Source organism: Nesterenkonia muleiensis (assembly GCF_003600155.1).
GTDB lineage: Bacteria > Actinomycetota > Actinomycetes > Actinomycetales > Micrococcaceae > Nesterenkonia > Nesterenkonia muleiensis.
The window spans coordinates 1-57,671 of sequence record NZ_QWLD01000053.1 but is presented as its reverse complement, the minus strand read 5'-3'; the positions used below and the strand labels follow the sequence as shown (position 1 = coordinate 57,671).

Here is a 57,671-nt window from a genome sequence, read left to right as displayed (position 1 = left end):
CAGGCCTGGTGTAGATGAGATCGTCGGCCTCCAGCAGTTCCCAGGCCTTCTTGATGGTGATGACGCTAATGCCGAGCTCTCGGGCGACGGTTCGGATGGAAGGCAGCATCGAGCTGGGTTCCAGGCGACCATCGAGGATCTGCGCGGCGAGTTGGACATGAATCTGCTCATAGATCGGGGTGTCGCTTCGCTCAGCTATAACGATGTCCACGGAACAATCCTGCCCCTTACAGGTTCACGCGGTCGAACCGGCGCACCGAGAGCCGATATGAGGTCGCGGTAAGCACGAGGTAGGCAACTGCACCAATGGCTAGGACGACCAGCTGCGGACCAGCGTCGGCTGGATCGAGCGTGTCAAGGACATCACTTGCCCCTGGGATGACATTGATGAGCAGCTCGAATGTTCCATAAGAGACAAAGAAGGTGATTGCCGCGAGCACTCCGGACCGGCCGGTCTTGTACCCAGTGCTGAAATACCCTGGTAAGAAGATCACGTTGAACAGCCCGGCTGAGACAAGTACTAGCCCGAAGAAGGTGTAGTTGCCATCCATGCCAATGACGTTGCCGTCAGGGGTAATCAGCGCGGCAAAGACCGCCACGATGGCCAAGGCAGCGAACTGGACCAGCTCGAGGGCCGCGACGCTGAGGTGCTTGGCGAGCACCACACGGTTACGGGAAACCGGCAAAGCGATAGTGAACTCGTGGTCCTTGTTCGCGTTCGCCTCAGAGAATGCGATGAACAGAGCCAGGATGAAGTAGGAGGCTCCGATGATCATCGGGTAGTGCGGAATGAGGTTGAACAGTGTCAGAGCCGCGGTAAGCAGGTAGGTTGGCGGAAGGAACAGCCGAACCTCTTTGCGCAACAAGGTGATAGTACTCATCGGGCTTCTTCCAGGTCGTAGTACAGCATCAGCGACTCCAAATCTGGCGCTTCGGTCTGCCAGGATCCCGCACCACTGTGGCCAGCCAAATCCGCGGTTCGCGCCAGACCAGTGAACCCATAGGCATGTCGCTTATAACTGATCAGCCGTCGCTGCAACTCGTCGGTAAGGTCTGCGTGACTCCCTTTCACGACGATGTGATTCGCAATCAGGTCATCTTTGGTGTCACGGGCGATGATCTCGCCGTCGCGAATAAAGACGATGTAGTCAGCACACTTGTCCAGGTCGCTGGTGATGTGCGTAGAAAAAAGGACAGCCCGCTCACCGTCTTCAACCACTTCCTGGATCAGGTCCAGTAGCTCGTCCCGGGCCACCGGGTCCAGCCCGCTGGTGGGCTCATCCAACAGCAACAGTTGCGCATCATGGGACAGTGCCATGGCCACTCCCAGTTTCACCCGCATCCCGGTGGACAGCTCACTGATCTTCTTACAATCATCGATCCTGAACCGGTCCAGATAGCCGGCGAACGCCTCGTCGTCCCAGTGCTCGTAGAAGCGTCGGTAGACGTCCATGACAGTGCGGACCGGAAACTTGGGGTAAAAATCGACGGGGCCGAGCAGGAAGCCGATCCGCTGCTTAGCCTGGGCTTGGTGCTCATGCAGGTCACGGCCCTCGAACGTGACGGATCCGGCATCGGGGCGCACGATGTTCATAATGGACTTCAGTGTCGTCGTTTTACCGGCACCGTTGGCTCCGATGAACCCCGTGATGAATCCTGCCGGCACCTCGAACGAGACATCCTGCAGCGAAAATGACGGATATGCCTTGACCAGGCCATCTACAACGAGCATGAGTACCTCCGTGAGCAACTGTGTATGTCAAGTAAACACAGTGCTTGAAGTCGCGTCAACTCGGTAGCCGACCGCAGCTATCGGTCAGCGGGCTTGATCGCCATGGGTTCAGCGGTTGCATGGATATCGTCGGTCGCCTTGAGAGCCGTTCCGCCGACCGTCACGATGACCGAGTACAGGCCCACCGGCCGACGTGTCACATAACTTCCCGTGCCGGCACCTGGAGCCCTCACGCTGTGGGATCTCAGAAGCAGCAACCACACTTTACGAGCGGTGCCGGAACTTCATGATCCCATTGGTCGTCCAGTCAGCCAGTCTGAGACAAAACGAGTCGCCACCGCATGCTCAACGTCCAGCGCTGCGACCGGTCGGAATTGAAGGGCTCCACCGTCGAGGCGGCAAGTTCCGGGTTCGAGGTGCGAGCGACGGTGGTCACGTTTCTATCGTTGAATGAGCAGGTGAAGGTTCTGAACGCCTTACCGACCAGAAAAGTAGGTCGTCATCGCAACCACAACTTCAATACCGACCAAGGTGCGGAGTGCCGTCAGCGCTCGCAGTGATACAGCCTCCATTCTCGAGGGTGGCAAGCTGCTGGTCGTCGGTAAGTCTGTGGACCGGATCGGTGAGAACGTCTCGACTGACCTCTCAGTCGATCGCGCCATGTGACGGACGCTCATTGACACGCTCCAGCGTCAGCGTCGTGTCAGATGCAGGAAGGGTTGGCGACGCACCAGCGGAACCACGGCCCTGCTTGTCGATGTACTGTGAGAGCGTCGATAACGACCGCTCTTCGATGCGAGCAACAAGCCGGGATTCTCCTAGGCCCCTTGAGCCAGATGCCTGCCCTGTGAGATCACCTGGCGCCACGAGATGAGGGCTTGGACGATCGCGAATGCGATCAGGACGGTGAACAGCAGCCAGTACCCGAACTGCACGATGATCCACCCCACGGCGAGGGGAAAGGCGAGGATGGCGGTCTGGAAGACAAGGCCAGCGATCGGAAGCATCCGGGGTGCAACCGAGTCCGTGGAGACCGCGACAACGTGCGCCTGGGTGGCGGGTAGGGCCAGTCCGTATCCCAGCCCCATGGCTGCGCAGGCGGTCGCGTATGCGAGAGGGTTGGATCCGACGACCAGGAAGGATGCGACCGCGATCAGCATGACGGTGATCGAGATGGCGATCACGCGGACCTGGTCGAACCGCCTGACCCAAGGTGCGACAAGGAACCGGACCGCGATGACGGCGATGGTGTAGGCGACGTAGAAGAGTGAGTAATCGAGACCCTGGGTGTTGGCGAAGGTGGTCTGGAACTGGGTCATGGTCGTGAACAAGCAGGCGAACAGTGCGATCACCAGCAACCACGGCCCGACGGGGGACCTGACCAACGTGGCACTCGTGCGCAGTAGGCTCAGTTGTCGTTCGCCGCCTTGGTCGGGCGAAGTGGCTCTACGACGGTCAGGCGTAAGCGCTGCTGCGACCACGGTGGAGACCGCGGCAGCCGCGCAGACCAGGCCCGCGACGATGAATGTTCCGCGGAAGCCAAGCGAGGTGTGGGACATCCACCCGGCCAACACTGGGCCGGCGCCGATGCCCAGCTGCTGAGTGCCTGTCAGATACCCGAAGTAGGTCACCCGCCCGGAATCGGTGACCATCTCGTTCATCACCATCGGCATCACGCTGTAGACCACCGCCCAGGCCGTTCCCAGCAGGAGACCCACGACGGCCAGGGGTTCCCAACCGCCAGTCACGGTTGAGGTCGCGGCAGCGCCGGCACCGAACACGGTGATCGCCAGCACCAGCACCCACTGCGGGCGTAACGCCTCTGGATGGCTGCTGAGGACGATCAGACTCAGGACTGCGGGGATCACCGCCGCTGACAGTACGAGACCGAAGCTGGCCTCGCTGCCGCCGAGGTCTTGTACGTACAACGGCAGCAGGAGCAGCATGCCGAAGCTGGTCGAGATACCCAGGGCCGACAGCAACACGGCGACGACAGCCGCTGCTCCCACGCCGGGACGCAAAGCGTCCGGTCGGCCATGTGAGTCCACTACTTCACCAGGTTTCGTTCCCATGCATATATCATCGAACATAAGAATGCCGATCATCATGTACATGTGAAGGTAGTGAAGCCATAATGGTTAATGACTCGAAGACCAAAAGCTCTTTTCGGCTACAGAACGGATCCACGTCTCTCGACGAAGTTAACTGTCGAATCCTCAGCGTCTTGGCAGACGAACCGCGACTCAGCACTTCGGCGCTGGCGCGCAAGGTCGCCATGTCGACACCTGCGGTGCGGGAACGCGTGAAGCGACTCGAAGAGGTTGGCGTGATCCGCGGCTACCACCTCGACATTGACCCCGCTGCCATCGGACTGCCCGTCGCCGCATGGGTCAGGGTTCGTCCCGGCCCAGGACAACTGCCCAAGATCGCCGAACTCGCGGAGGCGGTCCCACAAGTCAGCGAGTGCCACCGCATCTCCGGCGAGGACTGCTTCCTGCTCAAGGTGCATGTACCCCGGATCGAAGACCTGGAAGGCGTGCTCGACCGATTTCTCCTCTACGGACAGACGACCAGCTCCCTGATCGTGTCCTCCCCAGTCCTACCCCGGCCCGTGCTCCCCACCATCGGGGAGTAGCACCTTCGCCGCAACACGCGAGCCGCCGACTCCGCCGCTGACCAGCAAGCATACCCAGACCGAGGCAGGCAAAGGCAGGGATCAATGCCCGGTCTTTCCTCCGTCGCGTCTCCTGGTGTTGGAACTTCACACCCTGGATCCCGGTGGCCGCTGAGATCTATGACCAGGTCCAGCTCGATGGGATCTATATCGGTTCCTGGTGCTGCCTGATCGCCATAGCGCCTAGTGGGGTGATCAGGCATATCGGGTGTTTCGGCGCCCAATGGAAAGTACTCCCCGGACTTATGCTCTCGTCTTCAGGCCAAGAGCACCTACTTCCGCCCGTGCACTCCACAAGATCGCACGTCTACCGGCCGCTGCGGCCGGCCCGGCTCGGCCCTTCGTCTGTCCCAGTCGGAACGATCCTCGACAGCATCCACAAGTTCGCACCGGTCCACGCCCGCGCCAACGGGGAGCTGTCCGCAACGATAGTTTTCAACGAGGCGGATGCTCCGCGATACAGAAGAGGCTTCCCTCCGGATCTGCAAGCGTGCTCCACCGCACGTGTGGATGCTCGTCCAGCACATCCCATTTGTGGACGGCCCCCAGCCCCACTATGCGTTGGACCTCACCGGCACGAGTACACCATGGAACCGTCAGGTCGAGATGCCCGATCTGCCGTTCGGGACGCGATCCCCTCAGCGGCTGGAACATCATAGCGACCCCACCAGGACCAGACGGCGGCAGATAGGCCATTCCTCCATAGGCATCGACCTCAGTACCCAGCACGCCAGCCCAGAACTGCCCTAGCATCTCGGGATTCTCCGCTTCTACGTTCCAGGCACCAAGCGTGATCTGTGGAGTCGAGGTCATGGAGTGAGCCTACTCCGGCCCATCGACAGCTGATGCACCAGCTCCAACCCGTCCGTAGAATCGCTGCAGACCGATACGCTGCAGAGATGACGTCCACTACAGCCTCCGCATCGGTCTATCGTGCACCGATGCGTTCCCCCTCGGCTGACGACGGCTCAGCGGCCGATTGGGCGATCGCTGCCAGGGTTGTGGGTCTGGACGGGGCAATCCGGGCGAGCGTGGACGACTTTGACGAGATGTTGGCAGCGGCCAACCATGAGCTCGACGAGCGCACCACCAGACGTATCCTACGCTTCGCGCAAACTCCGACCGGCTCCCTGGTCTGGACGCGTGACAGCAGCGGAGGCTTACACCTAGGACGTCTCCGTGGCGACTGGGGTTATGACCCTGGCGATGTCGCCCGCAGGCTGGGGCTGCCGCACCAACGGGCCTGCGACTGGGCCAACGGCCCGGTCCCGGATGCCCTCGTACCCGTCAGTGTGATCGAGGCCTTCGCCCGTGGCGGGCGGAATTGGCAGCGCATCCGTACCGCCGGTGCTGCCGAGGCCAGCGTTCGCCTCTGGTCGCACTTGAACGGACTATCCACCCCGAACTCATCGGGATGACTGCACTCGGAGATGCGTGTCGAGCCGTTCGGTAATCCCAATTCCCACCGTCATTCACAAGAACAGAGGGGGTTTGGTGCCGATCCTGGGATTCGATGATCAGTCACCGCTGGTGATGACTTTAGCGGTCGATGGGGGTGTGCCGATGTTCTCAACTGGAATATCGACGGTGGGCTCTGCGGTTGGGCGCGCGGTGATGAAGCGATCGAGTCGGAACCAGCGGATCGCGTCGCGGGTGCGGCACTGTCCGACGAGATACCAGCGCCCGGGGTGACCGAGCCAGATCAGTTGTCACCTATCCCTACATCAGCCCCGTTTCCCGGCCACTTTGCGAGGCGCCGAAGGCTCCCGAGAGCGCATGCCATGACGTGAGAGCGATGAACAACCGCAGGCACCTCATCGCGTTTCCGCCGAGCGTCGATACCAGACACGCGACGACCCTCTGGCGGGTGGTGCCGGACCGACAGCGCCGTGCACTCCGCGTGGCAAGAGCCCGTCCGTTGATGGGCGACGGCGGATGTAGGGGCGTGGTGGCGCACGTCCTGGTGAGGGTGCCGGTGGCGTACCTCCCCTGCGGGAGACGCCACCGTGACCGAACACACCTTACCTGCCGCCAGCGACGATGCTGCGAGACCGGCTGGCTCGACCAGCCATGGATTCGAGAGCCCCGAAGGGCTACGGGGCGCTCGTCGTCCACCAGGCGACGTGACGCGCCTGGCCTCTAAGGCGGGGCCCCTCGCGCATAGTTGTTGTGCGTCAATGTAACGGAAAGGCTCTGAATCCCTGGTTCTGGGCCGTTCTTGGGGGGTTCGGGTCCCGGCGGTAGCCGCCGCATGTGGTGGCGAGTAGGGCCTCATACTCCAGGATGAGGTCAGAACCATCCTGTGCTCCGATGTGGGCAACGGTGCCGGTTCCATAGCGTGGCCATCATGATGAGAACAGCGAACACACCATCCGAGGCCCCCACTGCGATCGCAGTGCGCGCCGAGGCGCTCACCAAGACCTACGGCTCCGGGGACGCCGCAGTGCGGCCCCTCCAGAACCTGAGCATCGGCTTCCCCTCCGGCCGCTTCACCGCGGTCATGGGGCCATCAGGCTCCGGCAAGTCAACGCTGATGCATGTGCTGGCCGGGCTCGACATCCCCGACTCCGGGGAGATCACCCTGGCCACCGGACGAGGACCGGTCAGCTTCAGCGGGCTGAACGAGAAGCAGCTGACCCTGCTGCGGCGCAGCAGCGTCGGCTTCATCTTCCAGGCGTACAACCTGATCCCGGCCATGACCGCTGAGGAGAACATTGTGCTGCCCGCCTCCCTGGGCGGGGGCAGCACGATCGATACAGCATTCTTCCGTCAGGTGGTGGAGCGTTTGGGCCTCTCCGAACGGCTTCACCACCGGCCCTTCGAACTCTCCGGCGGCCAGCAGCAGCGGGTCGCTGTGGCCCGTGCTCTGGTCTCACGGCCCAGTGTGGTTTTTGCCGACGAGCCCACCGGCAACTTGGATCAGGCCACCGGGGCGGAGGTGCTGGACCTTTTGCGCACCGCGGTGGATGAATTCGGCCAGACAGTGATCATGGTGACCCACGACGCCGCCGCGGCGGCACAGGCTGACAGCACCGTGCTGCTGGCCGATGGCCGAGTGATGGAGACCCTGCACCGGCCCTCCGCCGAGCAGCTCGCCGCAGCAATGCTCCACGCCGGATCCGCCGCAGCTGCTCCGGTGACCGCTCGGGCCATTGACGGAGGTATGTCCTGATGAGAGGGAATCCTGTGCTGCGCACCAATCTGCGCTCCGGCGGAAAGCGGCTGTGGGCCGCGGGCGCCGCCGTCGTCATCTCTGTGACCTTCGTGGTCAGCGCCTTGGTCCTGATCGGCTCCTTCAACCGCACCATGGAGGCCCAGGCAGAGGCCGACGCCGCGGGGGCTGACCTGGTGATCGGCACTGGGGCCTTCGCCTGGGCCGAAGCTCCGGACGGGAGCGACGACGGCTCCGGCCCGGGGCCCGACCAGGAGCTGGCCGAGGCCGTCAGCGAGCTTGAGGGAGTGGCAGAGGCCGAGGCGCTGAGCCATGTCTTCCTTGAGGGAGAGGCGGCAGGCATGAACCTGATGCTGCTCGCCGGCAGCCTCCCGGAGACTCGCACGATCGACATCGCGGAAGGCTCCATGCCAGAGCAGGAGGGCGAGATCCTCCTGGCCAAGGAGTTCGCTGAGGCCTACGACCTCGGCGTCGGAGACACGATGCCGGTGAACACCGAGCGCTACAACGCAGAGACGGATACCGTGGAGCAGGACTCGGCGGAACTGACGGTCTCCGGCCTCGCCGGAGGCACCCACCGGTCTGTGAGCGGCTACCTGACGCCTGAGGGCCTTGGAGCCCTGGATGCCGACCATTCGCCCTCGTCGCTGCGGGTCGCCCTGGCCGGTGACGCCCATGGTGACCCACAGGCGCAGGAAGAGCTCCAGCAGCAGGTCGCCGAGCTGATTGCCTCCATGGTCGAACGCGGGGAGCTTCCGGCTGATCCCGCAGAGACCGAGGGCGGCGCCCCGGAGATCCTTACCCAGCCCGACGGCAGCCTGCTGGTCGCCGGAGTGGAGATCCACACGCACCAGCAGATCATCGATGCGTGGATCGCAGAACATGCCGGTCAGTCCACCGTGCTGGTCAGCATTGGCCTGGGCTTCGGCGCGATCGCCGTCTTCGTGGCCAGCCTGGTCATCTCCAACACGTTCCAGGTACTGGTCGCCTCACGCTCGCGGACCATGGCCCTGCTGCGCGCGGTCGGAGCCACAGCGGGTCAGCTGCGGCGAGCCACCGTGGCCGAAGGCGCTCTGCTTGGGCTGCTCGGCGGTGTACTGGGCGTGCTGCTGGGCTGGTCTGCCGCCAGCGGCATCGCCTTCGCCGCCCAACGACTGTGGCAGGAGAGCTTCGCCTCTGCGGAGCTGAGCGTTCTGGCCATTGCAGCCGGTCTGACCCTAGGTGTCCTTGTCACTGTGCTGGCGGCGGTGATGCCTGCGCTGAAGGCCGGGCGTACCTCTCCGATGGAGGCACTGCGTCCGGTGGAGGTCGCATCCGACCAGAGGCGGATCGCCTGGGTGCGCACTGTGCTGGGAATCCTGTTCGCCGCCGGCGGCCTGGGTGGGGTGCTGCTCGCGGCAGTGCTGCATGCGCCGATGATCGGCGCCACCGGGGCGGTGGTGGGATTCTCCGGGGTGCTGCTCATGGGCCGGGTGCTGGTGCCCGCCGTCGTTTCCTTCCTCGGACGGTTGGTCGCCGCGCTGCCACAGCTGCGCGTTCCTGGCCGGCTCGCAGCCCAGAACGCTCGTGCGGTGCCAAGGCGCACCGCGGTGACCACCTCGGCGCTGCTGATCGGGGTCACCCTGGTCTCGACCATGACGATGGGGGCGATGACGGCACAGCACTCACTCAGTGATGAGTTGGCAGAGCGGAACCCGGTAGACGCCAGCCTTGGCACTGCCTCAGAGCAGACCGAACAGGTGTTGGAAGAATCACCGACCGTGGTGGGGCACCAGCAGCTGCCGGGTGCTGAGGCAACCCTTGACAGTGAAGGGATCGAGGCCGGATCGGTCGAGGGCCGGGTGATCCTTGCCGAGGAGTCGGCCATCGAAGAGATCGCCCGCAGTGAGTCGGTGTTCCAGGAAGAGCACAGCGGCGGACCTGTTGCTCTGATCTCCCCGGATCTGCTCGAGGCCGGCATGGCCGAGTCTGCGGAGGTGACTCTGACCCCCCACGGCACCGCAGAGAGCGGAGCATTGGGGGCTGCCATCACCGTGACGGCTGCTCCCGCGAGCTGGGTCCCGGCCGACACGGTCGTGCTACCAGAGGTCCTGGCTGATACTGCTGAGCTGTGGTCCTTCGAGAGCAGTGCCGCGATGACGGTGCTGCGGATCTCCGAGTCTGCCAGCATGGGGGACCTCACCCGGCTGGGCAATGAGGTGGAGGCCTCCGCCGGGGAGGTCTCTCTGGACGCAGCGATGGATCGGGCCAGCTACACCCAGGTGATCGACACCGTCCTGGTGGTGGTGCTGGTCCTGCTCGCCGCCTCGGTCCTGGTGTCAGTGGTCGGGGTGAGCAACACCCTGGCGCTTTCGGTCTTCGAACGGCGCCGTGAGGCCGCCCTGTTGCGTGCGATGGGAATGACCCGCGGCTCCGTCGGTGCGATGGTGACCCTGGAGGCACTGCTGATGGCCGCCGTCGCGCTGGTGCTGGGCAGTGGACTTGGGGCGCTCTTTGCCTGGGGCGGCGTGAGTTCCTTGGTTGCCCGTGACGATGTCACCATGGTGCTGAGCATTCCATGGGACCGGATGGGGATGATCTGGGGCGTGACGTTCCTGGCGGCGGCGCTGGCCTCATTCCTTCCGGCCCGAGCGCTTTCCCGCACTCCGCCCGCTGCCGGCCTGTCTGCCCAATAGGAGTTGCCGGGGCTTACGTTCCCTAATGAGTTAAGGGTGGATGGAACCCGGCGGTCAGCAGTGCTAGGGGCGACATCGCCGTCGTCTAGCTGTGCTCGGTCGTCACCACCAGTTTTCCGCGGGCCTGCCCGGACTCCATCAGTGCGTGGGCTTCCTGGATCTGGTCGAGGTTGAAGATCCGGTCAACAGGGACCACGGCGTGACCTGCTGCCACGTCATCGAGGTAGCCCTGGAGGGCGTCCGGGGGCAGATCGCGGGCCGCACCGGAGTATGCGGTGAGGCGGACTCCGGCCGGTAGGTAGTCGATGGGATAGAAGTTCTCCACCACCCATTCATTGGAGAGCATGCCGGTGAAGCAGACAACCCCGTGAACGCGGGTCGCCTTCAGCGTGTCCGGCAGGGTGGGGGTGCCCACGAGTTCGAGTGCCGCATCGACGCCGTCGGGAACAATGGCCCGGACCTGGGCTGCGATCTCGCCGTCGTCAATCAGCACATGGTCGACGCCGAGGTCGGTGAGGCTGCTGGTTTTGTCTGGGCTGCGCGTGGTGGAGAGGACGGTGATGCCACCGCGTCGCTTGGCGAGGACCGCGGCAGCCATGCCGACCGACGATGTGCCTCCCCGGATGAGGACGTGATCTCCTGGCTGCAGATCCATCCCTACGGTGAGCGAACCGTAAGCGGTCTGGACCATTTCGGGCACCGCTCCCAGACGAGCCCAGTCCAGATCGGAGTGGAAGGGGATGACCTGGCTGGCGGGGACGCAGGTGTATTCGGCATAGCCGCCGTCGAAGGTGCGGCCCATGCCGCCCATCATGGTCATGACCTGCTGACCAGCGGGAAGTGTTCCGCCGGGGTCGGTGTCGATGACCCCAGTCGCTTCGATCCCGAGGACTCGTGGAAATGTCACTCCTTCGGCGAGGCCAAGCCGGGTGTGGAGTTCGGATCGGTTGAGCCCAAACGCCCTGACCTTGATCCGGACCCATCCCGGTGCGGGTTCGGGGATCGGCAGTTCCCGCACGTGAAGGTTCGTCACTGGTCCGGGTTCCTCGAGAACGACAGCGCGCATCGTCGGGATCATCAGGGCTCCTCTGTGCGGTGGTGGGTGAGATCGAACTGTCGCTGCTCAGCGGTCCCCGGATGCGGATGTCTCACGGGTCTTGGCCTCCCGGGCAACCGATTCTGCGAGCATCTGACCACCGTTGGCGAGCAGCGCCCGCTTCCAGGGCAGTATCCCGTCGATCTCGATCTGGATGGAAATACTCAGAACTGTGCGGATCGCCACGATGAGCCCCAAGGTTGCGGCCTCTTCCAGAGAAGGGGTCATGATCGTGCGGATGACCTCGGCCGCGACAAGGATCTCGAGGCCGAGCAGGATCGACGAGCCGACCAGCCTCCGGAGGACCAGGAACGCAGTGCGTCCGCTGCGGCCCTGCACCAGTGCGCGAATCGAGAAGACTCCCGCGATGAGGAAGCCGATGATCATCGTCGCCACGCCGAGACCCTCGAGGGAGATGACGATGACCCGGACTGCCGACTCATAGTTCCCGAGGGTATTCATCGAAAGTCCTCTCCACGGGCTGCTCCGTGCTCAGATGATGGACGTACCATAGCAATACTGCCTGCCCTCAGTCAGTTGTGGCTACCTGTGCGGCGAGTCCGTTGATACCACAGCACTGAGCTGTCCGGCTCATGTCGGCAGTTTACGATCACGTCCCAATGGGAGCTGAGCCTCGATTGTGAAATGCGGTGTGGTGTGGATCTCCAGGTCTCCGCCGAGGATTTCCAGGCGCTCCTGCAGTCCGGTGAGGCCGTGGCCTGGTGTGATGTTCCGTGGTGCGGTGCCGTCGTTGGTGCCGGTGAGGGTTAGGGTGCCGTTGTCCTGTGTCACGGTCAGGACTAGTTCGGTGGCTTCGGCGTGCTTGATGGTGTTAGTGATGATCTCCTGGGCCGCACGCACCACAGTGGCGGAGACGTCTTCGTCGGTCTGTATCCCGGGGTCGACATCAATGTGGATCTCCAGGCTGGGCACAGCACTGGCAAGCCGCTCCAGGTTCTGCTGCAGATCTCCGTGGCTGTCCTGACGCAGTTGTCCCACGGTGGTGCGCACATCTGTCAGCAGGCCTTTGGCCACCTCGGCAGCCTGGTCTATATGCTGACGTGCAGCGGTGCTGTCGCGGTGTTTGGCCGCTTCCAGTTCCAGGTTCAGCACCGTGAGCTGGTGGCCGATCAGATCGTGGAGTTCCCGGGAGATGCGCAGCCGTTCGGAGGAGGCGGCGGTGTCTTCCAGCAGCACTGCTGCGGCCTCCAGCTGCAGGTTCTTCTGCTCCAGCTGGGCCCTGAGCTGGGTCTCCTTCGACGTCGCGAAGGCCATGAAGACGGTGGCCAGATGAAGAATCAGGTAGAAGACCACAAAGACCAGAGACTCGACCAGCTCGACACCGGTGACCTGCGTATGCCCAAAGATGACGAGGCAGTTCAGCAGTACCACCCCGAGCACCCAGCGCATCGGCATGAGGTAGCTTCCCACGGCGGCGACCACCATCATCAGCACCACTATCAAGCCGCCCGAAGACAACGTCGTCATCACCAGCACCCAGGAGGTGAGCAGCGCGCATAGGTAGAACGACAGCTCGCCTGCCCGGCCCATCAGCCCGCTGATGCACACGTTCACTGCAATAATCCAGACCAGCAGGACGCCTGTCCACAGCCATCTCGGGACAGTGAGGTCGCCCAAGATGAGGGTGATCACACCAATGCCGAGACTGAGCAGCAGAATCGTGTACCCCGCGAACTCCTCAGCGCGACGACCCTCCTTCAGGCCGAAGCTGGGGACATGGGTCTCGCGGCGGTGATCCTCCATGGTGATCAAGCCTATGGGCTGATCGGGCAGGGTGATAGGTGCCGAAAGTCATGGGTGAGGTGATGACTGTTGGCACGTACACGCAGCAGCCAGCCGCGGAAGACTGATCAGCATGACAGCTACCAGAACGCCTCTGGCCACCGATGCCCAGCATCTGGTCAAGCGCTACAAGACTAAGACAGCAGTCGATGGGATCAGCCTGCAGGTCCCTGCCGGGCAGACCTTCGGGATCCTGGGGTCCAACGGGGCTGGTAAGACCACCACGGTGGAGATGATCGCCGGGCTGCGCCGGCCCACTCAGGGCCACGTGCGGATTCTGGGTCTGGATCCTTTCGCCGACCGGGCGAAAGTCCGTCAGGTCCTCGGCGTCCAGCTGCAACAGGCAACCCTGCATGATGCCCTCACCGTCCGTGAACTGGTCGATCTCTACCGCAGCTTCTACCCGAAACCCTTGGACGCCGATCAGGCACTGACAATGGTGGAACTCCAAGAGAAGGCCAAGACCAAGTTCAGCAATCTCTCTGGAGGCCAGATGCAGAGGCTCTCCATTGCCTTAGCGCTGATCGGGCAGCCTGAGGTGGTGATCCTCGATGAGCTGACTACCGGCCTGGATCCCAAGGCGAGGCGCAGGGTGTGGTCGACCATCGAGTCGCTGGAGGACCAGACGGTGATTCTGATCAGTCATGCCATGGATGAGGTGGAACGGCTCTGTGACCGGGTAGCTCTGATTGACGCCGGGAAGATCATTGCTCAGGGCACTCCGGATCAGCTGAAAGCCCAGGCCGGGGTCCCCACACTGGAGGACGCCTTCGTGGAACTGACCGGCAAAGACTTACACGACGACCAGGAAGAGGACTGAGACCCATGACAACAACAACGACGACGATCCAGGCCCGCCGCCCAGGTGCTGCGGCATGGCTGCGGATGATCCAGGCGGAGGCAAAGATGATCACCCGCGATACGTCCGGGATGATCGTTCCGCTAGGCCTGCCCGTTCTGCTGCTGGTGATGCAGGGCATGATGTTTGACGACCTCCATCAGGAAGTCGGCCCCGGTGTCACCGTGCTGGACGTGTATGCGTTGCCGGTGGTTATCACCCTGGTGCTGGCAATGGTCGCGATGATGAACTTCCCCAGTTTCCTGGCGACTTACCGCAAGACCCATATACTCCGCCGGCTAGCGGTGACACCGGCCTCCCCTGTCATGGTCCTGGTGGCCCAGATTGTGGTCAGTTTTATCCAAGTCCTTTTGGGCATGGCCATCGCCTTCGGGATCGCGCTCATCTTCTTCGACGCTAACCTCCCCACCGATGTGCCTATGGCGGTGATGGTGCTGTTGGCCTCCAGCGTCGCGATGTATGCACTGGGCATCATGGTGGCCTCGGTGGCACCGACGCCCAACGCGGCGATTGCTATCGGGATTGTCGTGTTCTTTGGTACGGCCGCGCTCGGCGGCATGTTCGGGCCTGTGGAGAACCTGCCCGATACGCTGGCCGAGATTGGCGCCTGGCTGCCCTTCGGTGCCGCCGTTGAAGCGTTCCAGTCTACCTGGCTCGGCGAGACGGTGGCCTGGCAGAACTGGACCAGCCTCGCCGCCACCACCCTGATCGGCACCGGGGTAGCCGCCGCACTCTTCCGCTGGGAATGAACCCTCGGCGCAGTGCTGCTGTGGACACTACTGCATGCCAGGGAGCGATTGACCGAGGACTCAGGCGCGGTTCGGTGACCATGCCGAAGATCACCTGACTCCCAGCTCATAGCCGAGGATCACGGCATGTACACGGTCACGCAGGTGCAGCTTGGCAAAGATCGAGTTGATGTGTGACTTGACAGTGGACTGCGCCAGATGCAGTTCCGCACCGATCTCGGCGTTGTTCAGCCCCCGGGCGACTGCGGTGAAGATGTCCTTCTCGCGCGGGCTCAGCACCTCCAACTCCGAAGACTGTGACGGCACTTGTCGCCTTCTTTGGGCGGTCTCTGCCGGGGCGTCGAGGTAGTGCTCAATGAGCCGGGTGGTGATCCGCGGTGCGACGACCGCCTCTCCCGACGCGACGGTCTTCACCGCTTCGACAAGAGCTCCCGGCCTGGTGCTCTTCAGAAGAAACGCGCTCGCACCTGCTTGAAGGCTGCCGAAAGCGTAGTCGTCGAGATCGAACGTGGTCAGCACGATCACCTTCACGGAGGGATGCTCACTGGTGATGATGCGGCTGGCTTCGATACCGCCCATGCCCGGCATGCGCACGTCCATGAGGACCACATCGGGCTGGTGGTAGGCGACAAGCTCAATCGCGGCCTCACCGCTGCCGGTTTCGCCGATGACGTCGATATCGTCGTCGGAATCGAGGATCAGGGCGATCCCCGTGCGTTCCAGCGGCTGATCGTCGACGACAATCACACCAAGCGCGTCCCCATCTATCTCATTCATCTACAGCCCCCTCTTTCAACGGGAAGCGTGGCACAGATCCGCCATCCGCTGCCCGGAGCTCCGTCGCTGGTCGGCAGCGCCCCGGCGGTGAGGCTGCCGTGGAATGCTGCAGCTCGCTCACGCATCGCTCGCAGTCCAACACCTGCCCCCACCGGCGGTGACGGAGCGGGGTTGCCGTTATCCGTGACAGTCACCGTGATGTCGTCATCACGCTGTTGCACGGAGACTTCCACATAGGTTGCGCCTTTTGCATAACGGAGCGCGTTGGTGAGGGATTCCTGCACGATGCGATACACCGTGGTGCGCAGCGTCGGTTCGGTCGGAATTGCGGCTTCGGACCAGTTCGACGTGACGGGAAGACCGGCTGCGCGGAAGACATCCACCAGTTCTTGAAGGGAAGGCAGGTTGTAGCCGGAACGCTCCAGCTCGGCGTCAAGAGTACCATCGCCCTCTCGGAGCACCCGGAGTATGCGCTGCACCTCCTCCAACGTCTGCGCACCCACTGTGCCGAGCTGTTCCAGAGCGTTTCGTGCGCGTTCTGGATGCTTTTCCCATCCGGCGTGCGCACCGCCGGCCAGAGCAATTATGACTGTGACCGAGTGAGCGAGCACATCGTGCATCTCTGCGGTGATCCGGGCGCGTTCGGCTGCCGCGGCTCGTTCCTCCCGCATCGCGACCACATCCTCGAGGGCTGCTCCGCGCGACCGGTTGGCGCGCACGGCGACGCCGATGGCGAGTGCGATCAACGCTCCGGGCTGCAGGAACACTGCCGGGAACTCGCCGCGGAACTCCAGCAGCAGGGCCACTCCGGATACGGCGAAGATGACGGCTTCACTGATGAGATATCCGAGGATCGCAGTGCGCAGTTTGGTGCCAGCGGCGAGGGCATAGACGCCGAAGAAGCTCTCAAACGTCGCGACTGAGGTGCTGGCCCATGAGATCGGATTGAGCGCGGCGAAGCCTACCGCAATCAGAAGGACAGGCAACGGATGGGAGCGGCGCCACCAGAAAGCGGCTGCGACTCCTGCTGCGCACAGGTAGCCGAGCCACGCGTGGTCGGGCGGAACCAGCACCAGGGCCAAGACAGTGGGCACTACGCACGCCAGGATCACCAGCGCATCGAGAATGCGCGGGCGTGCCGCGAACCAACGGGCGATCCGAGGCTTCCGCAGCACCGGCTCGTTCAACGTCGTCTCCGTGCCCACAGACTTCCTTCACCCCTTTGCGCGCTCGCGGTCGGCTGTCATCCAATTATCGACGGTACGGGCGAAGTCATCCCGAGACCACCACCCCTGGGTGTAAAGGCGCTCGCAGCGGGTTCGAAACGTCCACCCCAGGGTGGTGGTGCCGCCTCGAGTCTGATTTCTAGCGTTGAGAACGTCAGCGAAACCATGTCAGAGCGAAAGAGAACATGAACATGAGTACCACGACCGATCCCGAGGGCCACCGCCGCTCCGAGCTCTCGACTGCAGAGAGGCAGACCCGTGACTGGCTGCTTCGGGCAGAGAACGTCAGTAAGGCGTTCGGGCAGACACAGGTACTGACCGAGGCGTCCCTCGATCTCTACCCCGAGGAAGCAGTTGCGATCATGGGGCCGAGCGGGTCAGGCAAATCCACCCTGCTGCACGCCGTCGCAGGCATCATCGCCGCAGACGAGGGGAAGGTGATTCTGCGCCGTCCGGACGATGGGGGTATTGACGATATCACCACGCTCTCGGACGCGAAGCGCTCGGCGTTCCGGCTGCACCGCTTCGGGTTCGTCTTCCAGCAGGGCATGCTGATCCCCGAGCTCACCGCTGTGGAGAACGTCGCCCTCCCGCTGATGCTGCTGGGCACCGGCATGGCTGCAGCGGTGCTGCAGGCGAATGCGGAACTGCACCGTCTCGGGCTTCTGGGGCTCGGCGACCGTCGCATCGGGCAGCTCTCCGGAGGCCAGGCCCAGCGGGTCGCGATCGCCAGAGCCCTGGTGACCGATCCGACCATCATCTTCGCCGACGAACCGACCGGCTCGCTTGACTCCCGCACAGCCGATGAGGTGCTTGACGAGTTGCTGGCCTCGAATGACGGTGCAGACCGGGCTCTGGTCATCGTCACCCACGACGAACGGGTCGCGGCACGTTGTGACCGAACCGTGCGCCTGCTCGACGGACGAATCGAGGCCACACGATGAACACCTCGGCAGCACTGCTCCTGATCCGACCCCGCGGAACGCCGGCCCTGCTCACCCGCTTACAATTGCTCGCATCCGGGGTGACCACCCTGCTGACGTTCGGGGTGACGATGCTCGCGATCGCATTCTGGAACACCCCGACCGATGAGGTGGGGTATACGGTTCTCGCGGTGTCACTGGTTGGCTTGCTGATCGTGCCGCTGGTGACTCTCGGTTCCGCAACAGCCAGGCTTGCCGCCCGCAGCCGAGATGATCGTCTGGCCACGCTCCGCCTACTGGGCGCAACCTCGGCACGGGTAAGACGGATCGCTGTCGCAGAGGTGACCGTGATCGCCGCGCTCGGGGTGACCATCGGCACAGCGCTGTCGGCGGCCCTGCCGTTCCTGCTGAGCCTGCTCACCGTGTACGGCAAGCCGCTGCAGGCGGCCGAACTGTGGCTGCCGTGGTGGCTCACCGCCGCGATTCCTCCCGCCCTGATCGCCGTGGCTGCGACCAGCGGCATGCTCGGTCTGCGCCAGGTCATGCTCTCCCCGCTCGGAGTGCGCACCAGACAGGACGCACCGCGTCTGAGCTGGCTGCGTTTGGTCGCCGCAGTTGCCGTGCTCGGCATCGCAGTACTGGTCGTGCAGACCGCGTCCGAGGGGTGGGGCGCGGTCGTGGTCGTCATCGTCCTGGCTGTTGCTGTGCTCGCGGTCATGGCCGTGCTCGGCCTGGCCGGGCCGTTCATGGTGTCCCGCGCCGCACGCTGGCGAGCTAGGCGCACCTCCGATCCGGCGCGTCTGATCGCCGCACGTGGCGTCATCGACGATCCCCGCGCGTCATGGCGGGAAGTCTCCGCCCTCGCCCTGGCCACGTTCGTGCTCATCCCAGCGGGCAGCATGCTCGGTTACCTCGACACGATCCAAAGCAGCGCCAGCCGCGAGATCATGACCACCGACCAGCTGCTGATGTTCGCGGACGCCCGCACTATGGTGATCGCGCTGACTGCGGTGTCGTTCCTCGTCGTCGCCTGCCAGATCGCGATCACCCAGACCGCCGCGGTGATCGAGCGCCGCGAACTCTACGTCGTCCTCGACCGTATCGGCATGCCCACCGCTGAACTCAACCGTTCCCGCCGGATGCGAGTCACGATGCCCGCGAACGTGGCTGTCATCGGTTCAGCGATCGCCGCCGGTGCCCTCGCGTTCTGGGTGGTTCTGATGGCGCTGGTCACTGCACCGTTGTTCGTCGTGGCGATCGTGATCGTGCTGGCAGTCGGGCTGCTGCTGATCCAGCTCGGCGTCGTCTCGACCAACCCGGTACTCGAACGGGTGCTCAGCGCACCTTCACGCGGTGAATAAACAGGGGCTGGGATTCTTATGCCGTTGCCCTCACAGGACGAGGGACACGGGCAGGACGACGGCGAATGCGGTGACGGCCAGCACGGTCTGCATCACTGTCCAGGTGGCGAAGGTCTGCTTGGTGTCCATGTTCAGATACCGGTTCACCAGCCAGAAGCCGGAGTCGTTCACATGGGAGACGGCGGTTCCACCGGCGCCGATGGCCACTACAATGGCTCCCAACAGGGGCGCGCTCAGATCCATGTCACTGCCCACCTGGGCCACGATCGAGGCGGCGGCCACCATCGCCACAGTGCTCGAACCCAGGCTGACTCTGAAGAAGAGCGCGGAGACGAACGCCAGCACGATCAGCGGCAGTCCAGTGGTGGTCAGGAGCTCCTCCAGATGCTCATCGATGCCGCTGTGCTCCAGCACCTCGCCGAAGACCCCGCCTGCGCCGGTGACCAGCAGGATCATGCCCACCGGCTCCAGTGCCTTAGAGGCGACGGAGCTCAAGGCGTCCTTATCCAGCCCGTGCCGCATGCCGAGCACATAGAACGCCAGCAGCACGCCCACGATCAATGCTACGAAGGGATCACCGACCAGTGCCAGGATCTGGGTCAGCAGCTGGTCTGAATCCAGCACCTCCTGTGCGATCGATCCGCTCAGAATGAGGGCCAGAGGAATGAGAATGACGCTGAGGATCAGCCAGAAGTTAGGCAGGTCCCTGGCGTCTGTGTCACCGGCGTCGTCGTCATCGTCGGGGATCTCTGGCTGGATGCGATTGCCGATGAACTTCCCATAAAGCACTCCGGCGACGATCACAGCAGGGATGCCGGCCAGAACGCCGAAGACGATCACCCATCCCAGATCCGCTCCCAGAACTCCAGCCACAGCCACCGGGCCCGGTGTGGGCGGAATCAGACTATGGGCCGTGCTGAGGCCGGCCAGCAGCGGAACGGCCAGGGTCAGCAGGGGCAGGGCGACCTGTCTGGCCAGCCGGTAGACCATCGGCATGAGCAGCACCAGGCCCACGTCGAAGAACACCGGGATGGCCACAATGAAACCGCCGGTGCCCAGCGACCAGGGGACCTTCTTCTCGCCGAAAGCCTCCACCAAGGTGCGGGCAATGCGCTCGGTGGCCCCGGTGGCGCGGAGCACTTCGCTGAAGATTGCGCCGAGTCCCACGACGATGGCCACAAAGCCCAGCACCCCGCCCATACCCTCTTCGAGGACCTCTGGGATCTCCTCGGCGGGAATGCCGACGGCGATCGCGGTCAGGACGCTGACGATCAGCAGCGCCACGAAGGCAGGGATCTTCAGCCGCATGATCAGCAGCAGTGCGACTGCGACCGCACCGGCGATGATCCCGGCAAGGAGTAGCGCGTCCACGACGAGTCATGTACCTCAGCATCGGAGTCAGGTCACCCCAACGTAAGTACTAGGAGCCAGGTCCCGCAAGGGACCGGATGAGTACCCCACCTTATTCAGCGGCGGAGGCCTCATCCTCCAGGCGCTTCTTCTCTGTGGAGGCATAGACATCGGCGTACCTCTGGCCCGAGAGCCGCATGATCTGGGACATGACCTCATCAGTGACGGCCCGCTGGGCGAACCGGTCCTCGGCATTGGCGTAGTAGGCCTCGAACACCATGGGCTCACCGATGATCAGCCCGACCCGGCGGACCCGGGGTATGTTGCGGCCGATCGGCTGCACCTTATCGGTGCCGATCAGCGCCACGGGGATCACCGGCACTTCCGTGCGCAGCGCCAGCTTGGCCATCCCCAGCTTGCCGCGGTACAAGCGGCCGTCAGGGCTGCGCGTGCCTTCAGGGTAGATGCCCAGCAGGTCACCGTTGCGCAGGGCCTCCTCACCGGCTGCCAGCGAGTTCTGGCTGGCCCGTCCCCCGGAGCGGTCCATCGGAATCTGACCGGTGGCGTTGAAGAACCAGCGGCTGGACATCCCGTAGAGGCCCTTGCGGTTCCAGTAGTCGTTCTTGGCCAGGAACCTCACCGGACGCGGAACAGCCACCGGGATGAACACGGAATCGGAGAACGAAAGGTGGTTGGAGGCCAGGATGGCCGGACCTTCGGCCGGGATATTGTCCAAGCCCTTTGTCCAGGGGCGGAAGACCGTGTTGACCACCGGCCCCACCACGAGCCTCTTGGCACTTCGGTAGAACAGCGATGATGCCACCTAACCCTCTCCTCCTCTCAGCCGGCCGGACGCCGGTACTACTCTAAACCGCCGGAGCCGATAGTCTTGACCCATGAATAAGCGACCCGACAACGGCGCCTACTACCGGCGCAAAGCCTCGCAGCCGCAGCCTGGCCGGCCCGTTCCCAAGAATCTCGGGCAGCGGGGTCCCCGAGACTACTCGCCCGCCGAAGCCGAGGATGAGTTCCGTCCGCCCAACCCCACCAGCCCGGTCGCCGGAGCGAAGCCCGGCGTGGTCATCGGAGCGCTGCTGGCCCTGGGCGGCATCCTCTGCCTGGTCGTCTTCCCGTTCCTTCCGGTCAGTTTTCCCGGCTGGACCACCGCGGCGCTGATAGGAGTCATCCTGCTGGGACTGGTGGTGCTGTTCCTGCAGATGCCCTCAAAGCGGTCCGGAAGCGACGACGGCGCACGCGTCTGAGTTGGTTCCGCCGGCGGGGAGACCCCGCTCGGCTCTCGTCCGCGTTGCCGCGGCCATCACACCTGAAGTTGGTTCCGCCGGCGGGGAGATCCGCTCGGCTCTCGGCCGCCGGTGCCGGTCATCACGTCTGGAATCGGCACATTGCTGCGCTCGTGCCCCAACGCCCTGCAGCATGTGGAACCTTGTCTGGCTGATAATGTGAACCAGAGCACATATACTGGTCAGTAAGTACATAACGGTACATCCCCTGGGAGGAGAAGGACCTGTGAACGAATACGCAGTGCCCGCCGCAACGGAGGTTGAGCAGGACCTCAACATTACTGACCTGCTGGAGCGCCAAGCGTCCGAAAACCCCGCCAACGCTCTGTTCGGCCGGCAGCTGAGCCCAGGGGAGTGGACCGATGTCTCGGCAGCCGACTTCCGCGCCGACGTGATGGCCCTTGCCAAGGGGTTGATCGCCAGGGGCATCGGAGCCGAAGACCGGGTGGCGATCATGGCTGCCACCCGTTATGAGTGGACATTGCTGGATTTCGCGATTTGGTATGCCGGTGCGGTGACGGTTCCGATCTATGAGACGTCCTCGCCCTCACAGATTGCCTGGATCGTCGAGGATTCCGGGGTCAAGCTGGTCTTCGCCGAGAGCGACTCGCACGCCAAGGCAGTAGACCGCGCCGTGACTCAGGAAAAGCTGGAGACCGTGGAGCATCTGCTGACCATCGACGGAGAGGACCTCGATGAGCTGCGCAGCGCAGGTGCCGAGGTGACCGACGATGAGGTCGACTCACGCCGCTCGGCGGCGAACCTGGATGATCTGGCCACCATCATCTACACCTCCGGCACCACCGGACGGCCCAAAGGCTGCGAGCTCACCCACGGAAACTTTGCCGAGCTCAGCCTCAACGGCATCGCCTCGCTGAAGGAGGCCATCAACATCAACGCCTCCACCGTGCTGTTCATCCCGCTGGCCCACGTCTTTGCCCGCTTCATCTCGGTGATCTGCGTGGCAGCCGGCGCACGGGTAGGCCACACCTCCGATATCAAGCAGCTGGTCGACGACCTCGGAACGTTCAAGCCAACCTTCCTGCTGGCGGTCCCGCGTGTCTTCGAGAAGATCTACAACGCGGCCATGATGAAGGCCGAGGGTGACGGCAAGGGCAAGATCTTCCAGAAAGCCGCCCAGACCTCCATTGACTACTCCACGGCGCAGCAGGAAGGCTCGGCCGGGCTGGGGCTGAAGCTCAAGCATTCGCTCTTCGACAAGCTGGTCTACTCCAAGCTGCGCGCCCGGATGGGCGGAAACGTGCAGTACGCGGTCTCCGGCGGCTCACCGCTGGGCGCCCGGCTGGGACACTTCTTCCACGGCATCGGCCTGCATGTGATGGAGGGTTACGGACTGACTGAGACCACCGCCCCGATCACGGTGAACACCCCTGGTGCCACCAAGATCGGCACCGTCGGGAAACCGCTACCGGGCTGCACAGTGAGGATCGCCGAGGACGGCGAGATCCTGGGCAAGGGCGTGTGCGTCTTCCGCGGCTACCGCAACCGTCCCGACCTGGCCGATGACACGTTCGACTCCGAGGGCTGGTACCGGACCGGCGACGTCGGATCGCTGGACTCAGAAGGCTACCTGACCATCACCGGCCGAAAGAAGGAGATTCTGGTCACCGCTGCCGGTAAGAACGTGGCACCGGCCCAGCTGGAGGATCAGATCCGGGCTGATGCGATCGTCTCCCAGGCCATCGTGGTCGGCGACGGCAGGCCCTTCGTGGCGGCACTGGTCACCCTGGATGCAGAGACGCTGCCGGCCTGGCTGGAGCAGCGTGACATCTCGCCGGAGACGCCGATGAGTGAGCTGATCACGCACCAGACGATCATCGATCACATCCAGTCGGCCATCGATAAGGCCAACGACACCGTCTCCAGAGCAGAGTCGATTCGGACCTTCAAGCTGCTGGAGGACGATTTCACCATTGCTTCAGGGCACTTGACACCGTCGATGAAGATCCGCCGCGCAGACATCATGAAGGACTACGCCGAGGTGGTGGAGGAGCTCTACGCCGAGGCGGCCCAGGCGCGCAGCGGCCAGTCCTAACAAGGGTTCCCGCGGGCCGGAGGCTCTCATCATGTGGAATGGCCTCCAGCTGTATTAGGCGGCCTGTCACCGGCAGGATTACGCTGTGGGGGTGACTTTCGCAGATGAGCCCCGTACCGAGACTCCGTTGACCGCCCCGGGTGAGATTGTGCACACCGGTGCTGCCGAGTATCCGGGGCTGGACCACTGGCGCGAGCTTCCGCTCAAGCAGCAGCCTGACTGGCGGGCTCACGAGGACTTCGACGCTGCCTACGCACAGCTGTCGGCCAATCCGCCGCTGGTCTTTGCCGGAGAGGTCGACAAGCTTAAGCGACGCTTGGCCAAGGTCGCAGCCGGTGAGGCGTTCCTGCTCCAGGGCGGAGACTGCGCTGAGACCTTCGACGGGGTCAGCGCCGATAAGATCAGCGCCAAGGTCAAGACCATTCTGCAGATGGCAGTGGTGCTCACTTACGGAGCCTCCCTGCCGGTGGTCAAAATGGGCAGGATGGCCGGTCAGTACGCCAAGCCGCGCAGTTCGGACGTCGAAACCCGCGGCGATCTGACTCTGCCCACTTTCCGCGGGGAAATCGTCAACGGATTCGACTTCACCGAAGAGGCCCGGATCCCGGACCCCAAACGAATGGTGCAGGCTTATCACAAGTCAGCCGCTACTCTGAACCTGGTCAGAGCCTTCACCGAGGGCGGGTTCGCTGATCTGCGTGCGGTCCAGCAGTGGAACAAGGGGTTCATGGAGAACCCGGCCCACGCCAAGTACGAGCAGATCGCCGGAGAGATCGACCGGGCGGTGAGGTTCATGAGCGCCTGCGGGGTGGAGTTCGACGGCCTAAAGCGCACTGAGTTCTACGCCGCCCACGAGGCGCTGCTGCTGGACTACGAACGGGCACTGACCCGCATCGATTCCCGCACCGGGAAGCCGTATGTCACCTCCGGGCACTTCGTCTGGATCGGTGAGCGCACCCGGGACCTCAATGGTGCCCATGTGGACTACCTCTCCCGGGTCCGCAACCCCCTGGGAGTCAAGCTCGGCCCCTCCACCGAGCCGGACACGGTTCTGCAGCTGATCGACTCGCTGGACCCTGAGCGTGAACCAGGACGGCTGACTTTCATCGCCCGCATGGGTGCTTCCAATGTGCGCGAGAAGCTCCCACCGCTGGTAGAGGCCGTCCGTGATGCCGGCGCCAAGGTGGTGTGGGTCACCGACCCCATGCACGGCAACACGATCACTGCGAAGAACGGCTACAAGACCCGGCGCTTCGACGACGTGATGGACGAGGTCCGTGGTTTCTTCGAGGTCCATCAGGCCGCCGGCACCTACCCCGGCGGCCTGCATGTGGAGATGACCGGCGATGACGTGGCCGAGTGCCTGGGCGGTTCAGACGTGATCGATGAATCCGCCTTCGACTCCCGCTACGAGTCCCTGGTGGACCCACGGCTGAATCACAAGCAGTCTCTGGAGATGGCCTTCCTGGTGGCAGAGTCGCTCACCCGGGTCACCTAGAGCCGGGAGGCTATCCTCCCAGCGGAGGAATGATGCTGTTGCTGATCCCCAGCTGGTAGCCCAGCAGCATCAGCACGGCCATCAGCATCACCACGATGATCCCAGCCACGCTCTGCCTGGCTGGGGTAGGGCCGTTGAGCTGCGCCAGCGGGCGCTGCCGCTGGCGTTTGTCCGCCCGGGGGTCGTAGCTGCGGCGCCGAGTGTTCTGTGCCGGCTGAACGTTGGTCTCCGGGTCCTCGACGCTGAGCCGGCCCAGCTGCAGCGGCACCTCGGCTACTGTCTGACGGTCCTCCATCGCCAGGGTCGCCGGATCGCCCGCCGCCTGGCCCAGAGCAGTGGTGACGTCCTCGTCCCAGCGGTCACGGCGGTCCACGGAGGTGGGAAAATCCTCCGACCCGACAGCAACGGTCGCGGCCTCCAGCGGATCGTCGTCGAGGTCCTGAGGTTCCGCCGGTTCCGGCGGTGAGTCGGCGGAGACAGCGGCAGCAGCCGGCATGACCTGCGTGGCGGGGCCGGCGTCGTCGTGCTCCGGTGGCGGAGGGTGGTGGCGGCGGTGCTTGGTCAGCGCGCCGTCGAAATCCAGGTCCTGCTCCGTCAGCTGCGTCCGGGCCGACTCCAGCAGCTCCAGCAGCTGCTCGGCGTTCTTGGGCCGGTCCTCCGGATCCGTGCGAGTGGCCTCCCTGACCAGTTCGTCCAGCGGCTCGGCCAAGCCAGGGACATAGGCAGAGGGTGCCGGAACCGTGGAGTTGACATGCTGAAAGGCCACCCGCACCGGGGTGTCCCCGGTGTAGGGCTGGACACCGGTGAGCATCTCGTAGAGCAGGATCCCCACCGCATAGATATCAGCACGTTCATCGGCGCCCTCCCCGGAGAGCAGCTCGGGGGCGATATAGGCCACCGTCCCCATCAGAGTGGAGGTGCCCGAATGGTGGGTGGCTGCGCGGGCCAGCCCGAAATCGGCTAGCTTGATCCGGCCCTCCGGGGAGACCAGCACATTCTCCGGCTTGATGTCACGGTGCACCAGCCCGGCGTGGTGGGCCGCTGCCAGGCCGGCGAGGATTGCCTGGGTGTAGACCAGGGTCAGCCGAGGGGTCATCGGTCCGCTCTTGAGCAGTGTGCGAAGAGTGGCGCCGGGGACATACTCCATGACCATGTAGGCGGTCTCGCGGGTCTGTCCCTGGTCGAGCACCTGCACCACATTGGGATGACTGATCAGCGCCGAGTTCCGTGCCTCCTGCTCAAACCGCTGAACCACCTTACGGTCCTCGGCCATATGCGGAAAGAGCACTTTGATCGCCACCTCACGGTGCAGCCGCTCATCGGTGGCAAGGTAGACAGTGGACATGCCGCCGCGGGCCACCCGCTTCTCGATGGTGTAGCGCTCGCCGATCGTTGCGCCGATCCAGCTCTCCTCGGTGCTCATTCGTTCAGGGTACCGAAGTCTCACCACTTCAGCCGTTCAGGACGTGCGCGCCAGCAGAAGCTCAGCGACCGCTGCGAAGTCGGTGAGCACATCCTCGTCGACGCCGAGGCGGGACAGCTCTGCTCTGGAACGCTCAGACGCCTCGGCGAGCTGAGCGATCTCACGCTCTACCGCGGCCCGGGCTCCGGAACTGACCAGAATCTCCCGGGCCCTGGCCACCTTCTGATCGTCCAGCGCAGCATCGCCGAGCACCGCTTCCAGCTCAGCGGCGGCCGCGGCCGCTGAGCGGTGCAGCCCGTAGGCGATCAGTTCGGTGCGCTTGCCCTCGCGCAGATCATCGCCCACCGGCTTCCCGGTGACCTCGGGGTCGCCGAAGACCCCCAGGAGGTCATCGCGCAGCTGGAAGGCGATGCCCAACGGCAGCCCCGCCGCCGCCAGTGCCCGCTGCAGCTGCGCACCGCCGCCGGCCAGGGAGCAGCCGAGCGCCAACGGGTATTCGGTGGAGTATCTGGCCGCCTTATAGGTCAGCACATTCCGGGCCCGGCCCACGGCGCCGGCCTCACTCTCTGCAGGCGGGATGACCTCAGCCAGCACATCCAGGTACTGTCCGGTGATGACCTCGGTATGCATCCGCTGGAAAACCTCCCGCCCAGCGGGGGAGGGGTCTGCTGCCACAGCCTCAGCCTCGCTGAAGACCTCACCGGCCCAGGACAGCGCAAGGTCCCCGACCAGGATGGCTCCGGACACCCCGTAATGATCAGAGTCCCCGCTGAACTCAGAGGTCCGGTGGTGCCGGGCGAACCACCGGTGGGTGCTGGGCTGCCCGCGCCGGGTGTCAGAACGGTCGATCACATCATCGTGGATCAGCGCAGCTGCCTGGAAGAGCTCGAGCGCCACCCCCAACTCGGTCAGAGCCTGTTCGTCCCCTGACCGGCCTGCGGCTCGTCCGCCCAACCAGGCCAGCACCGGACGCAGCTTCTTACCTCCGGCGGTCAGCGAGACCAGGGAGTCCACCAGAGTCCCGGCCCCGGGATCAACAGCGGTGACTTGCTCCCGCTTCCCGGAGAGGAACGCCCTGAGACGGCCGTTGGTCGCCTCGACGAACTCCGACTGACCGGGGATATCTCCTGGGATGGGCATACTCTTGATCCTATGGGTTCTGAGCAGTCCAGACCGCCAGGGCGCGCCTCGCCGATCATCGCGCATGTGGATATGGACGCCTTCTACGTAGAGGCCGAACTGCTGGATAAGCCAGAGCTGCGGGGGCGGAAGATCATCGTGGCAGGCGATGGCCGTTCTGTGGTGCTCTCGGCCTCCTACCAGGCTCGTGCCGACGGCGTGGGTTCAGCCATGCCGCTGGCCCGCGCACGCCGGCTCAGCCCCGATGCTGTGGTCATCGCGCCCCATATGGACCGTTACCGCGAGCTCTCCGCGTCGATCATGGACTATTTCGACAGCCTGACCGACCACAAGGAACAGCTCAGCGTGGATGAGGCTTTCCTGGACCTCACCGGAGCACGACGGCGCCTGGGGCAGCCCGAGCAGATGGGGCAGCTGATTCGTACCGGGGTCCGGGAGCGGTTCGGGCTTCCGGCCACAGTGGGGATCGCCGACCGGAAGTTCATCGCCAAGATCGCCTCTACCCGTGCCAAGCCCGACGGCCTGCTGGTGGTGCCGCCGGCCCGGCGACTGGAGTTCCTGCACAGCTTGGAGGCCGACCGGCTGTGGGGTGTGGGTGCCAAGACTGCCCAGGTGCTGGCTGCTATGGGGCTGCGCACGGTCAAAGACATCGCCGAAACGCCCAAGGATGCGCTGGCCCACCGGCTTGGCGCCGTGGGGGCGCAGCTGTACGACCTAGCATGGGGGATCGACCCCAGGCCCGTGGAAGCGCACCGGGTGGAGAAGAGCATCGGCGCGGAGGAGACTTTCGCAGAAGATGTCAGCGACGACTCCGAGCTGAACAAGGAACTGCTGCGCCTGGCGCACAGGGTCGCAGCCAGGCTCCGCGCCGCGGGGCTCAGCGCCTCCGGGGTGAGCCTGAAGATCCGGTGGCAGGACTTCTCCACCGTGACCCGCTCGGCCACGCTGACCCACCCCACACAGTCGGCGCCCGATCTGCACCGGCACACGGTGCGGCTGTTGGGAAGTCTGAGCCCACGCCGGCAGTCCGTCCGCCTGGTCGGACTCCGTGCCGAGCGGCTCAGCAGCGCAGATGGGAGCCTGCAGCTCAGCTTCGACGCCCAGGACCAGGACTGGCTGGCTGCTCAGCGCGCGCTCGACGCAGTGGCCGGCAAGTTCCCCGGGGCGCCGGTTCGCCCGGCATCACTGCTGGAGACCAGGGAGGACGGCTCCAGGGAATGATGCTGGTGATCAGCTGGGAACTAAGTGACAAGATCATCACAGCTTCGACCCTGGGCTATGTGTCGGGCGGTTCCAGAAGATAGACTGGTTCTCCACGGCGTCAGAGAACTCAGACCTAATGAGGAGCACCCCATGCCACTGTCGGAGCGCGAGCAGCGGCTGCTGAAAGAACTGGAGCAGCAGCTTCAGTCCGATGATCCCAGCTTCGCCAGCTCACTTGAGGAGTCCGCAGTGGGCGGCACCTTCAATGTCCGCCACCTGGTCCTAGGACTGCTGGTGGCAGTCGCCGGGGCCGGTGTCCTCATCTTCGGCATCTACCAGCAGTGGATCCCGGTGGGGATCGCCGGCTTCATCATCATGGGTGCAGGCGTCTATTTCGCCACCGCTGGTGGCCCGTCCAGTCCGAAGAACAAGGGCAACGGCGGTAACGGCGGCTCCGGGGGACACGGGGGACCTGGTGGGTCTGGCCCGCGCAGCTCCGCCCCCAGCCCCTCGGGCGGAACGTTCATGACCAACTTGGAGCAGAGGTGGGAGGAGCGCCGGCGCCAGTAGCGCCCCACTTCTCTCCACCAGCCCCCGCACGGAATCGGTGCGGGGGCTTTTTTTGTGCTCCACTAGCCACCCCGGGGCCCTCCACCGCGCTCCCCTCTTCAAAACCACAGGTCAGAGCATCCTCAGCGTTCTCCAGATCTGACGGTGACGTCATAAAAAGCCTGTTCAGGGGAGGAATATGCCCTGTTGTGGTTGGAAAGTGGGGGAAAGTGGAGTAAAGTGGAGCGCGATGGGCGAACAGTGGACCTGATCGGCTGAGCGAAGGAGAAGGCGCCATGTTTCTCGGCACCTACACCCCTCGCTTGGACGAGAAGGGCCGCCTGATCCTGCCGGCGAAATACCGGGACGAGCTCGCAGATGGGCTGGTTCTCACCCGTGGGCAGGAACGCTGTATCTACGTGTTCAGCACTGATCAGTTCGCGGCAGTGCACGCACAGATGCGGCAGGCGCCACTGACCTCCCGTCAGGCACGTGACTACATTCGCGTGTTCCTCTCCGGGGCCTCGGACGAGTCCCCGGACAAGCAGGGGCGGATCACCATCCCGCCCGGGCTGCGGGAGTACGCGGGACTGGACCGTGAGGTGACAGTCATCGGCGCGGGTGACCGCGCTGAGATCTGGGACTCCGCGGCCTGGAACACCTATCTGGAGGAGAAAGAATCAGAATTCTCCTCCACTGACGAAGAAGCCATCCCCGGCCTCTTCTGAGAACTCAATACCGGCCCTTGAATGAGCCTCCTTACCGGAGCTGCGGGAATCCTGACGTCACTTCCCCGATGTCAGGCGGCCTGCCCCTCCGGTGGGGGAGCAGATTCAAGGGCCGAAGTCGTCCAGACGGTGTCTGAGGCTCAAGCGCGGAGGTGACGATGAGCACGCAGGAGGCAGCAGAGAAGCACATCCCGGTGCTGATGGAACGCTGCACCCAGTTGCTTGCTGAGGCCTGCCGCACAGTGGGCGACGCCGCCACCCCGGTGATCATCGACGCCACCCTAGGTATGGGCGGGCACACCCAGGCGTTGCTGGAAGCTGTGCCGGAGGCCACCGTGCTCGGTATCGACCGGGACCCCCAGGCTCTGCAGATCGCCGGCCAGCGGCTGCAGCGCTTCGGCCCGAGGTTCCGGGGGGTGCGGGCTGTCTATGACTCCATCGGCGAGCTCGCCGCCCAACTGGGTGAGAACGAGGTTCTGGCCGGGGTGCTGTTCGACCTCGGCGTCTCCTCACTGCAGCTGGACGAGGTGGAACGCGGCTTCGCCTACTCCTACGATGCCCCTCTGGATATGCGGATGGATTCCGCAGTGGATTCGCAGGACCCCACCGCCGCCGAGCTGCTGGCCGAGATCACCGAGCCGCAGCTCAAGGGCATCCTCTCCAAATACGGTGAGGAGCGTTTCTCCGGCCGGATCGCCGCAGCCATCGTGCGGGCGCGAGACACCCAGCCGCTGACCACCACTGCCCAGCTGGCTGCGGTGATCGACTCCGCGGTTCCCGCGGCGGCCAAACGGACCGGCGGGCATCCGGCTAAGCGCAGCTTCCAAGCCATCCGGATCGCGGTGAACCGTGAGCTCGAAGTGCTCGAGCGGGCCATCCCGGCGGCGCTGGACGCTGTGGCGGTCGGCGGGGCCGTCGTCGTCCTGTCCTACCACTCCCTGGAGGACCGGATCGTCAAACGGGCGATCGGGGCGCGCACCACCTCCTCGGCCCCCGCCGGGCTCCCGGTCGAGCTCGACGAGCACAAACCGACGTTCAGGCCCCTGCTGCGCGGAGCCGAGCCGCCCAGCGCGGAGGAGATCGCCGCGAACCCGCGGGCCGCCTCCGCGAAGCTGCGGGCCGCCGAAAAGATCAGGTCAATGGCAAGGAGCACCCCGTGAGCGTTCTTCCCGTCGCGGACCTCAGGCCCGCCCCGAGCGCGTCCCGCAAGCCGTCTTTGACCGCGCTTCCCAAGGTGCGGCGCCGACAACGCGGGCTCATCGCCGGGGTGCTCCTGCTGCTGCTGATCGCCCTCGGCGCTGTCCTGGCCGTCAACATCCACGTGGCCAACTCGCAGTACCAGGTGGTGCAGATGACCAATGAGCACCGAGACCTGGTCCACCAGAACCAGGCGCTGACCCAGCAGGTCCAGTTCCTGGAGTCACCGCAGGCGCTGTCCAACTCGGCAGTGACGGTGGGCATGGTGATGCCAGCCTCCGCCGGGACCTTCGACCTCGACAGTGGGCACATTGTCAGCGAGGCCGAGGCGGCCTCCAGCTCCAGCGTTCCCTCCAGCTTTGTGGGGGCTCCGGCCTACACCGGTCCGGATCTCTCAGCCAGCGATGTCGCCCAGCAGGCCGAGGGCGCCCCCAGCGGACTTCTCGGGGCCGGCGCGTTGCACACGCTGATGCAGAGCTCGGCGGGGGAGAATGATGCCGGTGCCGCGGGAACGGCCCCAGACTCCGCCTCCGCCCTCAACGGCGGAACCATCCCAGCCCCCGACCTGACCGACTGAGACCGCAAGGAGGACGCACCCATGGCGCGAACACTCTCGCTGCGGATGCGCATCGGCCTGGCGATCATGCTGGCGATGCTGGTGGTGCTCGGCGGGCGGCTGTTCCACATCCAGGGTCTTGACCCGGCCGGTCATGCCCAACAGGCGGTGTCAAACCGGCTGCACGCCGTGGAGCTGCCGGCCGCGCGCGGAGACATTCTGGACTCCCAGGGCAGACTCATGGCTGGCAGCGCCGACAGATACGACATCGTGGCCGATCCCAGACTGACCGGGGAGTACACCGTGGCCGATGCCGACCTGGGCCTGCAGCGCCCGGTGACCCTGGAGCAGACCGCAGGGGAGCTTGCTGAGCTGCTCGAGGCAGATTCAGCGGACATTCTGGACCGACTGGACGATGAGGACACCCATTATTCGGTGATCGCCCGCAACGTCACTCCGGAGGTGCACCAGCGCATCATGGAGCTCGGGATACCCGGCGTCTACGCCGAACCGGTCTCCGAGCGCACCTATCCTGCCGGACCTGTGGCCGGTTCCATCGTCGGCTTCGTAGGGTCCGACGGCCCGCTGGAGGGTATGGAGTCGGTGGCCAACGACGCTCTCACCGGTGAGTCCGGGGAGCGGATCTACGAAGTCGGGGCCGATGGCGTGCGCATTCCCACCGCCACCTACGAGGAAATCCCCGCAGTCGACGGCCAGGACGTGCGGCTGACTGTGGACCAGGACCTTCAGTGGTTCGCCCAGGAGGCCATCGCGGAGAAGGCCAATGAGTACAACGCCCAATGGGGCAACGCCACGGTGGTGGACCTGCGTGAGGGCAGTGAGGGGGAGATCCTCGCCATGGCCGACTCCGAAACGGTGGACCCCACCGACCCCGGAGACACCGATGAGCTGTTCCGCCGGCCGCTGGCGCTGACCCAGGACTTCGAACCGGGCTCCGGAGGTAAGTCGGTGACTTTTGCCGCAGCACTGGAGGAGGGTGTGGTCGGACCGGAATCGGAGTTCACGGTGCCCTATCGGATGACTGTGGACGGTGAATCGATCCGCAACGCGCGCACGCATAGCGACTACCAGATGACTGCCGCGGGAATCTACGCCCGCTCCTACAACACCGGCACAGTGATGATCGGCAATCAGCTGGATGAGCAGACCCGCTACGACTACCTCCGCAAGGTCGGTTATGGTGAGCCCATTGACATCGGGCTGGGGATCGAAGGCCAGTCGATTCTCCGCCCGCTTCAGGAGTGGGACCGCCGCCAGCCTCTGACCACCCAGTTCGGCCAGGGCTACACCGGCAGTGTGCTGCACAATGTCCAGCTCTACCAGATGATCGCCAATGACGGGATCAAGCATCCGCTGCGGATCGTCGACGCCTATGTCGACCCCGACGGGGAGGAGCATCCGGTCTCCGCTGAGCCGGAGCAGATCTTCTCCGCCGAGACGTCCGAGGAGATGCTCAAGCTGATGGAAGGCGTGGTCGACTACGGCTCCGCGATGGACGCGGAGATCGACGGGTACCGGGTCGGCGGCAAGACCGGCACGGCCGAGGCCGCCGGTGCCGCCGGCGGTTTCGACGGCTACACCGTGAATTTTGTAGGTCTAGCGCCGTTGGACGACCCGCAGTTCCTGGTCTCGATCACCGTGCACCGACCCGAAGGTAGGTTCGGGGACTGGGATCTGACCGATGCCTTCACCGAGATCATGAGCCACACCCTGGCCGGCTATGACGTCCCGCCCTCTGAAGCCGAGTCCGAGTCCTATGATGGATTCGTGGGCGAACGGCAGGACTATCCGTGGTAGGTGCGACGACCGCGAGCGTCGGCACCTTGACTGAGCAACTGCGCGCCTCAGGGTATGACCCCATCCTGACCCCGGTCACCGAGTCCGCTGACCGTGTGGAACTCACCGGTGCGGTGATGAGCCCTCAGCTGGTGGAGCCGGGGAACCTGTTCGTGGCCGTCACCGGCTCCCGGGCCCACGGTGCGGATTTCATGGGCGAGGTGCTGGAGCGCGGTGCCGCCGCCGTGCTCACCGATCCCGCCGGCGTGGTCAAAGTCAGGGACGCCGCCGGCTACCGGATCCCGGTCATCGAGGTCGACGGCGTCCGTGACGCCGCCGGTCCGGCCGCGGCGGCCATCTACGGCACCACCGCCACCTCCGACCCCGCGCTGTTTGGGGTCACCGGCACCAACGGGAAGACCACCACCACCTACTTCCTGCGTTCGCTGCTGAGCACTCTGCTGAGCCCCAAGGGGCGTAAGACAGGGCTGATCGGCACCATCGAGATCGCCGCCGGTGAAGAGCGCATCGCCTCGGACATGACCACGCCGGAGGCGGTCGCCCTGCATCAGCTGATGCACTCCTTCCGGGAGAAGGGCGTGGCGGCCGCGGCGATGGAGGTCTCCTCCCACGCCATCAGCTATCAGCGGATCTCCGGTCTCTACTACGACGTCGCAGGGTTCACCAACCTGACCCAGGACCACCTGGACCTGCACCGGACCATGGAGGCCTACTTCGCGGCCAAGGCCGATCTGTTCCGCAGAGCCAGGACCCGGATCTCGGTGATCACCGTGGACGACGCCGCCGGTCACCAGATGGCCGCCGAAGCCACCGGGGAAGTGGTCACCCTGGCCACCACCGGACAGCCCACGCAGGCCCACTGGGAGGTCGTGGAGGTGGAGAGCAGCGGTCTGGGCAGTGCTTTCACCCTGGTCAACCGGCACACCCGGGAGCGGATCCGCACCTCGACGGCGCTGCCCGGCGGGTTCAACATCTCCAATGCCGCCCTGGCTTCGGTGATGGTGCTCGAGGCAGCCTCGAACACCAAGCGCACCCAGGACTTCACCCGGGCCGATGTGGTCACCGCACTGGAGACCGCCCACCCCTTCCACATCCAGGTCCCGGGCCGGATGCAGGTCATCGCCGAGCAGCCGGCGGCCATCGTGGACTTCGCCCATAACCCAGATGCGATGATCCGGGCCCTGGAGGCCGTCCGCAGGCCGGAGGGCAGACTCATCCTGGTCATCGGGGCCGCAGGGGAGCGGGACGTCACCAAGCGTCCCACCATGGGAGCGATCGCGGTGCGGATGGCCGACCATGTGATCATCAGCGATGACGACCCCCACGGGGAGGACCCCGCCGATATCCGCGCGGGGCTGCTTGAAGGAGCCCGCGACGCCGTTGCCACCGGTGATCTCACCACTGAACTGCAGGAGATCTCGCCGCGGCAGGAGGCGATCCGCGCCGCTGTGGCCGCCGCGGAGGCCCAGGACACCATCCTGCTGGCCGGCCGCGGTCATGAGGACCACCAAGACCTTGCCGGAACCCGGGTGGACATTGATGACCGGGCCGAGCTGGCCCGTGCGCTGAGGGCCCACGGATTCACCACGCTGTCCGGGGGCGGCCGATGATCGCTTTGACAGCCGCAGAGATCGCCGAGGCCGTCGCCGGCCGGCTCCGCGGGGTCGAGAACCCCGACCAGCTGAGACTGACCCATGCTGACACCGACTCCCGGAGCATGCGCGCCGCAGCCCTGTTCATCGCCAAGCCGGGTGAGACCACCGACGGCCACCGGTTCATCGACCAGGCGCTGGCTGCCGGCGCAGAGCTGGTGCTCGCCGAGCGCGAAACCGACACCCCCTCCGGGCAGCCCCACCCGGCAGTGATCGTCGACGACGCCGTGGTCGCCATGGGCCGGTTGGCAGCGGAGATCGTGACTAGGATCAGGGCGCATTCGGTGACCACCGTCATCGGCATCACCGGTTCGGCGGGCAAGACCACCACCAAGGATCTGCTGGCGGCTCTGCTGCGCCCGGAGGGTCAGACCGTGGCTCCCCAGGGCTCCTACAACGGTGAGGTCGGGGTTCCGCTCACCGTCTTCGGAGCCGAGCTGGACACCCGCTACCTGATCATCGAGATGGGTGCCGACGCCCCCGGCAATATCCGTGAGCTGTGTGAGATGGTCCGTCCGGACATCGGAGCGGTGCTCATGGTCGGCACCGCCCATGCCGGCAAGTTCGGCGGAGCGGAGAAGATCGCCGCCACCAAGGGCGAACTGGCCGAACTGGCCTCCCAACAGGTGATCCTCAACGCCGACGACGCCCAGGTCGCTGCCATGGCCGACCGTGCCGCAGCGCCGATCAGCTGGATCAGCAGCGGGCCCTCCACCCCGGGCAGCTATGCGGTCATCGCGCATCAGATGCGGCTCGATGCTCTGGGACGCCCTGAGCTGACCATGATCTTTGAGGGTCGCGACGCCGAGGGCCGCAGCGCCTACCCGGTGACCAGCGGGCTCATCGGTGCACACCATGTCACGAATCTTCTCGCTGCCGCCGCTGTCGCCTGGCGGGCCGGGGCAGCTCCGGCTGACATCGCTGAGCGGCTCAACGGCTTGGGGCCCAGCTCACGGTGGCGGATGGAGCGCACTGACCGTGCCGACGGCGTCACCGTCATCAACGATGCCTACAACGCGAACCCCGAATCCATGCGGGAGGCGCTGCGCACCCTGGCGATTCTCACCCGTGGCGAGTCCACCGGCGGCCAGCGCCGCAGTGTGGCTGTGCTGGGACCGATGCTGGAGCTCGGGGACGACTCGGCCTGGCGCCACCATCAGGTGGGCGAAACGGTGGTCCGGCTGAACATCGACCTGACCCTGGTGGTCGGAGACGAGGCCTACCCGCTGTACCGAGGCGCGATCGCCGAGGGGTCCTGGGGCTCGGAGGTTCACTGGGTATCCTCATTGGAAGAGGCCGAGGACTGGCTGAGCACCGCCCTGCAGCCCGGCGACGTCGTGCTGTTTAAGTCATCGAACTCTGCCGGGCTTAGACTTTTGGGTGACAAAATGGCCACGGACGAAAGGAACTGAGTGATCGCCGTCGTCGTCGGGGCAGCGCTGGGCCTCATCCTCACTCTGTTCGGCACCCCGCTGTTCATCCGTTTCCTGGTCAAGCGCGGCTATGGCCAGTTCATCCGTGACGACGGGCCCACCACCCACCACGTCAAGCGCGGCACCCCCACCATGGGTGGTGCGGTGATCATCCTGGCCGTACTGATCGCCTACGGCATCACCCACGGCATCCTGATGCTCACCACCAGCGCTGCCTCCGGCCCGACCGCCTCGGGGTTGTTGTTGCTGCTGCTGATGGCCGGTATGGGGCTGGTGGGGTTCTTCGACGATGCCTCGAAGATCACCAAGGAGAGGTCCCTGGGCCTGACCCCCTGGGCCAAGATCACCGGTCAGGGAGGCGTCGGTGTGCTCTTCGCCGTCCTGGCGCTGCAGTTCCCCAATGATCAGGACATCACCCCTGGTTCTACCGCGGTGTCCTTTGTCCGCGAAACCGTGCTGGACTTCGGGGTGCTGGGCACAGTGCTCGGCGGGATCGTCTTCGTGATCTGGGCGAACCTGATCAACACTGCGGCCACCAACGCGGTCAACCTCACCGACGGACTCGATGGCCTGGCCGCCGGCGCCACTGCCATGGTCACCGCCGCCTACGTCATCATCTCCATCTGGCAGCACAACCAGGCCTGCGGGGGAGTGCGTGCAGTGGATGCGGTCTGCTACAGCGTGCGCGACCCCATGGACATGGCTACCGTGGCGGCGATCATCACCGGTGCGCTGATCGGGTTCCTGTGGTGGAATACCTCCCCGGCCCGGATCTTTATGGGAGACACCGGCTCCCTGGCCCTGGGCGGAGCGCTGGCCGGCTTCGCGATTCTCACCCACACCCAGCTGCTGTTCGTGATCCTCGGCGGACTGTTCGTGATGATCACGCTCTCGGTGATCATCCAGGTCGGCTACTTCAAGCTCACCGGCGGCAAACGGGTGTTCAAGATGACTCCGCTGCACCACCATTTCGAACTCGCCGGCTGGGCCCAGGTGACCGTGGTGGTCAGATTCTGGATCATCGGCGCACTCGCAGTGGGCCTGGGCCTGGCGATCTTCTACGGCGAGTGGGTGCTGACACAATGACTAGTTGTCAGCAGCCACGAGTAAGCGGGGTGCTCACGCAGTGAGTGAGCTTCCGCATCTGCGCGGTTGGGACGGCCCTTGGGCCGGCCTGCGCGTGCTGGTCACCGGCTTCGGGGTGACCGGCTTCTCCGCCGCGGACACCCTCGCCGAGCTGGGCGCTCAGGTGGTGGTCGTCGACGGAGATGAGACTCAGAAGAAGAACGACGACGCCGCCACCCTCACCACCATGTGGGGCGAGTATTTCAAGATCCGCTTCGGAGAGGCGGCCACCGGTACCATCGAACACTTCAGGGCTGGTTCCGGCGGCGGGGAGACCCCCGACCTCATTGTCACGTCCCCTGGATGGCGGCCGGACTCACCGATCATGCGACAGGCCGCTGAGGCTGGGATCCCGGTCTGGTCTGACATCCAGCTCGCCCGCCGGCTCGGGCCCCGGCCCGGGGCTGATGGCACAGCGACCAGAGAGCCCCAGTGGCTGGTGCTCACCGGCACCAACGGCAAGACCACCACCGTGACGCTGCTGGAGGCCATGCTCACCGCTGACGGCAGGCGAGCGGTGGCCTGCGGCAATATCGGCCTCCCCATTTTGGACGCTGTCCGGGACCCGGCCGGCTATGACGCCCTGGTGGTGGAGCTCTCCAGCTTCCAGCTGCACTACACCGAGCCGCTGAACCCCTGGGCCGCCGCTGTGCTCAACATCGCCGAGGACCATGTGGACTGGCACGGCGGACAGGCGGGCTATCGGGCCGATAAGGCCAAGATCTTCGAACAGACGGAGATCGCGTGCATCTACAACGCCGAGGATGCAGCGACTGAGCAGATGGTGGCTGAGGCCGATGTGGTCGACGGCGCACGGGCCATCGGATTCACCACCGGGACACCGGATGTCTCCATGCTCGGCCTGGTCCGTTCCGAGGACGGCAGCGACATCCTGGTGGACAGGGCGTTCCTGGACAATCGTCGGCACCAGGCACTGGAGCTGGCCACCCGTGCCGACTTCGGAGAGCTCGCCCCGAAGCATCTGGTGGCCAATGCGCTGGCCGCCGCGGCACTGGCCCGGGCCGCAGGGGCAGCCCCTGAGTCGGTACGGCAGGCGATCCGCGGCTACCGGCCGGCAGAGCATCGCATCCAACCGGTGGCCCATGCAGACGATGTGCTATGGATCAACGACACCAAGGCGACCAACCCCCATGCCGCAGCCGCCTCATTGAGCAGCTTCACCGATGTGGTGTGGATTGCCGGAGGCCTTTCCAAAGGCGTTGACTACGACCCGCTGATCAAACAGGTCGCCCCACGGCTGAGGCATGTGATCCTCATTGGCACAGACACTTCCCAGCTGCGTTCCAGCCTTGAGCGACACGCCCCCCAGGTGCCGGTGACATCAGCAGGCGGCGGAGATGATGGAGTCGCGGCAATGCGCGGCGCAGTCGAGACAGCGGACCAACACGCCCAGCCCGGGCAGGCGGTGGTGCTGGCACCGGCCGCGGCGTCGATGGATCAGTTCGCCTCCTACATGGAGCGCGGCGAAGCCTTCATCGAAGCAGTGACCACATTGATGCAGCGCAAAGGATTCTCGGCCCAGTAGGGAGGACCAGCATGGACAAGCGGGCACCACGCCTCCCCACCTCCCTCCTGAGCCCACCGAGCGCAGACTCGCCCGAGGCGGCCCATGAGCTGCCAGCAGAGCAGAGCAACGGTGAGATCCGTGCCGCCGGCGGGGCCAGCACTGAACAGCCCACCGGGGAGATCACGCGCCAGCACCTCAGCCTGGTTGAAGGCCGCGAGCCCTCCGACGGCTCTGCAGGCAGGGCGTGGAAAGCCCAGCGCGCTGCGGCCCGTGCCGAGAGGGTCAAAACGTTCTGGCGCATCTTCGAAGGGGGTAACCCCTATACCAACTACTGGCTGGTGCTGGGCGCCACCATCGCCCTTGCCGCCTTCGGGCTGACCATGGTGCTCTCCTCCACCTCGGTCGAAAGCGGAGGCCAAGCCTTCACCACGGCGACCAGACAAGCAGTCTGGGCCGGCGTCGGGCTGGTGGGCATGTTGGTTCTGACCCTGGTCCCCACCCGCTGGCTGGGCTGGATCGGCTGGGCGTCGATGATCGTCGCCGGGGTCCTGCTGGCTTTGGTGGTGTTCTCTCCATGGGGGCATACCGCAGGCGGTTCCACCAACTGGCTGAGGATCGGCCCGGTCCAGGGCCAGCCCTCCGAGGTGGCCAAGCTTGCGCTGGTTCTCTGGGGTGCCTCTGTGCTGGCTCGCAAGGGCAGGCTGGTCACCCAGTTCACCCATTGGATGATGCCCTTCGTGGCTCCCGGTGCGCTCTCGGTGCTTGTGCTGATTCTCGCAGGCGGTGACCTGGGCACCAGCATCGTCATCATCGTCATGGTCGGCGCCATGCTCTTCGCCGCTGGAGTCGGCATCCGCTGGTTCATGCTTGCGGGCACGCTCGCCGTCGGCGCAGTGGCGCTGCTGATGTGGCTCACTCCCTACCGCATGATGCGCGTCTACGCCTGGCTGGGCATGAACTGCGACCACCCCACTCAGCCCTGCTACCAGACCGATCAGGGTCTCTACGCTCTGGCCTCTGGCGGGTTCTGGGGCGTGGGACTGGGTCAGTCGCGCCAGAAGTGGGACTACATCCCCGCGGTCCACAACGACTTCATCTTCACCATCATCGGCGAGGAACTGGGCCTGCTGGGTGCGGTCACCGTGCTCGGACTCTTTGCTGTGCTGGTCGTGGGGATCTTCCGGGTAGCCAACGGGGTCACCGCAGACGACCACCACGGTCGCTTCGTCAAACTGGTCTGCATGGGGATCATCGCCTGGCTGGTCTGCCAGGCGTTCATCAACATTGCCATGGTGACAGGTCTCATCCCGGTGGTCGGGGTTCCGCTGCCGTTCATCTCCCACGGCGGATCGGCGCTGGCCTGTTCGCTGCTAGCCGTCGGGGTAATCCTCAACTTTGCCCGGCGGCAGCGCCTGGAGGCTCGAACGCCGAAGCGACGCAGGAAGAAGACTCCCAGGCGGTCTACACTGGCACCGCTGCACAAGACCGCCCGCGCCTGAACCATGCAAAGGAACCACATGACAGCTGCCACCGTCGTCCTCGCCGGCGGAGGAACTGCCGGACACATCAGTCCCATGCTCGCCATCGCCGCTGCCATCAGACGGCTGGACTCCACAGCCGCGCAATCGATGATCGGCACCGCAGCCGGGTTGGAGACCCGCCTGGTCCCCGAGGCCGGCTACGAGCTCGATCTCATTGAGAAGGTTCCCTTCCCGCGCCGTCCCGGCCGTGCTGCGCTGAGCTTCCCCTCCCGGTTCGGGCAGGCGACAGCGGAGGCTGAGTCAATCCTGACACGCAGGGGCGTCGATGCGGTCCTCGGCGTCGGCGGGTACGTCTGCCCGCCAGTGTACCGTGCGGCGAAGAAACTCGGCCTCCCCGTGGTGGTCCATGAGGCCAATGCCCGTCCGGGGCTGGCCAATCGGCTCGGCGCCCGCACAGCGAAGTTCGTGGGAACCGCCTTCCCGGACACGCCGCTGAAAGGCGCAGTGCATGTGGGCATGCCGATGTCCCAGGACATCTCCCAGCTGGACCGTGAGTCGCTGCGCAGCCGCGCCCGCCAGGAGCTCGGCCTGGACCCGGAGCGCACCACCCTGGTGATCACCGGGGGCTCCTCGGGAGCGCTGAACCTGAACACGGCAGTCGCCGAGGCGCTGGAGGACCTGCTGAGCACCGGGGCCCAAGTGCTACACCTGACCGGCGGTGACAAGCAGGTGCGTGACAGTTCGGGCGAGCTGCTGACCACTCCGGGGTACCTCCAGCGCGAATACCTCGACGGTATGCACCTGGCCTACGCCGCGGCAGACCTGATCGTGGCCCGGGCTGGGGCGGCGACCGTGTGTGAGGTGGCCGCCGTCGGTCTGCCGGCAGTCTTTGTTCCGCTGCCTGTCGGCAACGGGGAGCAGGAGCTCAACGCCCGCAGCCTGGTCGAGGCAGGAGGAGCGCTGTTGGTCAAAGACGAACACTTCACCCGCGACTGGATGGGACGGAACATTCTGCCGCTGCTGGAGGATCCACGGCTACTGGCCACTATGCAGCAGCACTCGGCCTCCTCAGGCATCACCGACGCCGATGAGCGTATGGCCCATGCTGTGCTGGAGGCAGCTCGGTGAGCGGCCTGGACAGCCTTGGGAGGGTGCATTTTCTGGGTCTGGCCGGGGTGGGAGTCTCCGCCGTCGCCCGGCTGATGCTCGCCGCCGGGGTACCTATCTCCGGCACCGACGCCAAGGAGCTCCCCGTGCTCGAGGAGTTCCGTGCGGCCGGGGTTCCGGTGCGGGTGGGCTACAGCGGGCAGAACATCGCCTCCGTCGAAGCGGAGACCGGTTCACCGATCACCACCGTGATCGCCTCCTCGGTGGCCACCGCAGGCAATCCCGAGTACGACGCCGCGGCCGCCGCTGGCCTCAGGCTGCTCCACCGCTCCGAGGGCCTAGCCGCCTGTATGGCAGATCACCAGGCCATCGCGGTGGCCGGCACCCACGGCAAGACCACCACCAGCTCGATGGCCGCGATGATGCTCGATGTCGCCGGCTACCAGCCCAGCTTCGCCATTGGCGCCACCGTGGCAGGCTTCGGCACCAACGCCAGGCTCGGTTCGGGCCAGTGGTTCGTGGCCGAGGCCGACGAGTCCGACGGCTCGCTGCTGAACTACACCCCGCAGATCGCGGTGGTGACCAACGTCGAGCCCGATCACCTGGACCACTACGGCACTGCCGAAGCTGTGGAACAGGTCTTCATCGACTTCACCGAACGGATTCGGCCCACTGGGGCGCTGGTGCTCTGCCTGGACGACGCCGGAGCACGCGCCCTGCTGCAGAAGGTGCGTGAACCCTTAGCGGCCCGCGAGGTCCGCATCCTCACCTACGGCACCACCGCAGAGGCGGATCTGCGGGTCTCAGAGATCACCCCGGAGGGTACGGGGCTGACTGCCACACTGCACTGGCCCGGCCACTCTCCATGGCCCCTGGAGCTTCCCTCGTCCCCGGGTGAGCACAACGCCCTCAACGCCACAGCCGCAGTGGGCGCCGGCCTGGCCGCCGGGCTCGGCCTCTCCGAGGCTGCCGGAGCGCTGGCGTGGTTCCGGGGTTCCTCCCGGCGCTTTGAGCTCACAGGCGAGGCCAACGGCGTGCGGGTCATCGACGACTACGCGCACCATCCCACCGAGGTGGCCGCGGTGCTCAGTGCTGCCCAGGGCGCGGCCTCAGGACGTGTCCACGCGGTGTTCCAGCCGCATCTGTTCAGCCGCACTCGTGACTTCTCCGCTGAGTTCGGGCAGGCGCTGAACGCTGCCGACACAGCTGTGGTCCTGGAGATCTACCCGGCCCGTGAGAAACCGATCGCCGGGGTGAGCGCGCATCTGCTGGGCCATCCGGTGCTCAGCCGCTCTGAAGCCGTAGCGGCTGTTGTCGCGGCCGCTGAGCCCGGAGACATGGTGCTGACCTTGGGCGCAGGCGACGTCACTGCCTTGGCGCCGCAGATTCTCACCGCCCTCCAGGAGTCCACCGGGTGAGTGCCGGCACTGAAACGGCTCTGGAGTTCCCCGAGCCGGAGGTGACCAGGGTGACCAGGCGCCGTCGTCGAGCCCTGACGGCCCTTGGCGCGGCCCTCGCCGTCCTGCTGGGACTGGTGGCCACCCTCTACTTCTCCCCGCTGCTTCCGCTGCGCAGCATTGAGCTCCAGGGCAATGAGCTGCTGACCGATCAGCGTGCCGATGAGCTGCTGGCCGACCTCTACGGGGAGCCGGTGGCCCAGGTCAGCAGCGGCGCCGTCAGGCAGCGGCTGGAGCAGGAGAACGTGGTCGCCGATGTCTCTGCCTACATCGAGCTGCCGGACACCCTGCACGTGGAGGTCATGGAGCACCCACCGGTGGCGGAGGTTCACCAAGACTCAGACGTGCTGCTGTTCTCCGAGCACGGTGAGGTGATACGGACCTTCGCCGGTGCTGAGCAGCTGGAGGCCGGTGACTATGCGACCCCGGAGATCTCCTCCGAAGCCGCTTTGCAGGATGAGGCAGTTTTCGGCACCATCGTCTCTGTGCTGGGCCAGCTGCCTGAGGAGGCACGGTCGCAGCTGGACTCGGCCACTGCGGACTCCATCGATTCGGTCCAGCTGGAACTGGGCGATGGGCGCACCATCGTCTGGGGCTCCGATGAGCGTGGGGAGGAGAAGGCTGCTGTGCTCCAGGCAATCCTCGGCTCCGAGGAGCAGGACTTTCAGGAGGCGTCGACCATCGACATCTCCACGCCCTCGACTCCGGTGACCCGGTGAGCCGCAATCCGTGGTGTCCGCGGCGGTCGTTAGAGTGAAGTCGCCATGAAGCTGAAAGCCGACCAGACCTATGACAAGCTGCGCGGGGGGTACTACACCCCCGCTGCGGTCGCGCGATTTCTCACCACGTGGGCGCTGGCTGAGGGTGCCCAATCCGTGCTTGAGCCCAGCTGCGGGGACGGGGCGTTCTTCCATCAGGTGATGTCCGTGGACCCGCCGCCTGAGATTGTTCACGGCGTGGAGCTGGACCCCGACGAAGCCCAGCGCGCTCAAGCAGTGTTGGGCGAGGAGACGCCCCAACGTCGGGTATTCACCATGGACTTTCTCCAGTTTGCCGACCAAGCAGACCAACCCAGCTATGACGCCGTGGTGGGCAACCCTCCGTACATCCGCTACCAGTTCCTCAGCACGGAAACTCAGGAACTCGCCAGAGTCCTGTATGCAAGGCATGGACTGCCTTTCACCAAGCACCTCAATGCGTGGGCCCCGTTTGTCATTGACAGCCTCGACAGGCTGAAGCCGGGTGGCCGCCTGGCCATGGTCATCCCTGCAGAGCTGCTCAATGTCATTCATGCTGGTGGTCTTCGGCAGTTCCTGCTGCAGCAGTGCGCCCACGTGCTGGTCATAGAGCCCCAGCAGCTCATCTTCGAGGAGGCGCTGCAGGGGACGGTGCTGCTCATGGCGGTGAAGCGGCATGTCCACTCTTCCGAGGACTGCGCTCTGAGCATCCGCCACGAGCCCACCCATGACTTCTTGGGTGTGGACCCTTCAGCGATGTTCAGGGCCCAGCCCTTCATGCCCACTGCGGCGTCGCCGTCGAAGTGGATGCAGGCACTGCTCAGTCATGATGAGCAGGCCGCATACGCGCGAATCCTGGGGCTGCCGCAGATGAGAAAGTTCCATGAGCTGGCCGAGGTCTCTGTGGGCATCGTGACCGGAGCGAATAAGTTCTTCCTGGTGCCCGACAGTGTCGTGGAGGAGTATGACCTCCACGAGTTCGCTCATGCGATGTTCGGCCGGAGCAATCATGTTCCGGGGATCGTTTATGACCGCGCAGTGCATGAAACCAACGCCAGCCGCGGATCGACGACCAATTTTCTACGATTCGGCGCTGTTCCTTTTGGCGAACTCCCTTCAGGCGCGCAGCGGTACATTCTCGAAGGTGAGCGCCAGGGCCTGCACGAGCGCTACAAGTGCAGGATACGTACACCGTGGTACGACGTGCCTTCGGTGTGGTCCACCGCGCTGGGATTACTGAAGCGTTCGCACATTGTGCCCCGACTCATCGTCAACGACGCCGGTGCCTACACCACAGACACCGCATACCGGATACGTGCCCGCGGCGACGCGGTGTCCCTGGCCGGAGGTTTCCTCAACTCCGTCACCGCGTTGGGAGCGGAGATGGCAGGGCGCAGCTACGGAGGAGGAGTGCTGGAGCTGGTGCCCTCAGAGATCCGCACACTGCCGGTGCCGGAGGTAGTGGTCACGCGGGAGGAACTGGCGCACCTGGACAGTCGTCTGCGTGCCCGTGATCCGGTGGAGGATCTGCTGGTGGAGCGCAGCCGCCTGCTGCTTTGTGAGGGTTTGGGTGCTGAGGTCGGCGATGTTGTGCGGGTTCACCGGGCATGGGGCCGGCTGATGGCCCGGCGATTACGGTCTCCGAGCGGACTGGAAGAATGACGGTTCCTCCACCTACCCCGACTACACGATACGAGCACAGGGCCCACCCTGATTCTTCCTTGAGGCGGCGCAGTCTTCGGTGAATGTCTGTGCCAGACGTCCTTCCATCCGACAAGCACGGCAGTCCGGCTTTTCCGCACAGCATCCGATCGTGGTGCTGAGGAATTGTCGGCAGCTCAACGATGCCGTTCAGACGATCCTGCGATCCGCTACGACCGAACCGGAATCGCTGGAGGAGTTCATCTCGTCTCCGGGAGAGCCGGTGAGCCTGGAGGCAGGCACCCCACATGCTCCCGGTGGGGCCTTGGTGGTCCCGTCCAACACGGTGCAGCGGGCTGTCCTTGAAGCACTCACCGACATGTCCACGCCGTCGACTCCGGTTGCCAGGTGAGTCCAGCTGGCGCAGGTATGGTGGTCGGGACAACTGAACAGCAGCACTCCAACGCAGGCCGCACCCCCGGTCGGCTAAGGTTCAAGCTCAACTTGAACCTTGCTGGCGGTGGAGGCGGAACAGAAGAATGACCCTGTCACGAAGACTCCCGGCCGGTCACAGGCAAGCCATTGACGGCGTCGACAGTGCTTGAGCCTCCCGAGGCAACCGCGAACTGCCTCGGTAGGCATCGGACACACTGGAGACGGGGAAGACAGTGAGGAGTCGTTCTTCGGCATCGCTCACCGGCGGGGGTCTTCGTGCACCTGTGACTTCATTCAAGAGCTAAGGGACATACTCACGTGGCAACACCGAACAACTACCTAGCCGTGATCAAGGTCGTCGGCATCGGCGGTGGCGGCGTCAACGCTGTCAACCGGATGATCGAAGTCGGCCTGCGCGGCGTGGAGTTCATCGCCATCAACACCGACGCCCAGGCACTGCTGATGTCAGACGCTGACGTCAAGCTCGATGTGGGGCGGGAGCTGACCCGCGGTCTGGGAGCTGGCGCCAACCCAGAGGTGGGCCGCCAGGCCGCTGAGGATCACACCGAGGAGATCGAGGAAGTGCTGCGCGGGGCCGATATGGTCTTCGTCACCGCTGGTGAGGGCGGTGGAACCGGCACCGGCGGCGCTCCCGTGGTCGCCAGGATCGCCCGCAGCCTCGGCGCGCTGACCATCGGTGTGGTCACCCGCCCGTTCACCTTCGAGGGCCGACGCCGCGCCACCAGCGCCGACACCGGCATCGAGGCGCTGCGCGACGAGGTCGACACCCTGATCGTGATCCCCAACGACCGTCTGCTGTCCATCTCGGACAAGAACGTCTCGGTCCTGGACGCCTTCCGCTCCGCCGACCAGGTGCTGCTCTCCGGCGTGCAGGGCATCACCGACCTGATCACCACCCCGGGCCTGATCAACCTGGACTTCGCCGACGTGAAGTCGGTGATGCAGGGTGCGGGCTCCGCACTGATGGGCATCGGCTCGGCCAATGGTGAGGACCGCGCGGTCAAGGCCGCCGAGCTGGCGATCGCCTCCCCGCTGCTGGAGGCGAGCATCGATGGCGCCCACGGCGTGCTGCTGTCCATCCAGGGCGGTTCCGATCTGGGCCTCTTCGAGATCAACGAGGCCGCCCGCTTGGTCCAGGAGGTGGCCCACCCCGAAGCCAACATCATCTTCGGCGCGGTGATCGACGACGCCCTGGGTGACGAGGCCCGGGTGACCGTGATCGCCGCCGGCTTCGACCAGCCCGATGTGACCTCCAAACCGGCAGCCCCAGCGGCGCCGGCCAGGCCCGAGCGCACGTCCTCACCGGTGGCGCCGGTGGCAGGTGCCACTGCCGGAGGCTATGCCTCCACGGCCGGTTCCCAGGACACCTCCCCGCAGGAACGTGTCACCGCAGGCTCAGGTGCAGAGGCGGGCGAAGAGGAGCTTCCCGAGATCGTGGAGTCCGACTACACCGGCAAGAACGACGACGACCTCGACGTTCCCGACTTCCTGAAGTAAATGCTCTGCGTCTTCACGCGCCCGCCCGCATCTGTCATGCCAGTATCGGGTTTTCATGCAGCTATAGAGCCGCGATAACCCAACAGGCCCATGAAAACCGAAGCAGGACGGGAAACGTTGGGCACCTTCTGGTGGCGCGGCGAGCATGAGGGTGTGCAACTGGGCTTCACGTCGGTTGAGGCTGGGAATCTTGGCACGCATGTGGGAGACCCCGACCACGCTGCGGCGAACCGTGGCCGCCTAGAGGCGCATCTCGGTCTGGAATCAGGCGCGCTGCACTTTCTGAACCAGGTGCACTCGGCTGATCTGGCGGATGCCGATGCTCAGCGAGCCGACTCTGAGGCGCCGACGGCAGATGCGTGGGTCAGCGTAGAGGGTGCGCCGATCGCCCTGCTGGTGGCTGACTGCCTGCCGGTGCTTTTAGTGGGTTCCGGGCCGCAAGGTCTCATGGTGACCGCAGCCGCTCACGCTGGACGATCCGGGCTGATCGCCGGAGTCTTGGAAAACACCGTGACTGTTCTGCGCAGCAGGGGAGCAGAGTCCATCTCCGCATGGATCGGCCCCGGTGCCTGTGGTGACTGCTACGAGGTGCCGCAGCAGATGTTCGATGAGCTCACAGCAACCCGGCCCGCCCTGGCGTCGGCCACCAGCTGGGGAACTCCTGCACTGGACCTGCGCGCTGAGGCGGCCACGGTGCTGACCTCAGCCGGCGTCGTCGTGATGAATGAGGCTGCTGGCTGTACGATCGAGGATCCTGCCCTCTTTTCGCATCGCCGCAGCCACCAGACCGGTCAGGCGCAGGGCCGCATCGCCGGCCTGGTGTGGACTCAGCGGCGATAGACTCGTGGTGATGGATTTTTCGACTGGGCTCCGTTCCGCGGCTGAGAACGCTGAGGACCCTCGCACCCGTCAACTGGCGCTGAACCTGGCAGCAGTCCATGAGCGCATCGACCGCGCAGCCCAGGCTGCGGGCCGGGCAGACCGTCCAGAGCTGATCGTGGTGACCAAGTATTTTCCGGCAGCCGACGTGGTGCGCCTCTATGAACTCGGCGTCAGGGACATCGGCGAGAACAAGGACCAGGAGGCTGCCGCCAAGGCCGCCGAGGTGGGTGATATGGGGGGCTTGAGGTGGCACTTCATCGGCCAACTGCAGACCAACAAGGCCAAGTCGGTGGTCCGCTACGCCTCCTCGGTGCACTCGGTTGACCGCCCCAAACTGGTCCGGGCGCTGGGCAATGCGGCCGCCCGCGCAGTGCAGGAGAGCATCCGGAGCCAGCCGCTTGAGGTCCTGCTTCAGGTTGATCTGCGCGATCCGCTCCCTGATGATCAGCGGGGAGGCGCGGCTCCGGAGGCCCTGGGGGACCTTGCCGCTGCGGTGGCCGGCACAGAGCACCTTCAGCTGGCCGGCCTGATGGCGGTGGCGCCGCTGGACTCCGCACCCGAGCCGGCTTTCGAACGGCTTGGCGAGTTGGCTACGTCGTTGTCTCAGGACCATCCGCTGGCCACAGAGATCTCGGCGGGGATGAGCCAGGACCTGGAGGTCGCCGTCAGATATGGCGCGACACGCCTAAGAATCGGGCGAGATGTCCTCGGCGAGCGGCCATACCCCTAGTAGTCTCGACATCGCGACACAACCGAACCTTCCCCAGGAGCGAGAACCATGGCCGGTGCATTCAAGAAAACCATGATCTACCTCGGCTTGGCCGACGGTGATGACTACCACGAGGACAGCTTCGGCAGTGACGAGCGGCCCGCCTCTCGTCATGCAGGTGCCTCAGGCGGTGCTGGCGCTGCCACCCAGACCCGCACCTCAACCAAGACAGCCCAGCAGGCTCCAGCTGTGGTCTCGCTGGCAGACCGCGCCGCGGCGACTGCCGAGCCTGAGCAGAACGAAGGTGGCTCCGTGGGCTCCTACAACCAGACTAACCTCGCGGTGGATCCGGACTACCGGGCACCGGTGACTCCCATCAAGCGTGCCCCCTCATCCCGGGACGAAAGCTCAGAAATGCGAAAGATCACCACTGTTCACCCCCGTTCGTACAACGACGCCAAGATCGTCGGCGAGTCCTTCCGTGAGGACATCCCGGTCATCATGAACGTCACCGAGATGGGGGAGGCAGAGGCTAAGCGTCTGGTGGACTTCGCCGCAGGACTGGTCTTCGGCCTGGGCGGGTCCATCGAGCGCGTCACCAACAAAGTCTTCCTGTTGACGCCGAGGAACGTTGAGGTCCTGGCGGAGGAGAAGGCCGTGGCTGAGCCGGAGACCAGCACCAAGTTCTTCAACCAGAGCTGACCGGGTACCCTAGCTTTCTGTGGACCTTTTCACTGCACCGCTGTACCTGATCCTGACGATCTACCAGTTCGCGCTGATCATCCGGATCATCTTCAACATCACTGAATCCTACGCCCGCCATTGGCGTCCCAAGGGATTGGTGCTGATGCTCGCCATGGGCATCTACACCGTCACCGATCCTCCGCTGCGATGGCTCAATCGCAAGATTCCGCCGCTGAACCTGGGCGGAATCGCCCTGGACATGGCGTTTATCATTGTGTTCCTGGCAGTGATGGTCGCCAAAACGATCATCATCGGGTTCGCCTGATTATGACCCTGGCCAAGACCCCAAATGAAGCCTGACTTGAAGGTTTGGGTCGATGGCGGGAAAGTGGGCTGGGTATCCTGTCCCGCAGAGATGCTATTCCGCCGCAACCGGCCACTGATGATGAGGTGACGCTTCCCATGGCTCTGACGCCTGATGATCTCCTGAACAAAGAGTTTCCGGAGACCAAGTTCCGCCCCGGCTACGACAAGGACGAGGTCGATGACTTCCTCGATGAGGTCGTGGTCGAGTGGCGACGGCTGATCCAGGAGAACGAAGAGCTGCGGGCGGAGGTCAGCACACTGCAGGACCAGCTGGACAGCAGCGACTATGTGGAGCCTGACGAACTCAAGGATGCCGGTCTCTCCGGATATGCGGGAAGCTCCTCAGAGGTCACCGGCACCATCGAGGCCATTGAGGAGGAGGCTGAGCCTGCGCCTGAAGCTCCGGAGGAGCAGGAAGAGCCCCAGGGCGATCCGAACGTCACTGCCTACCCCGAATACGCTCTGGGCACCCGCCCGGCCCAGGAGCGCCCAGCCCCCGAGCCGACAGCCGATCAGCCTGCGGCAGAAGCGGCAGGCGTGCTGGCTATGGCCCAGAAGCTCCACGACCAATATGTGTCCGAGGGTGAGCAGACCCGGGCGGCTTACATCAAGGAGGGCGAGGACACTCGTGCCGCCTATGTTGCCGAGGGCGAGTCCAAGCGTTCCGAACTGATCAACGAGGGTCAGGCCAAGAAGGACGAGCTGATCAGTGACGGCACTGCGCAGCGCACCGAGCTCATTGCGGAGGGTGAGCAGACCCGCTCTGACCTCATCGCCGAGGGCGAGTCCAAGCGTACTGAACTCATCACAGACGCTGAGACTCGTGCGGAGTCCATGATCGAGGAGGCTGAGCTGACCTCCACCCGGACCCTCACCGCCCTGGAGAAGAAGAAGGGCGACCTGGAGATGCGGGTCAGTGAGCTCACCGGCTTTGAGCGCGACTACCGCGCCCGGCTCAAGGACTACATCGAGACGCAGCTCAACGAACTCAACTCCAAGGGCAGCATCGAGAAAGAAGCCGCAGGAGAGTAGGTAGACTATCGGGGATGTCCGAATCCTCGAAGAGAACCCCAACACGCAGGACCGCGATCCTCCTGGCAACAGGAGTCGCGGTCTTCGCGTTTGCCCTCGACCAGGGCACAAAGCTCTGGGTCGAGGCCACTATGGAGATTGGCCAGCAGATTGATGTGCTGCCCCCGGTGCTGTATTGGCGGTACCACCTCAACCCTGGGGCGGCGTTCTCCATGGGAACCGACTACACCTGGGTCTTCACCATCATTCAGGCCACAGTGCTGTGCCTCGGGGTCTTCTACGCCCGGCGCCTCGGCGGCTCCTGGCTCTGGGCGCTGGGGCTGGGCGGGCTGATCGGCGGGGTCGCCGGCAATCTCACCGACAGGCTATTCCGGGCACCGTCACTGGTGGCAGGCCAGTTCGAACAATTCGGCCAAGGGCATGTGGTGGACATGATCGCGGTGCCGCACTTCGCCATCTTCAACGTGGCCGACTCCTTCATCGTCTGCTCCATCATCGGCCTGTGCCTGATGATGCTCTTCGGCCTGAACGTCGACGGCACCCGGGAGAAGAAGCCGGCGAAGAGGACCGCTGCTGAGGGAGAAGACACATGAGCGGCGGTGCCCCGAAAACGTTCCAGGTGCCGGAGGAACTGGCGGGGAAGCGAGCCGACGCCGTAGTGGCCGGCATATGCGGGGTCTCCCGGACCGAAGCCGCCGGATGGATCGCTGAGGGCAGGGTGACCTGGGCGCAGTACCGCACCCAGGGGCGGTTCGCCGGTGTTCCGGTGAAGAAGTCCGAGAAGCTTGCAGAAGGCGCAGCTGTCGCCGTCGACGAGCCTGAGCCGGTGGACCCAGCGGAGATGAAGGTGGAAGCCGTGCAGGATATGACGCTGCTGTACGAGGACGCCGACATGGTGGCCGTCGACAAGCCGGTGGGTGTAGCCGCCCACCCCTCCCCGGGGTGGCACGGCCCCACGGTGATCGGCGGACTGCTGGCCTCCGGGGTGGAGATCGCCACGTCAGGGGCGCAGGAGCGGCGCGGGATCGTGCACCGGCTCGACGTCGGCACCTCCGGGGTCATGGTGGTGGCCAAGACCGAGCAGGCATACAGCGTGCTCAAGAACGCCTTCCGGGACCGGTTGCCGGTCAAGACCTACCACGCCCTGGTCCAAGGGCTGCCGGACCCGCATCAAGGAACCATCGACGCTCCCATCGGGCGGCATCCTGGTCACGACTGGCGTTTCGCCGTGGTCGAGGGGGGGCGTGAGGCACGAACGCACTACCGGCTGATCCAGGCCTACGGCCGGGCCAGTCTGATGGACATCAGCCTGGAGACGGGCCGTACCCATCAGATCCGCGTGCACTTCTCCGCGCTCGGCCATCCCTGCGCCGGTGACCTCACCTATGGGGCTGACCCGAATCTGGCCTCCGACCTGGGGTTGACCCGGCAGTGGCTGCATGCCTATGAGCTGAGCATCGATCACCCGGTCACCGCAGAACAGATGTCCTTCCGCGCCGATTACCCGGCCGACCTGACCGAGGCGATCAAGATCCTGGAACCAGGAGGTCCGCAGTGAGCAGCTCATTCGTCCACCTGCACAACCACACCGAGTACTCCATGCTCGACGGTGCCGCCAAGATTGATGAGCTCTTCGCCCAGACCGCAGAGCTCGGCATGCCGGCGGTGGCGACCACCGACCACGGCTTCATCTTCGGCGCCTACGAGTTCTGGAAAGCCGCCAAAGCCTATGACATCAAGCCGATCATCGGGCTTGAGGCCTATCTGACTCCCGGCACCCACCGCACCGACCGGACCCGGGTGCGCTTCGGTGACGGCGTGGACGATGTCTCCGGAACCGGTGCGTATACCCATATGACCATGTGGGCCGAAAACACCGCAGGTATGCACAATCTGTTCCGGGCCTCCTCGTTGGCCTCCATCGAGGGGTACTTCTACAAGCCGCGCATGGACCGGGAGATCCTCCAGACCTACGGACAAGGCATCATCGCCACCACGGGATGTGCCTCCGGGGAGATCCAGACTCGGCTACGCCAGGGGCAGTTCGACGAGGCCAAGAAGGCTGCCGGCGAGTTCCAGGACATCTTCGGCAAAGACAACTTCTTCTGCGAGATCATGGACCACGGCATCGAGATCGAGCGCCGGGTCCAGACCGAGCTGATGCAGCTGGCCAAGCAGATGAACTTACCCCTGGTGGCCACCAATGACCTCCACTACACCCATGCCCATGACGCAAAGGCCCACGGAGCATTGCTGTGTGTGCAGTCCAACGCCACCCTCGATGATCCCAAGCGGTTCAAGTTCGATTCCGAGGAGTTCTACCTCAAGTCCGCCGCACAGATGCGCGAACTCTTCCGGGATTACCCGGAGGCTTGCGACAACACCCTGCTGATCGCCGAGCGCTGCCAGGTGGAGTTCAACGAATCAGCTTCCTATATGCCCCGGTTCCCAGTCCCGGCGGGAGAATCCGAGGAGTCCTGGTTCATCAAGGAGGTGGAGGCAGGACTGGCCTACCGCTACCCCGGAGGCATTCCGGACGAGGTGCGCAAACAGGCTGAGTACGAGATCGGCGTGATCACGCAGATGGGGTTCCCCAGCTACTTCCTGGTGGTCGCCGACTTCATCAACTGGGCCAAGGAGAACGGCATTCGGGTCGGCCCCGGCCGCGGCTCCGGGGCGGGATCCATGGTGGCCTACGCCATGCGCATCACCGACCTGGACCCGCTGCAGCACGGACTGATCTTCGAGCGGTTCCTGAACCCGGACCGTGTCTCCATGCCCGACTTCGACGTGGACTTCGACGACCGCCGCCGCGGCGAGGTCATCGATTACGTGGTCAAGAAGTACGGTGACGAGCGGGTGGCGATGATCGTCACCTACGGGACCATCAAGTCCAAGCAGGCGCTGAAGGACTCCGCCCGGGTGATGGGCGAGCCCTTCGCCACCGGGGAGCTGCTGACCAAAGCGATGCCCCCGGACGCCCAGGGCAAGCCGATGCCCTTGGGCGACATCTTCGACTCTGACTCCAAGCGTTACGTCGAGGCCGGTGAGATGCGCGAGACGGTCGAGGGCGACCCCCGGCTGAAGGAGATCTTCGACCTGGCCACTGGCCTGGAGGGGCTCAAACGTCAGTGGGGAGTGCACGCCGCCGGCGTGATCATGTCCTCCGACCCGCTGATCGACATCATTCCGCTGATGAAGCGTGAGCAGGACGGCGCGATCATCACCCAGTTCGATTACCCCACCTGCGAAACCCTGGGCCTGATCAAGATGGACTTCCTCGGGCTGAGGAATCTCACGATCATCTCCGACGCCCTGGAGAACGTGAAGCAGAACAAGGGCGTGAAGATTGACCTGGAGACCCTGGAGCTCAATGACAAGGCCTCCTACGAGCTGCTGGCCAGTGGCAAGACTCTGGGGGTCTTCCAGCTTGACGGCTCAGGACTACAGTCTCTGCTGAAGGCGATGAAGCCCGACAATTTCGAGGACATCTCCGCGACAATTGCCCTGTACCGACCGGGACCGATGGGGGCAGACAGCCACACCAACTATGCCAAGCGGAAGAATGGGCAGCAGGAGGTCACGCCCATCCACCCAGAGCTAGAGGAGTCTCTTGGAGACATCCTGGACACTACCTACGGGCTGATCATTTACCAGGAGCAGGTCATGGCGATCGCCCAGAGGGTAGCCGGCTACAGCCTGGGCCAGGCCGATATTCTGCGCCGGGCCATGGGTAAGAAGAAGAAATCCGAGCTGGATAAACAGCAGGCCGGCTTCTTCGGGGGGATGAAGAGCAACGGCTACTCAGAGGAAGCCGCACAGAAGCTCTGGGATATTCTGCTGCCCTTCTCTGACTATGCCTTCAACAAGGCCCACTCGGCCGCCTATGGTCTGGTTGCGTACTGGACCGCTTATCTGAAGGTTCATTACCCGGCGGAGTATATGGCAGCGCTGCTCACGTCCGTGGGCGAGAACCGGGACAAGATGGCGATGTACCTGGCAGAATGCAGGCGCATGGGGATCACGGTCACCCCGCCCTCGATCAATGAGTCGGCACTGACCTTCACCCCGGTCGGTGATGACACCATCCGCTTCGGCATGGGGGCGATCCGCAATGTGGGAGCCAACGTGGTGAACGGCATCGTGGAGGCCCGCCAGGAGAAGGGCAGCTACACCTCCTTCGCCGACTTCTTCAAGAAGGTGCCCGCCCAGGTCTGCAATAAGCGCACCATCGACTCGCTGGTCAAGGCCGGCGGCTTCGATGAGCTTCAGCACACTCGCCGTTCTCTGGTGACTATCCACGAGATGGCGGTGGACCAGGCGGTGAAGCAGAAGAAGGAGTCCGAGCAGTATGAGACGGACATCTTTGGGGCCTTCGCCGAGGCTGAGGGCGGTGCAGGTGAGTTTGAGACGGTCCGCGTCCCCGAGCTGCCCGAGTATGAGAAGAAGGACAAGCTGAACTTCGAGCGGGAGATGCTCGGCCTCTACGTCTCCGACCATCCGCTCTCCGGAATGGAGCGTACTCTGGCCACCCATGCCGAGCGCTCTGTGACCAGTGTGCTCAGCGAGGAGGGGCCGCCCGACGGCGCCACGGTCACTATCTGCGGCATGATCACCTCATTGGCCCGGAAGATCGCCAAGTCCGGCAATCCCTATGCCCGGGCTGATGTCGAGGACCTGGTTGGGAGCATCGAGGTGATGTTCTTCGGCAAGACCTATCAAGCGGTGTCGATGGTGCTGGCCGAGGACCTCATCGTCGCCGTCAAAGGGCAGGTGGACCGCCGGGATGACGGGGGAGTGGTGCTCAAAGCCATGGACGTCACCGTTCCCGAGATCACCGAGGACGGCGCCGCCGGCCCAGTGGTGGTCTCGATGCCGGCCCAGAAGGCCACCGAGAAGGTCGTGACAGAGCTCGGCTCCACGCTTCAGGCCCATCGTGGCGCCTCGGATGTGCACATCAGGCTGGTCACCGGAGAGAAAGCCGAGGTGATGCGGCTCGGCAGTGCGTATCAGGTCACTCCGTCCCCAGCCCTGTACGGTGACCTCAAGGTGCTGCTGGGACCGTCATGCCTGGAAATCTGACTGCTTCACCACTAGATATAGAAGCTGTGAGCTTGTTCGGCACAATATGTAGTGGATAGACTGGTGCTTGGGGAGAGGAGGCCCGCATATGTTCTGTCCGTACTGCCGCCACGACTCATCGCGAGTGGTGGACTCCAGGACCTTGGAGGACGGCTCGGGGATTCGCCGCCGTAGGCAGTGCCCGCAGTGCTCAAAGCGCTTCACCACAGTAGAGACCACCAGCTTGAGCGTCATCAAACGTTCCGGTGCCGCCGAGCCCTTTGACCGGTCGAAAGTCATCAACGGCGTGCGCAAGGCCTGTCAGGGGCGTCCGGTCACCGCCGATGACCTTGCGATGCTCGCCCAGGAGGTCGAGGAGGCGGTCCGAGCCTCTGGCAACGCAGAGGTGGACGCCAACGATGTCGGGCTGGCGATCCTCGGGCCGCTCAGACGCTTAGACGTGGTGGCCTATCTGCGCTTCGCCTCCGTCTACCGGGGGTTTGAGAACCTCGATGATTTCGAGTCTGCCGTCCAGGAGCTTCGCCGTGAGGAGCTTGAGCCTGGAGGAGACTCTGCGAAGGTTGTGCAGCCTCGCTTCGGTTTCAGGTAGTATAAACACCACACCGGTGGTGGTCTCTTCAGGGGAAGGTTGAGACCGCCACCGGCTTTTTATGTGGGTAAGCGGCAAGAATGTGGGGTTATAGGCCAGAATGTGTGTATGGTTCGGGCGTGTCATCCTCGTCCTGCCCAGCCTTTCCTGGCCCGGAGGCCTTCCTCGGCTGTAGCTGAGGTGCCGTAGTTTTCGGGGCCGCTTGGCTCTTCTTCTGCGGTGTTCTGCTGGGCTGATTCGGCTGCTTGCCGTTGGCGTCGCTGCAGGATTGTCCAGGGATGGTTGGGGTGTGCGGTGAGGCTGTTGAGCAGCCAGTCTACGGCGGTGCGCGCGTGGACTTCGGGCAT

Annotated in this window: 53 protein-coding genes and 1 pseudogene (1 of these 54 running past the window's edge); 38 read left to right on the top strand and 16 right to left on the bottom strand. The window is 64.7% G+C overall.

Going from position 1 to position 57,671, the window contains the following annotated elements; all coding sequences use genetic code 11:
• The 3 genes in view from DVO78_RS15920 to DVO78_RS15910 are tightly spaced (at most 16 nt apart) and all read right to left on the bottom strand, a layout consistent with a single transcriptional unit that may run on beyond the window.
• A protein-coding gene (locus tag DVO78_RS15920; protein WP_120006344.1) for a GntR family transcriptional regulator crosses the window boundary here: on the bottom strand, positions 1–211 show its 5' portion. It extends 155 nt beyond the left edge of the window; the window shows 211 of its 366 coding nt (coding positions 1–211); it begins with the start codon at positions 209–211; its stop codon lies off the left edge, out of view.
• A 16-nt stretch (positions 212–227) separates the two neighbouring features.
• Complete coding sequence (locus DVO78_RS15915) at positions 228–881, bottom strand: ABC-2 transporter permease (RefSeq protein ID WP_120006342.1); 654 nt, start codon at positions 879–881, stop codon at positions 228–230.
• Positions 878–1,732: an ABC transporter ATP-binding protein gene (locus tag DVO78_RS15910; RefSeq protein ID WP_120006340.1), complete on the bottom strand. Its 855-nt coding sequence runs from the start codon at positions 1,730–1,732 to the stop codon at positions 878–880. Before DVO78_RS15910 ends, DVO78_RS15915 begins: the two co-directional genes overlap by 4 nt.
• A 341-nt stretch (positions 1,733–2,073) precedes the next feature.
• On the opposite strand from DVO78_RS15910, the gene DVO78_RS17645 reads away from it, so the two are divergent.
• Positions 2,074–2,292 (top strand): hypothetical protein, encoded by a 219-nt coding sequence (locus DVO78_RS17645; protein WP_157984090.1) that lies wholly within the window; start codon positions 2,074–2,076, stop codon positions 2,290–2,292.
• Between the two features lie 258 nt (positions 2,293–2,550).
• Here DVO78_RS17645 and DVO78_RS15905 read toward each other — a convergent pair whose 3' ends face one another.
• Positions 2,551–3,804: an MFS transporter gene (locus tag DVO78_RS15905; RefSeq protein ID WP_157984089.1), complete on the bottom strand. Its 1,254-nt coding sequence runs from the start codon at positions 3,802–3,804 to the stop codon at positions 2,551–2,553.
• Positions 3,805–3,866: 62 nt separating this feature from the next.
• Here DVO78_RS15905 and DVO78_RS15900 point away from each other — a divergent pair, with 62 nt between their 5' ends.
• Positions 3,867–4,367 carry an Lrp/AsnC family transcriptional regulator gene (locus tag DVO78_RS15900; protein WP_120006336.1) on the top strand — a complete coding sequence of 167 codons (501 nt, stop codon included), beginning with the start codon at positions 3,867–3,869 and terminating at the stop codon, positions 4,365–4,367.
• A gap of 474 nt (positions 4,368–4,841) precedes the next feature.
• Here DVO78_RS15900 and DVO78_RS15895 read toward each other — a convergent pair whose 3' ends face one another.
• Complete coding sequence (locus DVO78_RS15895) at positions 4,842–5,219, bottom strand: VOC family protein (protein WP_120006334.1); 378 nt, start codon at positions 5,217–5,219, stop codon at positions 4,842–4,844.
• Between the two features lie 86 nt (positions 5,220–5,305).
• Here DVO78_RS15895 and DVO78_RS15890 point away from each other — a divergent pair, with 86 nt between their 5' ends.
• Positions 5,306–5,824, top strand: coding sequence for a GAF domain-containing protein (locus DVO78_RS15890; RefSeq protein WP_157984088.1), 519 nt, complete (start codon positions 5,306–5,308; stop codon positions 5,822–5,824).
• A gap of 99 nt (positions 5,825–5,923) precedes the next feature.
• On the opposite strand, the gene DVO78_RS18485 is transcribed toward DVO78_RS15890, so the two are convergent.
• A complete protein-coding gene (locus DVO78_RS18485) occupies positions 5,924–6,109 on the bottom strand; it encodes a WYL domain-containing protein (RefSeq protein ID WP_420799101.1) in 186 nt (61 codons plus the stop codon).
• Positions 6,110–6,753: 644 nt separating this feature from the next.
• Between DVO78_RS18485 and DVO78_RS15875 the strand changes: the two genes are divergently transcribed.
• Positions 6,754–7,578, top strand: a complete 825-nt coding sequence (locus DVO78_RS15875) for an ABC transporter ATP-binding protein (protein ID WP_120006356.1) — start codon at positions 6,754–6,756, stop codon at positions 7,576–7,578.
• Entirely contained in the window at positions 7,578–10,253 is a 2,676-nt protein-coding gene (locus DVO78_RS15870; RefSeq protein ID WP_120006330.1) for an ABC transporter permease, read from the top strand. Before DVO78_RS15875 ends, DVO78_RS15870 begins: the two co-directional genes overlap by 1 nt.
• A gap of 85 nt (positions 10,254–10,338) precedes the next feature.
• Here DVO78_RS15870 and DVO78_RS15865 read toward each other — a convergent pair whose 3' ends face one another.
• The 3 genes from DVO78_RS15865 to DVO78_RS15855 all read right to left on the bottom strand — a co-directional run bounded on the left by DVO78_RS15865 (position 10,339) and on the right by DVO78_RS15855 (position 13,113).
• Positions 10,339–11,331 (bottom strand): zinc-binding alcohol dehydrogenase family protein, encoded by a 993-nt coding sequence (locus tag DVO78_RS15865; RefSeq protein ID WP_120006328.1) that lies wholly within the window; start codon positions 11,329–11,331, stop codon positions 10,339–10,341.
• Positions 11,332–11,376: 45 nt separating this feature from the next.
• The gene (locus tag DVO78_RS15860; protein ID WP_120006326.1) at positions 11,377–11,811 is read right to left on the bottom strand and encodes a DUF1622 domain-containing protein; all 435 of its coding nucleotides are present in this window, start codon (positions 11,809–11,811) and stop codon (positions 11,377–11,379) included.
• 129 nt (positions 11,812–11,940) lie between these two features.
• Positions 11,941–13,113, bottom strand: coding sequence for a sensor histidine kinase (locus DVO78_RS15855; RefSeq protein ID WP_157984087.1), 1,173 nt, complete (start codon positions 13,111–13,113; stop codon positions 11,941–11,943).
• Between the two features lie 112 nt (positions 13,114–13,225).
• Here DVO78_RS15855 and DVO78_RS15850 point away from each other — a divergent pair, with 112 nt between their 5' ends.
• Positions 13,226–13,972 (top strand): ABC transporter ATP-binding protein, encoded by a 747-nt coding sequence (locus DVO78_RS15850; RefSeq protein WP_120006322.1) that lies wholly within the window; start codon positions 13,226–13,228, stop codon positions 13,970–13,972.
• Positions 13,973–13,977: 5 nt separating this feature from the next.
• Positions 13,978–14,760: an ABC transporter permease gene (locus DVO78_RS15845; RefSeq protein ID WP_120006320.1), complete on the top strand. Its 783-nt coding sequence runs from the start codon at positions 13,978–13,980 to the stop codon at positions 14,758–14,760.
• A gap of 90 nt (positions 14,761–14,850) precedes the next feature.
• Here DVO78_RS15845 and DVO78_RS15840 read toward each other — a convergent pair whose 3' ends face one another.
• On the bottom strand, positions 14,851–15,537 hold the full coding sequence (locus DVO78_RS15840) for a response regulator (RefSeq protein WP_120006318.1): 687 nt from the start codon (positions 15,535–15,537) through the stop codon (positions 14,851–14,853).
• Positions 15,534–16,742 carry a sensor histidine kinase gene (locus DVO78_RS15835; protein ID WP_120006316.1) on the bottom strand — a complete coding sequence of 403 codons (1,209 nt, stop codon included), beginning with the start codon at positions 16,740–16,742 and terminating at the stop codon, positions 15,534–15,536. Before DVO78_RS15835 ends, DVO78_RS15840 begins: the two co-directional genes overlap by 4 nt.
• A gap of 212 nt (positions 16,743–16,954) precedes the next feature.
• Here DVO78_RS15835 and DVO78_RS15830 point away from each other — a divergent pair, with 212 nt between their 5' ends.
• Positions 16,955–17,707: an ABC transporter ATP-binding protein gene (locus DVO78_RS15830; RefSeq protein ID WP_202912220.1), complete on the top strand. Its 753-nt coding sequence runs from the start codon at positions 16,955–16,957 to the stop codon at positions 17,705–17,707.
• On the top strand, positions 17,704–19,047 hold the full coding sequence (locus tag DVO78_RS15825) for an FtsX-like permease family protein (RefSeq protein WP_120006312.1): 1,344 nt from the start codon (positions 17,704–17,706) through the stop codon (positions 19,045–19,047). The genes DVO78_RS15830 and DVO78_RS15825 overlap by 4 nt, the downstream gene beginning before the upstream one ends.
• Positions 19,048–19,077: 30 nt before the next feature.
• On the opposite strand, the gene DVO78_RS15820 is transcribed toward DVO78_RS15825, so the two are convergent.
• Together DVO78_RS15820 and DVO78_RS15815 are read right to left on the bottom strand one after the other, a co-directional pair.
• Positions 19,078–20,418, bottom strand: a complete 1,341-nt coding sequence (locus tag DVO78_RS15820) for a GntP family permease (protein ID WP_120006310.1) — start codon at positions 20,416–20,418, stop codon at positions 19,078–19,080.
• A gap of 91 nt (positions 20,419–20,509) precedes the next feature.
• Entirely contained in the window at positions 20,510–21,220 is a 711-nt protein-coding gene (locus tag DVO78_RS15815; protein ID WP_338016587.1) for a lysophospholipid acyltransferase family protein, read from the bottom strand.
• Between the two features lie 73 nt (positions 21,221–21,293).
• Between DVO78_RS15815 and DVO78_RS15810 the strand changes: the two genes are divergently transcribed.
• The 3 genes from DVO78_RS15810 to DVO78_RS15800 all read left to right on the top strand — a co-directional run bounded on the left by DVO78_RS15810 (position 21,294) and on the right by DVO78_RS15800 (position 25,252).
• Positions 21,294–21,659, top strand: a complete 366-nt coding sequence (locus DVO78_RS15810) for a hypothetical protein (RefSeq protein ID WP_120006308.1) — start codon at positions 21,294–21,296, stop codon at positions 21,657–21,659.
• 265 nt (positions 21,660–21,924) lie between these two features.
• Complete coding sequence (locus DVO78_RS15805) at positions 21,925–23,754, top strand: AMP-dependent synthetase/ligase (RefSeq protein WP_120006306.1); 1,830 nt, start codon at positions 21,925–21,927, stop codon at positions 23,752–23,754.
• 127 nt (positions 23,755–23,881) lie between these two features.
• Complete coding sequence (locus DVO78_RS15800; protein WP_120006352.1) at positions 23,882–25,252, top strand: class II 3-deoxy-7-phosphoheptulonate synthase; 1,371 nt, start codon at positions 23,882–23,884, stop codon at positions 25,250–25,252.
• 10 nt (positions 25,253–25,262) lie between these two features.
• On the opposite strand, the gene DVO78_RS15795 is transcribed toward DVO78_RS15800, so the two are convergent.
• Both DVO78_RS15795 and DVO78_RS15790 read right to left on the bottom strand, forming a co-directional pair.
• Positions 25,263–26,675, bottom strand: a complete 1,413-nt coding sequence (locus DVO78_RS15795) for a protein kinase domain-containing protein (protein ID WP_120006304.1) — start codon at positions 26,673–26,675, stop codon at positions 25,263–25,265.
• A gap of 36 nt (positions 26,676–26,711) precedes the next feature.
• Positions 26,712–27,815 carry a polyprenyl synthetase family protein gene (locus DVO78_RS15790; RefSeq protein WP_157984086.1) on the bottom strand — a complete coding sequence of 368 codons (1,104 nt, stop codon included), beginning with the start codon at positions 27,813–27,815 and terminating at the stop codon, positions 26,712–26,714.
• Positions 27,816–27,827: 12 nt separating this feature from the next.
• Between DVO78_RS15790 and dinB the strand changes: the two genes are divergently transcribed.
• The 26 genes from dinB to nrdR all read left to right on the top strand — a co-directional run bounded on the left by dinB (position 27,828) and on the right by nrdR (position 57,324).
• Positions 27,828–29,036, top strand: a complete 1,209-nt coding sequence (gene dinB, locus DVO78_RS15785) for a DNA polymerase IV (RefSeq protein ID WP_120006300.1) — start codon at positions 27,828–27,830, stop codon at positions 29,034–29,036.
• 132 nt (positions 29,037–29,168) lie between these two features.
• On the top strand, positions 29,169–29,588 hold the full coding sequence (locus DVO78_RS15780; RefSeq protein ID WP_120006298.1) for a DUF3040 domain-containing protein: 420 nt from the start codon (positions 29,169–29,171) through the stop codon (positions 29,586–29,588).
• Positions 29,589–29,863: 275 nt separating this feature from the next.
• On the top strand, positions 29,864–30,295 hold the full coding sequence (gene mraZ / locus DVO78_RS15775; protein ID WP_120006296.1) for a division/cell wall cluster transcriptional repressor MraZ: 432 nt from the start codon (positions 29,864–29,866) through the stop codon (positions 30,293–30,295).
• Between the two features lie 158 nt (positions 30,296–30,453).
• A complete protein-coding gene (gene rsmH / locus DVO78_RS15770; RefSeq protein WP_120006294.1) occupies positions 30,454–31,455 on the top strand; it encodes a 16S rRNA (cytosine(1402)-N(4))-methyltransferase RsmH in 1,002 nt (333 codons plus the stop codon).
• On the top strand, positions 31,452–32,069 hold the full coding sequence (gene ftsL, locus DVO78_RS15765) for a cell division protein FtsL (protein WP_120006292.1): 618 nt from the start codon (positions 31,452–31,454) through the stop codon (positions 32,067–32,069). Before rsmH ends, ftsL begins: the two co-directional genes overlap by 4 nt.
• 21 nt (positions 32,070–32,090) lie before the next feature.
• Positions 32,091–33,866 (top strand): peptidoglycan D,D-transpeptidase FtsI family protein, encoded by a 1,776-nt coding sequence (locus tag DVO78_RS15760; RefSeq protein ID WP_120006290.1) that lies wholly within the window; start codon positions 32,091–32,093, stop codon positions 33,864–33,866.
• Between the two features lie 26 nt (positions 33,867–33,892).
• On the top strand, positions 33,893–35,476 hold the full coding sequence (locus DVO78_RS15755; protein WP_238385361.1) for a UDP-N-acetylmuramoyl-L-alanyl-D-glutamate--2,6-diaminopimelate ligase: 1,584 nt from the start codon (positions 33,893–33,895) through the stop codon (positions 35,474–35,476).
• Complete coding sequence (locus DVO78_RS15750; RefSeq protein ID WP_120006287.1) at positions 35,473–36,930, top strand: UDP-N-acetylmuramoyl-tripeptide--D-alanyl-D-alanine ligase; 1,458 nt, start codon at positions 35,473–35,475, stop codon at positions 36,928–36,930. The genes DVO78_RS15755 and DVO78_RS15750 overlap by 4 nt, the downstream gene beginning before the upstream one ends.
• A complete protein-coding gene (gene mraY / locus DVO78_RS15745) occupies positions 36,931–38,037 on the top strand; it encodes a phospho-N-acetylmuramoyl-pentapeptide-transferase (protein ID WP_120006285.1) in 1,107 nt (368 codons plus the stop codon).
• 40 nt (positions 38,038–38,077) lie between these two features.
• A complete protein-coding gene (murD, locus tag DVO78_RS15740) occupies positions 38,078–39,622 on the top strand; it encodes a UDP-N-acetylmuramoyl-L-alanine--D-glutamate ligase (protein ID WP_120006283.1) in 1,545 nt (514 codons plus the stop codon).
• A gap of 11 nt (positions 39,623–39,633) precedes the next feature.
• Complete coding sequence (locus tag DVO78_RS15735) at positions 39,634–41,103, top strand: FtsW/RodA/SpoVE family cell cycle protein (RefSeq protein ID WP_120006281.1); 1,470 nt, start codon at positions 39,634–39,636, stop codon at positions 41,101–41,103.
• Between the two features lie 18 nt (positions 41,104–41,121).
• Positions 41,122–42,213, top strand: a complete 1,092-nt coding sequence (locus DVO78_RS15730; protein ID WP_120006279.1) for a UDP-N-acetylglucosamine--N-acetylmuramyl-(pentapeptide) pyrophosphoryl-undecaprenol N-acetylglucosamine transferase — start codon at positions 41,122–41,124, stop codon at positions 42,211–42,213.
• Positions 42,210–43,610 (top strand): UDP-N-acetylmuramate--L-alanine ligase, encoded by a 1,401-nt coding sequence (gene murC / locus DVO78_RS15725; RefSeq protein WP_120006277.1) that lies wholly within the window; start codon positions 42,210–42,212, stop codon positions 43,608–43,610. The genes DVO78_RS15730 and murC overlap by 4 nt, the downstream gene beginning before the upstream one ends.
• Positions 43,607–44,368, top strand: a complete 762-nt coding sequence (locus tag DVO78_RS15720) for a cell division protein FtsQ/DivIB (protein WP_120006275.1) — start codon at positions 43,607–43,609, stop codon at positions 44,366–44,368. The genes murC and DVO78_RS15720 overlap by 4 nt, the downstream gene beginning before the upstream one ends.
• A gap of 45 nt (positions 44,369–44,413) precedes the next feature.
• Complete coding sequence (locus DVO78_RS15715) at positions 44,414–46,048, top strand: N-6 DNA methylase (protein ID WP_120006273.1); 1,635 nt, start codon at positions 44,414–44,416, stop codon at positions 46,046–46,048.
• Positions 46,049–46,199: 151 nt separating this feature from the next.
• Positions 46,200–46,439, top strand: a complete 240-nt coding sequence (locus tag DVO78_RS15710; protein ID WP_157984085.1) for a hypothetical protein — start codon at positions 46,200–46,202, stop codon at positions 46,437–46,439.
• 341 nt (positions 46,440–46,780) lie between these two features.
• Positions 46,781–47,980 (top strand): cell division protein FtsZ, encoded by a 1,200-nt coding sequence (gene ftsZ / locus DVO78_RS15705; RefSeq protein ID WP_120006269.1) that lies wholly within the window; start codon positions 46,781–46,783, stop codon positions 47,978–47,980.
• 90 nt (positions 47,981–48,070) lie between these two features.
• Positions 48,071–48,820 carry a purine nucleoside phosphorylase YfiH/LACC1 family protein gene (locus tag DVO78_RS15700; protein WP_120006267.1) on the top strand — a complete coding sequence of 250 codons (750 nt, stop codon included), beginning with the start codon at positions 48,071–48,073 and terminating at the stop codon, positions 48,818–48,820.
• Between the two features lie 10 nt (positions 48,821–48,830).
• Positions 48,831–49,592, top strand: a complete 762-nt coding sequence (locus tag DVO78_RS15695) for a YggS family pyridoxal phosphate-dependent enzyme (protein ID WP_120006265.1) — start codon at positions 48,831–48,833, stop codon at positions 49,590–49,592.
• Positions 49,593–49,640: 48 nt separating this feature from the next.
• Positions 49,641–50,273, top strand: coding sequence for a cell division protein SepF (locus tag DVO78_RS15690; protein ID WP_120006263.1), 633 nt, complete (start codon positions 49,641–49,643; stop codon positions 50,271–50,273).
• Between the two features lie 19 nt (positions 50,274–50,292).
• Positions 50,293–50,580 carry a YggT family protein gene (locus DVO78_RS15685; protein ID WP_120006261.1) on the top strand — a complete coding sequence of 96 codons (288 nt, stop codon included), beginning with the start codon at positions 50,293–50,295 and terminating at the stop codon, positions 50,578–50,580.
• A gap of 137 nt (positions 50,581–50,717) precedes the next feature.
• Positions 50,718–51,653, top strand: coding sequence for a DivIVA domain-containing protein (locus tag DVO78_RS15680; protein WP_120006259.1), 936 nt, complete (start codon positions 50,718–50,720; stop codon positions 51,651–51,653).
• A 14-nt stretch (positions 51,654–51,667) separates the two neighbouring features.
• Positions 51,668–52,246 (top strand): signal peptidase II, encoded by a 579-nt coding sequence (gene lspA, locus DVO78_RS15675; RefSeq protein ID WP_202912219.1) that lies wholly within the window; start codon positions 51,668–51,670, stop codon positions 52,244–52,246.
• Entirely contained in the window at positions 52,243–53,211 is a 969-nt protein-coding gene (locus DVO78_RS15670) for an RluA family pseudouridine synthase (RefSeq protein WP_120006257.1), read from the top strand. The genes lspA and DVO78_RS15670 overlap by 4 nt, the downstream gene beginning before the upstream one ends.
• A gap of 41 nt (positions 53,212–53,252) precedes the next feature.
• Positions 53,253–56,735, top strand: a complete 3,483-nt coding sequence (dnaE, locus tag DVO78_RS15665) for a DNA polymerase III subunit alpha (protein ID WP_120006348.1) — start codon at positions 53,253–53,255, stop codon at positions 56,733–56,735.
• A gap of 88 nt (positions 56,736–56,823) precedes the next feature.
• Positions 56,824–57,324, top strand: coding sequence for a transcriptional regulator NrdR (gene nrdR, locus DVO78_RS15660; RefSeq protein WP_120006255.1), 501 nt, complete (start codon positions 56,824–56,826; stop codon positions 57,322–57,324).
• Between the two features lie 122 nt (positions 57,325–57,446).
• On the opposite strand, the pseudogene DVO78_RS15655 reads toward nrdR, so the two are convergent.
• A pseudogene (locus tag DVO78_RS15655) lies at positions 57,447–57,671 on the bottom strand (IS256 family transposase); the annotation flags it as partial.

Bases quoted from the DNA above. Each gene is read 5' to 3' on its own strand.
- DVO78_RS15915 (WP_120006342.1), bottom strand. From the start codon at position 881: ATGAGTACTATCACCTTGTTGCGCAAAGAGGTTCGGCTGTTCCTTCCG.
- DVO78_RS15910 (WP_120006340.1), bottom strand. From the start codon at position 1,732: ATGCTCGTTGTAGATGGCCTGGTCAAGGCATATCCGTCATTTTCGCTG.
- DVO78_RS17645 (WP_157984090.1), top strand. From the start codon at position 2,074: ATGCTCAACGTCCAGCGCTGCGACCGGTCGGAATTGAAGGGCTCCACC.
- DVO78_RS15905 (WP_157984089.1), bottom strand. From the start codon at position 3,804: ATGGGAACGAAACCTGGTGAAGTAGTGGACTCACATGGCCGACCGGAC.
- DVO78_RS15900 (WP_120006336.1), top strand. From the start codon at position 3,867: ATGGTTAATGACTCGAAGACCAAAAGCTCTTTTCGGCTACAGAACGGA.
- DVO78_RS15895 (WP_120006334.1), bottom strand. From the start codon at position 5,219: ATGACCTCGACTCCACAGATCACGCTTGGTGCCTGGAACGTAGAAGCG.
- DVO78_RS15890 (WP_157984088.1), top strand. From the start codon at position 5,306: ATGACGTCCACTACAGCCTCCGCATCGGTCTATCGTGCACCGATGCGT.
- DVO78_RS15875 (WP_120006356.1), top strand. From the start codon at position 6,754: ATGATGAGAACAGCGAACACACCATCCGAGGCCCCCACTGCGATCGCA.
- DVO78_RS15870 (WP_120006330.1), top strand. From the start codon at position 7,578: ATGAGAGGGAATCCTGTGCTGCGCACCAATCTGCGCTCCGGCGGAAAG.
- DVO78_RS15865 (WP_120006328.1), bottom strand. From the start codon at position 11,331: ATGATCCCGACGATGCGCGCTGTCGTTCTCGAGGAACCCGGACCAGTG.
- DVO78_RS15860 (WP_120006326.1), bottom strand. From the start codon at position 11,811: ATGAATACCCTCGGGAACTATGAGTCGGCAGTCCGGGTCATCGTCATC.
- DVO78_RS15855 (WP_157984087.1), bottom strand. From the start codon at position 13,113: ATGGAGGATCACCGCCGCGAGACCCATGTCCCCAGCTTCGGCCTGAAG.
- DVO78_RS15850 (WP_120006322.1), top strand. From the start codon at position 13,226: ATGACAGCTACCAGAACGCCTCTGGCCACCGATGCCCAGCATCTGGTC.
- DVO78_RS15845 (WP_120006320.1), top strand. From the start codon at position 13,978: ATGACAACAACAACGACGACGATCCAGGCCCGCCGCCCAGGTGCTGCG.
- DVO78_RS15840 (WP_120006318.1), bottom strand. From the start codon at position 15,537: ATGAATGAGATAGATGGGGACGCGCTTGGTGTGATTGTCGTCGACGAT.
- DVO78_RS15830 (WP_202912220.1), top strand. From the start codon at position 16,955: ATGAGTACCACGACCGATCCCGAGGGCCACCGCCGCTCCGAGCTCTCG.
- DVO78_RS15825 (WP_120006312.1), top strand. From the start codon at position 17,704: ATGAACACCTCGGCAGCACTGCTCCTGATCCGACCCCGCGGAACGCCG.
- DVO78_RS15810 (WP_120006308.1), top strand. From the start codon at position 21,294: ATGAATAAGCGACCCGACAACGGCGCCTACTACCGGCGCAAAGCCTCG.
- DVO78_RS15795 (WP_120006304.1), bottom strand. From the start codon at position 26,675: ATGAGCACCGAGGAGAGCTGGATCGGCGCAACGATCGGCGAGCGCTAC.
- DVO78_RS15790 (WP_157984086.1), bottom strand. From the start codon at position 27,815: ATGCCCATCCCAGGAGATATCCCCGGTCAGTCGGAGTTCGTCGAGGCG.
- dinB (WP_120006300.1), top strand. From the start codon at position 27,828: ATGGGTTCTGAGCAGTCCAGACCGCCAGGGCGCGCCTCGCCGATCATC.
- DVO78_RS15780 (WP_120006298.1), top strand. From the start codon at position 29,169: ATGCCACTGTCGGAGCGCGAGCAGCGGCTGCTGAAAGAACTGGAGCAG.
- mraZ (WP_120006296.1), top strand. From the start codon at position 29,864: ATGTTTCTCGGCACCTACACCCCTCGCTTGGACGAGAAGGGCCGCCTG.
- rsmH (WP_120006294.1), top strand. From the start codon at position 30,454: ATGAGCACGCAGGAGGCAGCAGAGAAGCACATCCCGGTGCTGATGGAA.
- DVO78_RS15760 (WP_120006290.1), top strand. From the start codon at position 32,091: ATGGCGCGAACACTCTCGCTGCGGATGCGCATCGGCCTGGCGATCATG.
- DVO78_RS15750 (WP_120006287.1), top strand. From the start codon at position 35,473: ATGATCGCTTTGACAGCCGCAGAGATCGCCGAGGCCGTCGCCGGCCGG.
- DVO78_RS15735 (WP_120006281.1), top strand. From the start codon at position 39,634: ATGGACAAGCGGGCACCACGCCTCCCCACCTCCCTCCTGAGCCCACCG.
- DVO78_RS15730 (WP_120006279.1), top strand. From the start codon at position 41,122: ATGACAGCTGCCACCGTCGTCCTCGCCGGCGGAGGAACTGCCGGACAC.
- DVO78_RS15715 (WP_120006273.1), top strand. From the start codon at position 44,414: ATGAAGCTGAAAGCCGACCAGACCTATGACAAGCTGCGCGGGGGGTAC.
- DVO78_RS15700 (WP_120006267.1), top strand. From the start codon at position 48,071: ATGAAAACCGAAGCAGGACGGGAAACGTTGGGCACCTTCTGGTGGCGC.
- DVO78_RS15695 (WP_120006265.1), top strand. From the start codon at position 48,831: ATGGATTTTTCGACTGGGCTCCGTTCCGCGGCTGAGAACGCTGAGGAC.
- DVO78_RS15690 (WP_120006263.1), top strand. From the start codon at position 49,641: ATGGCCGGTGCATTCAAGAAAACCATGATCTACCTCGGCTTGGCCGAC.
- DVO78_RS15680 (WP_120006259.1), top strand. From the start codon at position 50,718: ATGGCTCTGACGCCTGATGATCTCCTGAACAAAGAGTTTCCGGAGACC.
- lspA (WP_202912219.1), top strand. From the start codon at position 51,668: ATGTCCGAATCCTCGAAGAGAACCCCAACACGCAGGACCGCGATCCTC.
- DVO78_RS15670 (WP_120006257.1), top strand. From the start codon at position 52,243: ATGAGCGGCGGTGCCCCGAAAACGTTCCAGGTGCCGGAGGAACTGGCG.
- dnaE (WP_120006348.1), top strand. From the start codon at position 53,253: ATGCTCGACGGTGCCGCCAAGATTGATGAGCTCTTCGCCCAGACCGCA.
- nrdR (WP_120006255.1), top strand. From the start codon at position 56,824: ATGTTCTGTCCGTACTGCCGCCACGACTCATCGCGAGTGGTGGACTCC.